The organism is Micromonospora sp. BQ11 (assembly GCF_052068135.1).
In the GTDB taxonomy this organism is placed as follows: Bacteria; Actinomycetota; Actinomycetes; order Mycobacteriales; family Micromonosporaceae; genus Micromonospora.
Genome location: NZ_JBQHDB010000020.1, coordinates 1 through 57,671, shown reverse-complemented (window position 1 = coordinate 57,671; position 57,671 = coordinate 1). Strand labels below are relative to the sequence as shown.

At 72.7% G+C, this 57,671-nt stretch carries 42 protein-coding genes and 1 pseudogene (1 of these 43 running past the window's edge); 35 read left to right on the top strand and 8 right to left on the bottom strand.

Annotated features, from left to right (window positions below; all coding sequences use genetic code 11):
• From ACTMSW_RS29785 to ACTMSW_RS29745, 9 genes are all read left to right on the top strand, one after another.
• A protein-coding gene (locus tag ACTMSW_RS29785) for a LamG-like jellyroll fold domain-containing protein (RefSeq protein WP_441184083.1) crosses the window boundary here: on the top strand, positions 1 to 9,793 show its 3' portion. Its footprint begins 128 nt before the window's first position; only the last 9,793 of its 9,921 coding nucleotides appear in the window; its start codon lies beyond the left edge, outside the window; it ends in the stop codon at positions 9,791 to 9,793.
• Positions 9,793 to 10,269, top strand: coding sequence for an SUKH-3 domain-containing protein (locus ACTMSW_RS29780; RefSeq protein WP_441184128.1), 477 nt, complete (start codon positions 9,793 to 9,795; stop codon positions 10,267 to 10,269). The genes ACTMSW_RS29785 and ACTMSW_RS29780 overlap by 1 nt, the downstream gene beginning before the upstream one ends.
• Positions 10,270 to 11,457: 1,188 nt before the next feature.
• Positions 11,458 to 13,704 (top strand): hypothetical protein, encoded by a 2,247-nt coding sequence (locus tag ACTMSW_RS29775; RefSeq protein WP_441184082.1) that lies wholly within the window; start codon positions 11,458 to 11,460, stop codon positions 13,702 to 13,704.
• 188 nt (positions 13,705 to 13,892) lie between these two features.
• Positions 13,893 to 14,684: an ABC transporter ATP-binding protein gene (locus ACTMSW_RS29770; protein ID WP_441184081.1), complete on the top strand. Its 792-nt coding sequence runs from the start codon at positions 13,893 to 13,895 to the stop codon at positions 14,682 to 14,684.
• A complete protein-coding gene (locus ACTMSW_RS29765; RefSeq protein WP_441184080.1) occupies positions 14,681 to 15,454 on the top strand; it encodes an ABC transporter ATP-binding protein in 774 nt (257 codons plus the stop codon). Before ACTMSW_RS29770 ends, ACTMSW_RS29765 begins: the two co-directional genes overlap by 4 nt.
• Positions 15,451 to 17,343, top strand: coding sequence for an AMP-dependent synthetase/ligase (locus tag ACTMSW_RS29760; RefSeq protein WP_441184079.1), 1,893 nt, complete (start codon positions 15,451 to 15,453; stop codon positions 17,341 to 17,343). The genes ACTMSW_RS29765 and ACTMSW_RS29760 overlap by 4 nt, the downstream gene beginning before the upstream one ends.
• On the top strand, positions 17,340 to 18,224 hold the full coding sequence (locus ACTMSW_RS29755) for a branched-chain amino acid ABC transporter permease (RefSeq protein WP_441184078.1): 885 nt from the start codon (positions 17,340 to 17,342) through the stop codon (positions 18,222 to 18,224). Before ACTMSW_RS29760 ends, ACTMSW_RS29755 begins: the two co-directional genes overlap by 4 nt.
• On the top strand, positions 18,221 to 19,321 hold the full coding sequence (locus tag ACTMSW_RS29750; protein ID WP_441184077.1) for a branched-chain amino acid ABC transporter permease: 1,101 nt from the start codon (positions 18,221 to 18,223) through the stop codon (positions 19,319 to 19,321). Before ACTMSW_RS29755 ends, ACTMSW_RS29750 begins: the two co-directional genes overlap by 4 nt.
• A 16-nt stretch (positions 19,322 to 19,337) precedes the next feature.
• A complete protein-coding gene (locus ACTMSW_RS29745) occupies positions 19,338 to 20,636 on the top strand; it encodes an ABC transporter substrate-binding protein (RefSeq protein WP_441184076.1) in 1,299 nt (432 codons plus the stop codon).
• 55 nt (positions 20,637 to 20,691) lie between these two features.
• On the opposite strand, the gene ACTMSW_RS29740 is transcribed toward ACTMSW_RS29745, so the two are convergent.
• Complete coding sequence (locus ACTMSW_RS29740) at positions 20,692 to 22,908, bottom strand: family 43 glycosylhydrolase (protein WP_441184075.1); 2,217 nt, start codon at positions 22,906 to 22,908, stop codon at positions 20,692 to 20,694.
• Positions 22,909 to 23,040: 132 nt separating this feature from the next.
• On the opposite strand from ACTMSW_RS29740, the gene ACTMSW_RS29735 reads away from it, so the two are divergent.
• The 5 genes from ACTMSW_RS29735 to ACTMSW_RS29715 all read left to right on the top strand — a co-directional run bounded on the left by ACTMSW_RS29735 (position 23,041) and on the right by ACTMSW_RS29715 (position 28,453).
• On the top strand, positions 23,041 to 23,787 hold the full coding sequence (locus ACTMSW_RS29735) for an ArsR/SmtB family transcription factor (protein WP_441184074.1): 747 nt from the start codon (positions 23,041 to 23,043) through the stop codon (positions 23,785 to 23,787).
• 91 nt (positions 23,788 to 23,878) lie between these two features.
• Positions 23,879 to 24,946 carry a cytochrome P450 gene (locus tag ACTMSW_RS29730; protein WP_441184073.1) on the top strand — a complete coding sequence of 356 codons (1,068 nt, stop codon included), beginning with the start codon at positions 23,879 to 23,881 and terminating at the stop codon, positions 24,944 to 24,946.
• Positions 24,943 to 25,785, top strand: coding sequence for an isocitrate lyase/PEP mutase family protein (locus ACTMSW_RS29725; protein WP_441184072.1), 843 nt, complete (start codon positions 24,943 to 24,945; stop codon positions 25,783 to 25,785). Before ACTMSW_RS29730 ends, ACTMSW_RS29725 begins: the two co-directional genes overlap by 4 nt.
• Before the next feature lie 93 nt (positions 25,786 to 25,878).
• Complete coding sequence (locus ACTMSW_RS29720) at positions 25,879 to 26,847, top strand: DUF5715 family protein (RefSeq protein WP_441184071.1); 969 nt, start codon at positions 25,879 to 25,881, stop codon at positions 26,845 to 26,847.
• A 4-nt stretch (positions 26,848 to 26,851) separates the two neighbouring features.
• Positions 26,852 to 28,453, top strand: a complete 1,602-nt coding sequence (locus tag ACTMSW_RS29715; RefSeq protein WP_441184070.1) for an asparagine synthetase B family protein — start codon at positions 26,852 to 26,854, stop codon at positions 28,451 to 28,453.
• 122 nt (positions 28,454 to 28,575) lie between these two features.
• On the opposite strand, the gene ACTMSW_RS29710 is transcribed toward ACTMSW_RS29715, so the two are convergent.
• Positions 28,576 to 28,923 (bottom strand): winged helix-turn-helix domain-containing protein, encoded by a 348-nt coding sequence (locus tag ACTMSW_RS29710; RefSeq protein ID WP_441184069.1) that lies wholly within the window; start codon positions 28,921 to 28,923, stop codon positions 28,576 to 28,578.
• Positions 28,920 to 29,645, bottom strand: coding sequence for a hypothetical protein (locus ACTMSW_RS29705; protein WP_441184067.1), 726 nt, complete (start codon positions 29,643 to 29,645; stop codon positions 28,920 to 28,922). The genes ACTMSW_RS29710 and ACTMSW_RS29705 overlap by 4 nt, the downstream gene beginning before the upstream one ends.
• 129 nt (positions 29,646 to 29,774) lie before the next feature.
• Between ACTMSW_RS29705 and ACTMSW_RS29700 the strand changes: the two are divergent.
• Positions 29,775 to 30,707 (top strand): annotated as a pseudogene (locus tag ACTMSW_RS29700) (PfkB family carbohydrate kinase).
• Between the two features lie 21 nt (positions 30,708 to 30,728).
• Here ACTMSW_RS29700 and ACTMSW_RS29695 read toward each other — a convergent pair.
• Positions 30,729 to 31,349 (bottom strand): maleylpyruvate isomerase family mycothiol-dependent enzyme, encoded by a 621-nt coding sequence (locus ACTMSW_RS29695; RefSeq protein ID WP_441184066.1) that lies wholly within the window; start codon positions 31,347 to 31,349, stop codon positions 30,729 to 30,731.
• Positions 31,350 to 31,456: 107 nt separating this feature from the next.
• Here ACTMSW_RS29695 and ACTMSW_RS29690 point away from each other — a divergent pair, with 107 nt between their 5' ends.
• Positions 31,457 to 32,482 carry a sigma-70 family RNA polymerase sigma factor gene (locus ACTMSW_RS29690; protein ID WP_441184065.1) on the top strand — a complete coding sequence of 342 codons (1,026 nt, stop codon included), beginning with the start codon at positions 31,457 to 31,459 and terminating at the stop codon, positions 32,480 to 32,482.
• On the opposite strand, the gene ACTMSW_RS29685 is transcribed toward ACTMSW_RS29690, so the two are convergent.
• A complete protein-coding gene (locus ACTMSW_RS29685) occupies positions 32,467 to 33,909 on the bottom strand; it encodes an LVIVD repeat-containing protein (protein WP_441184064.1) in 1,443 nt (480 codons plus the stop codon). The two genes, ACTMSW_RS29690 and ACTMSW_RS29685, sit on opposite strands and share 16 nt — an antisense overlap.
• A gap of 138 nt (positions 33,910 to 34,047) precedes the next feature.
• Between ACTMSW_RS29685 and ACTMSW_RS29680 the strand changes: the two genes are divergently transcribed.
• From ACTMSW_RS29680 to ACTMSW_RS29665, 4 genes are all read left to right on the top strand, one after another.
• The gene (locus tag ACTMSW_RS29680) at positions 34,048 to 34,743 is read left to right on the top strand and encodes a DUF305 domain-containing protein (protein ID WP_441184063.1); all 696 of its coding nucleotides are present in this window, start codon (positions 34,048 to 34,050) and stop codon (positions 34,741 to 34,743) included.
• Between the two features lie 49 nt (positions 34,744 to 34,792).
• Positions 34,793 to 36,034: a sensor histidine kinase gene (locus ACTMSW_RS29675; RefSeq protein WP_441184062.1), complete on the top strand. Its 1,242-nt coding sequence runs from the start codon at positions 34,793 to 34,795 to the stop codon at positions 36,032 to 36,034.
• Positions 36,031 to 36,696 carry a response regulator gene (locus ACTMSW_RS29670; protein ID WP_441184061.1) on the top strand — a complete coding sequence of 222 codons (666 nt, stop codon included), beginning with the start codon at positions 36,031 to 36,033 and terminating at the stop codon, positions 36,694 to 36,696. Before ACTMSW_RS29675 ends, ACTMSW_RS29670 begins: the two co-directional genes overlap by 4 nt.
• Positions 36,697 to 36,851: 155 nt before the next feature.
• Positions 36,852 to 39,335: an ABC transporter permease gene (locus tag ACTMSW_RS29665; protein ID WP_441184126.1), complete on the top strand. Its 2,484-nt coding sequence runs from the start codon at positions 36,852 to 36,854 to the stop codon at positions 39,333 to 39,335.
• Positions 39,336 to 39,387: 52 nt separating this feature from the next.
• On the opposite strand, the gene ACTMSW_RS29660 is transcribed toward ACTMSW_RS29665, so the two are convergent.
• Entirely contained in the window at positions 39,388 to 40,761 is a 1,374-nt protein-coding gene (locus ACTMSW_RS29660; protein WP_441184060.1) for a serine/threonine-protein kinase, read from the bottom strand.
• A gap of 525 nt (positions 40,762 to 41,286) precedes the next feature.
• On the opposite strand from ACTMSW_RS29660, the gene ACTMSW_RS29655 reads away from it, so the two are divergent.
• From ACTMSW_RS29655 to ACTMSW_RS29605, 11 genes are all read left to right on the top strand, one after another.
• Entirely contained in the window at positions 41,287 to 41,916 is a 630-nt protein-coding gene (locus ACTMSW_RS29655) for an RNA polymerase sigma factor (protein WP_441184059.1), read from the top strand.
• A 15-nt stretch (positions 41,917 to 41,931) separates the two neighbouring features.
• Entirely contained in the window at positions 41,932 to 42,744 is an 813-nt protein-coding gene (locus ACTMSW_RS29650; RefSeq protein WP_441184057.1) for a hypothetical protein, read from the top strand.
• Between the two features lie 146 nt (positions 42,745 to 42,890).
• Entirely contained in the window at positions 42,891 to 44,126 is a 1,236-nt protein-coding gene (egtA, locus tag ACTMSW_RS29645; protein WP_441184056.1) for an ergothioneine biosynthesis glutamate--cysteine ligase EgtA, read from the top strand.
• The gene (gene egtB, locus ACTMSW_RS29640; RefSeq protein ID WP_441184055.1) at positions 44,123 to 45,460 is read left to right on the top strand and encodes an ergothioneine biosynthesis protein EgtB; all 1,338 of its coding nucleotides are present in this window, start codon (positions 44,123 to 44,125) and stop codon (positions 45,458 to 45,460) included. Before egtA ends, egtB begins: the two co-directional genes overlap by 4 nt.
• 34 nt (positions 45,461 to 45,494) lie before the next feature.
• Positions 45,495 to 46,241 (top strand): ergothioneine biosynthesis protein EgtC, encoded by a 747-nt coding sequence (gene egtC / locus ACTMSW_RS29635; protein ID WP_441184054.1) that lies wholly within the window; start codon positions 45,495 to 45,497, stop codon positions 46,239 to 46,241.
• Positions 46,242 to 46,305: 64 nt separating this feature from the next.
• Positions 46,306 to 47,271 carry an L-histidine N(alpha)-methyltransferase gene (gene egtD / locus ACTMSW_RS29630; protein ID WP_441184052.1) on the top strand — a complete coding sequence of 322 codons (966 nt, stop codon included), beginning with the start codon at positions 46,306 to 46,308 and terminating at the stop codon, positions 47,269 to 47,271.
• A gap of 232 nt (positions 47,272 to 47,503) precedes the next feature.
• Positions 47,504 to 48,091 (top strand): TMEM165/GDT1 family protein, encoded by a 588-nt coding sequence (locus ACTMSW_RS29625; RefSeq protein WP_441184124.1) that lies wholly within the window; start codon positions 47,504 to 47,506, stop codon positions 48,089 to 48,091.
• A gap of 39 nt (positions 48,092 to 48,130) precedes the next feature.
• A complete protein-coding gene (locus tag ACTMSW_RS29620; protein WP_441184051.1) occupies positions 48,131 to 48,493 on the top strand; it encodes a DUF1622 domain-containing protein in 363 nt (120 codons plus the stop codon).
• Complete coding sequence (locus ACTMSW_RS29615; RefSeq protein ID WP_441184050.1) at positions 48,490 to 48,816, top strand: hypothetical protein; 327 nt, start codon at positions 48,490 to 48,492, stop codon at positions 48,814 to 48,816. Before ACTMSW_RS29620 ends, ACTMSW_RS29615 begins: the two co-directional genes overlap by 4 nt.
• Positions 48,813 to 49,007 carry a hypothetical protein gene (locus tag ACTMSW_RS29610; RefSeq protein WP_441184049.1) on the top strand — a complete coding sequence of 65 codons (195 nt, stop codon included), beginning with the start codon at positions 48,813 to 48,815 and terminating at the stop codon, positions 49,005 to 49,007. Before ACTMSW_RS29615 ends, ACTMSW_RS29610 begins: the two co-directional genes overlap by 4 nt.
• Positions 49,008 to 49,416: 409 nt before the next feature.
• Positions 49,417 to 50,880: a polysaccharide biosynthesis tyrosine autokinase gene (locus ACTMSW_RS29605; protein ID WP_441184047.1), complete on the top strand. Its 1,464-nt coding sequence runs from the start codon at positions 49,417 to 49,419 to the stop codon at positions 50,878 to 50,880.
• Here the strand turns inward: ACTMSW_RS29605 and ACTMSW_RS29600 are convergent.
• Positions 50,861 to 51,436 carry an arsenate reductase/protein-tyrosine-phosphatase family protein gene (locus ACTMSW_RS29600; protein ID WP_441184045.1) on the bottom strand — a complete coding sequence of 192 codons (576 nt, stop codon included), beginning with the start codon at positions 51,434 to 51,436 and terminating at the stop codon, positions 50,861 to 50,863. The genes ACTMSW_RS29605 and ACTMSW_RS29600 overlap by 20 nt on opposite strands.
• A gap of 159 nt (positions 51,437 to 51,595) precedes the next feature.
• Here ACTMSW_RS29600 and ACTMSW_RS29595 point away from each other — a divergent pair, with 159 nt between their 5' ends.
• From ACTMSW_RS29595 to ACTMSW_RS29585, 3 genes are all read left to right on the top strand, one after another.
• Positions 51,596 to 52,831 (top strand): glycosyltransferase family 4 protein, encoded by a 1,236-nt coding sequence (locus ACTMSW_RS29595; RefSeq protein ID WP_441184044.1) that lies wholly within the window; start codon positions 51,596 to 51,598, stop codon positions 52,829 to 52,831.
• Positions 52,832 to 52,944: 113 nt separating this feature from the next.
• Complete coding sequence (locus ACTMSW_RS29590; RefSeq protein WP_441184043.1) at positions 52,945 to 54,729, top strand: DUF4012 domain-containing protein; 1,785 nt, start codon at positions 52,945 to 52,947, stop codon at positions 54,727 to 54,729.
• A gap of 13 nt (positions 54,730 to 54,742) precedes the next feature.
• Complete coding sequence (locus ACTMSW_RS29585) at positions 54,743 to 55,384, top strand: hypothetical protein (RefSeq protein WP_441184042.1); 642 nt, start codon at positions 54,743 to 54,745, stop codon at positions 55,382 to 55,384.
• A gap of 103 nt (positions 55,385 to 55,487) precedes the next feature.
• Here the strand turns inward: ACTMSW_RS29585 and ACTMSW_RS29580 are convergent, their stop codons facing one another.
• A complete protein-coding gene (locus ACTMSW_RS29580) occupies positions 55,488 to 56,858 on the bottom strand; it encodes an alpha/beta hydrolase family protein (RefSeq protein ID WP_441184041.1) in 1,371 nt (456 codons plus the stop codon).
• A 144-nt stretch (positions 56,859 to 57,002) separates the two neighbouring features.
• On the opposite strand from ACTMSW_RS29580, the gene ACTMSW_RS29575 reads away from it, so the two are divergent.
• Positions 57,003 to 57,323, top strand: a complete 321-nt coding sequence (locus ACTMSW_RS29575; protein WP_441184040.1) for a MazG-like family protein — start codon at positions 57,003 to 57,005, stop codon at positions 57,321 to 57,323.
• Positions 57,324 to 57,671 lie beyond the last annotated feature (348 nt).

The window sequence follows — 57,671 nt, the reverse complement described above, 5'->3', positions numbered from 1 at the left end:
GGGCGGCAGTGGGGTGAACGGGCTGTCCACCGGCCAGTACGGGCAGTCCGGCCGGGACGGTGCCGGTCGCGGCACCGCGGCCGGTGACCGACCCGGACAGGCATGGGGGTCCGCCGCCGGCCGCGGACAGGTTGCGAAGGGCAAGCCCAACCGCGACCTGCCGAAGTCGCTGCGCGGCCAGTACCCGCTGCACCGGCTGCCGCAGGAGGCGACGCCCCGAGCCAACAAGGCGACCGTGGCGAAGCCGCCGGCCGACACGGCGAAGGGCTACGACAGGGCGACCAGCCGCGAGCGCCCCGCCGAGCGGGACGAGCGGAAGCGGGTGTACGACAACGCAGACGGCTCCCAGACCACCGAGATCTCCACCGCTCCGGTGAACTACAAGCGCCCCGACGGCAGTTGGGCGCCGATCGACCCCACCCTGGTGCCCGCGGCCGACGGGCCCGGCTGGCGTAACACCGCCGACGCGGTCGAGACGCGGCTGGCCGACCGCGCCGACGCGGCCGAGCTGGTCCGGCTGACCTTCACCGGTGGCGCCCAGTTCGGATTCCGGCTCGCCGACGCCGGCGCGGTGACCGGGCAGGCCACCGCCCAGGGCGTCACCTACCCCCGGGTCCGGCCGGACGTCGACCTGCGCCTGGAGCCCCGCCCCGGCGGCGTGAAGGAGACCCTCGTCCTGCACTCCGCGCAGGCCCCGACGTCGTACGTCTTCCCGCTGGCGCTGCGGGACCTCACCGCGAAGCTGGTCGACGGCCAGGTGGTGCTGACCGACAAGGCGGGCACGCAACGGGCGGTCATCCCGCCGGGCTACATGGTCGACGCCGGTGCGGGCTCCGACGGCCCGGCCACCTCGACCGGCGTCACCTACCACCTCGACACCGTCGGTGGTCAGCCCGCCCTGCGGGTCACCCTCGACCGCGCGTGGCTGAACGACCCCGCCCGCACCTATCCGGTGGAGGTCGACCCGACCGTCGGCCCGCCGGTGACCGGGCTCGGTGCCGACAGCAGCATGTACGTCCACGGCAGCAGCTCGACCACCGGCGGCCAGGAACTGCTGGTGGGCCGGTCCAACGGGTCGAACGCGGCCGCGTACCTGAAGTTCGGTGGCCTGAGCCAGCTGCAGAACCACACCATCCACGGTGTCGCCCTCTCGGTCGTCAACTACGACGCCGCGAGTTGCAAGCCCCGGGCGGTGACCGTGCACCCGGTCACCGGCGCGTGGAGCGCCGGCACCGGCTACTCCTACCCGGGCCCGGCGGTGGGCAGCTCGCTGGCCAGCCGCTCCTTCGCGCACGGGTACATCGCGTTCGGCCAGTCCCAGTCCTCCTGCCCGGCCGCGGGTGAGGCGTTCGACCTCGGCGTCGCCGGCCGCAACCTGGTGCAGCGCTGGGTCAAGGGCGAGCAGGCCAACCACGGCCTTTCCCTGCGCGCGTCGACCACCGACTCCACGGCATGGAAGCGGTTCGCCGGCACCGGCACCGCGAACCCGCCGAAGCTGTACGTCACCCACTCGCCGTACAACGCCACGTACGCGATCCCGAAGCCCAGCCCGGAGCCGCCCGTCCTGCGCAACCAGGACGGCAAGGTCAAGGTCACCGTCACCAACCTCGGCGCCGAGGCCTGGACGCCGGCGAACTACTACCTCGCCTACCGGGTCTACAACGCGCAGACCGGTGTGGCGGTCACCCAGCAGCGGGCGGCGAGCCTGCCGACGACCCTGGCCCGTGGTGCGAAGGTGACCCTCGACGCGACCGTCAAGCGGCTGGAGCCCGGGGCGTACTTCCTGGACTTCACCATGGTCCGCACCGGCGGGGTGGTCTTCACCGACCACCAGGTGCCGCCAGGTCGGATCGTCCTGCAGGTCTTCGACGTCCCGCCGGTGGTGCAGGAGCTGTACCCGGGCAACGGGTACCAGGCGCCGACGCTGACCCCGTTGCTGTGGGCCCGCGCGGTCGACTCCGACGCGCCTCCCGGGGCCACGCTGTCGTTCAAGTTCGAGGTCTGCGACCGCTCGGACGCCGGCGTGCTGAGCAACTGCACCAACTCCGGCTACGTCACCAAACCGTCCTGGGTGGTCCCGGCGGGGCGGCTCTCCTGGGCCAAGTCCTACGTGTGGCGGGCGTACGTGAAGGACGTCGCCAACGAGGTCCGCTCACCGGACTCGGTGCTGGTGACCTCGGTGCCCCAGCCGGACCTGCTGTCCCGGATCGCCGGGTCGCCGGACGCGGAACGCGGTCGGGAGTTCGACGCCCAGGTCGGCAACTACACCACCGCCGCCATCGACGCCACCGTGGCCACGGTTGGTCCCGAGCTGAACCTGCTGCGCACCTACAACAGCCTCGACCCGCGTCCGTCGGCGGCGTTCGGTGCCGGCTGGTCCAGCCGGTACGACATGAAGCTGACCCCGGACAACGACGGCTCCGGCAGCGTGGTGATCCGCTACCCGGACGGCCAGGAGGTGCGGTTCGGCAAGAACCCCGACGGCACGTACGCCGCACCGTCCGGCCGGGTCGCCCGGCTGACCGTCGACTCGACGAAGTGGCAGCTGCTGGACCGCTCCGGCACGGTGTACCAGTTCTCCCTGCTCGGCAAGCTGACGAAGATCTCCGATAAGCGGTCGCGGTCGCTGGTTCTCACCTACGACTCGATGACCGGCAAGCTGTCGAAGATCCAGGTGTCCAACAGTCAGACCAACACCGCGGGCCGCGCGCTGCACTTCACCTGGACCGGTGAGCACATCACCACGGTGCGAACGGACGCGGTCGACGGCGCCCAGCTGGCGTGGACCTACACCTACACCGGTGACCTGCTCACCCGGGTCTGCTCACCGACGGATGCGTGCACCTCCTACGAGTACGCCGCCGGTTCGCACTACCGCACCGCGGTGCTCGACGCCCGTCCCGACTCGTACTACCGGCTCGGTGAGGGCGAGGGCACGGCGGCGGCCAGTGACGTCGCCATCAACCTCGGCAAGGACGCGGGCACCTACCGGAACGTGACGCTGGCCCAGCCAGGTGTCGTCGAGGGCACCACCAACACCGCCGCCTCGTTCAACGGCACCTCCTCGGCGGTGGAACTGCCCAAGGGCCTGGTGAAGAAGAGCCGGGACGCCTCGGTGGAGCTCTGGTTCAAGATCGGCCTGACGCAGACCGGCGGCCCCCTGCTCGGGTACCAGGACAAGGCCCTGGGCACCGCCGCCACCAGCGGCGTCCCGGTGCTCTACACCGGCACCGACGGTCGCCTGCGCGGCCAGTTCGCCGGCGGGACCATCGCGCCCATCACCTCCACCGTCGCGGTGAACGACAACAAGTGGCACCACGTCGTCCTGTCCTCGATGGGCACCACCCAGACGCTGTACCTCGACGGCGTGAAGGTCGGCGAGCGCACCGGGCAGACGATCGAGCACTCGCTGCTGACGTTCAACCAGGTCGGCGCCGCGTCGGCCACCACGCCGACCTCCTGGCCCGGCTGGGGCTCGGCCGTGCAGCGGCACTTCGCGGGCGTCATCGACGAAGTCGCGGTCTACTCCCGGCCCCTCGGCCCGGACACCGTCGGCGCCCACTTCCGGTACGCCAAGCCCGCCGCGCAGCAACTGACGAAGGTCACCCTGCCCAGCGGGCGGGTCGCCAGCGAGGTGGAGTACGACACCGCCACCGACCGGGTCAAGGAGTACACCGACGACAACGGCGGCACCTGGAAGATCGGTCTGCCGACCATCTACGGCGGGGACACCGACCTGCGGCGCAGCATCCAGGTACTCGACCCCGGAAACCGCCCCCACCTGTACGAGTACGACGCGCTCGCCGCTCGCCTGCTGCGCTCCGGCACCCCGCTCGGCCTGGAGATGCGTGAGGAGGACCGCCCGGGCGAGCCGACCTCGCCGCCGAGCCCGGCGCCCACTCCGACCTGCACCCAGCCCGATCCCAACGACCCGGCATTCTGCACGATCATCCCGGACAACTCCGGTGGACCGGTCTTCGTCCGGCATCCGCTGGACGGCATGGCGATCCGCACCTACTCCTACAACGCCGACGGCTACCAGAGCCGGGTCACCAACGAGGACGGCGCCTCGGTGGAGATGACCTACGACGGCCGCGGTCGCCTCGCGACCCGCAAGAACTGCCGTACCGCCGCCCAGTGCTTCACCAGCTACTACACCTACTCGGCCACCATCACCGACGACCTGGACCCGCGGGTCGACCTGGCCGTCGAGTCCCGGGACGGCCGCTCGGCGAACGCCACCGACACCATGTACCGCACGAGCTTCGCCTATGAGCTGGACGGTCAGCTGTCCAGCCAGACCAACCCCGACGGCAGCGTGGTCGGCCACACCTACACCAACGGTGGGGAGATCGCGGTCGGCGGCGGCACCCAACCGGCGGGCCTGCTGAAGAGCAGCACCGACGCCCGCGGCAAGGTCACCAGCCACGCGTACTACAGCAACGGTGACCTGGCCCGGGTCACCGAGCCGTCCGGCCTGGTCACCGAGTTCACCTACGACACCCTGGGACGCCGGCTCACCGAGAAGGTCGTCTCGGACACCTACCCGAACGGCGTCACCACCACGTACACCTACGACAAGCACTCCCGGGTGCAGACGGTGACCGGGCCGGTGACCACCGAGGCGATCTCCGGGACCCGGCACCAGTCCCGCAGCACCAACGAGTACGACGCCGACGGCAACGTCACCAGGACCGTCGTCGTCGACCTGCTCGGCGGCGACCCCGAGCGGTCGACCAGCACCGAGTACGACGAGTACAACCGGCCGGTCCGGGTGGTCGACCCGGAGGGCAAGGAGACCAGCTACGGCTACGACCGGTTCGGCAACCGCACCTCGATGACGGACGCCAACGACAACCGGTACGACTGGGCGTACACCGCGCAGAACAAGGTGGCCGAGGTGCGGCTGCGCGACTGGCGCGGCGACCCCGCGGGCGCGCCCGACACCGGTGACTACCTGGTGCTGCACTCCTACTCGTACGACTTCGCCGGCCGGCTGGCCAGCGACACCGACGCGATGGGCCGCCGGCTGGAGTACACGTACTACCGGGACGACCTCCTTCACAAGATCACGATGAAGGACTTCCGGAACCCGGACAACACGAAGCGCGACTACGTCGTGGAGGAGCGGACGTACGACGCCGCCGGCAACGTGACCCGGAAGGTCGAGGCGAACGGCACCCGGACCAGCGAGTTCACCTACGACCGGGCGGGCAAGCTGCTGACCAACGTGGTCGACCCGTCGGGGCTGGCCCGGACCACCACCATGTCGTACGACTTTAACGGCAACGTCACCAGGACGACGACGACCGGCAAGGCGTCCAACATCCCGTGGTTCGTCGCCGCGGTCACCGAGACCGTCGACTTCACCTACGACGACGCGGGCAACCTGCTGACCGAGAAGGCCACCGCCGGCAGCGAGACCCGGACCACCAGTTACACCTACGACCGGCGGGGCCTGCGGCTGACCGTCACCGACCCGCGCGGCAACGCCACGGGTGCGGACAAGGCGGCCTTCACCACCACCTTCCGGTACGACGAACTCGGCCGGCAGGTGGGTGCCACCGGCCCGGCGGTGTCCGCCGAGAGCAACGGTGCCGCCCCGGCCACCGTCAACGCCGAGACGGCGTCCAGCTTCAACAGCTTCGGCGAGCAGGTCGCCGTGCGCGACCCGCGGGGTCAGGTCTCCCGGATGGAGTACGACAAGCTGGGCCGCCCGGTGCGGACCGTCGCGCCGAGCTACCTCCCGCCGGGGGTGACCGAGCAGATCACCCCGGAGACGCGCAGCACGTACGACGGTCTCGGCAACGTCATCGAGAAGATCGACCCGAGCGGCACCACCAGGTTCACGTACGACCAGCTCAACCGGCTGGTCACCCGGGACGAGCCGTCATCGACCAACGACGACCGTGCGGTCAGCCGCTACACCTACACCCGTACCGGCGAGGTGCTGTCGGTGACCGACCCGACGGGTGCGGTCGTCGAGTCCACCTACGACGACCTCGACCGGCAGGTCAGCCAGACCCGGGTCGAGCGACGCCCGGTGACGCAGAACCTCGTCACCAGAATGGCGTACGACGACGCGGGTAACCTGACCTCGGTCACCTCACCGTCCGGTGCCACGACCGTCAACGCGTACGACACGGTCGGGGACATCATCCGCAGCACCGCGCCCACCGGCGAGGCGACCGTCTTCGGGTACGACTACGCCGGTCGCCAGATCCGGGCGGCCGACGGCCTGGGCCGTACCGTCCGCACCGGGTACGACCTCTTCGGTGACCGGATCAGCGACGCGACGCTCAAGGCCGACGGCACGCAGCTGCGCAGCCAGACGTACGACTACGACGAGGCCGGCAAGTTGATCTCGTCGACCGACCCGTACCAGACCGTCACCCGCTACGAGTACGACGCGGCCGGACGGCTGGTGAAACAGATAGAGCCGGTCAGCGCGACCGAGTCGATCACCACCAGCTTCGGCTACGACGTGGCCGGCAACCGGACCCGGTACACCGACGGCCGGGGCAACTCCACCATCTACACGTACAACAGCCTGGGTCTGACCGAGTCGGCGATCGAGCCGCCGACGGCCGCGCACCCGGCGGCGGCCGACCGCACCTGGACCGTCGGCTACGACGCCGAGGGCAACGCCGTGCGGCTCAGTGCGCCGGGCGGGGTCAGCCGGCAGCGCACCTTCGACGCGGCGGGCCGCCTCACCGGCGAGACCGGCTCCGGTGGCGAGACGACCACCACCGCCCGTGCTCTCGGATACGACCGGGCCGGCCGGCTGACCAGCGTCAGCGGGCCGGGCAGCAACAACACCTACACCTGGAACGACCGGGGCCGGCTGCTCTCGACGGCCGGCCCGTCGGGCACCGCCAGCTTCGCCTACGACGCCGACGGGAACATGACGTCGCGCACCGACGTCACCGGCACCGCCGCGTTCGGCTACGTGAAGGGTCGGCTCGACTCGCTCACCGACTCCATCACCGGCCAGCAGCAGAAGCTCACCTACGACGCCGCCGGCGAGGTGAAGACGGTCGACTACGGCGGGGGCCGCCTGCGGACCTTCGGGTATGACGACTTCGGTCGGGTCAACAGTGACACCCTGAAGAACGCAGCCAACGCCGTCGTGGCGTCGGTCAGCTACGGCTTCGACATCAACGGTCACCTGACCAGCAAGAACACGACCGGCACCGCGGGCGCCGGCAACAACACCTACACGTACGACAAGGCCGGCCGTCTCACGTCGTGGACGGGGCCGGCAGGCACCATCGCCTACGAGTGGGATGCCAGCGGCAACCGGATCCGGGCCGGGTCGAAGACCGCGACCTTCGACGAACGCAACCGGCTGCTGTCGGACGGGGACTACACCTACGTCTACACCGCGCGGGGCACCCTGCGCAGTCGCACCAGCTCGGGCCTCAGTGAGCAGTACTCCTTCGACGCCTTCGACCGGCTGACCGCGGCGGCGGGACAGACGTACGGCTACGACGGCCTGGACCGGGTGGTCTCCCGCACCGGAACCACCTTCACCTACGCCGGCCTGGCCGACGACGTCGTCGCCGACGGCGTGGAGTACTTCGCCCGGGGTCCGGGAGGCGAGCTGCTCGCCACCGCACACGGTGCGACCGAGCGCCTCTCCCTGACCGATGCGCACGGGGACGTCGTCGCCGCGTTCGATCCGGCCAACACCGCGTTGACCGCGCTGAACGACTCCACCGCGTACGACCCGTTCGGCAAGAAGGTCAGCAACGTCGGGAACACCGGCAACCTGGGCTTCCAGGGCGACTGGACCGACCCGGCCACCGGCCAGGTCGACATGGGCGCCCGCTGGTACAGCCCCGGCACCGGTACCTTCACCTCCCGAGACAGCGTCAACTACTCCAGCGGCGACTCGATCCTGGCCAACCGCTACACCTTTGGCGCGGGCGCCCCGCTGGACTTCATCGACCCGGACGGCCACTGGCCGAGTTTCCTCAAGCGGGCCGGTGGCGCGATCGCCAACAAGTGGAACTCGTTCACCGGCTCGGTGAGCCGTGGGTGGAACTCGTTCACCGGCGCGGTGAGCCGTGGATGGAACTCGTTCACCGGCGCGGTGAGCCGTGGGTGGCACAACGCCATGGACTGGGGCAAGCGCCAGTGGAACCGCGCCGCGTCCGCCTTCAAAACAGCCAAGGCTTGGGCCGGCCAGCAGATCGACACCGTCAAGCGCAAGGCGAAGGAGGGCTACCAGGCCCTCCAGGACGGCCGCTTCAAGGACTGGGCGAGACAACAGGCAAGGGCGGCCGCCCACGAGTTCAAGGTGAAGGTGACCCAGGCGGCCAAGACGGCGCAGCGCAACCTGGTCAAGTTCACCAAGCTGCCGGTTGTCCAGGCCTTGGCGAAACCGCTGATAGCGACGGCGAAGGTGGTCTCGCCGGGCATCAAGTTTGCGGCCAACATCGTCTCGGTCACCACCCAGGCCATCAAGGACCCGGAAAAGTTCCGCCAGCAACTCCTCCTGACCGCGGCGGAAAAGTTCGCGCCGCTGGTCGAGGGCGCGACCGAGGTGTGGGACAAGGCGACCCAGTTCGTCGAGGACCACGCGGCTGAGATCACCGGCATCGCCGTCGGGGCCGTTGTCGGCATCGGCTGCGGTGCGGCGATCGGCTGGACCGGCGTGGGTGCGGTCGCTTGCGGTGCGCTCGCCGGGGCGGTGGGATCGGCGGTCACCGGCTACATGAACGGCAAGCGTGGCTGGGACCTGGCGGGCGAGACCGCCCTGGGCGGTCTGTTCGGTGCCGTCGGTGGCGGACTCAGCTCCATCGCTGGCCAGGCGCTCGGCGCTGGCTTCCGGGGGCTCAGTGGCGGTCTGCGGTCGGCCGGTAGCAAGGCGTTGGGCGCCGGCCTCGATGAGGCCCGTGCCATCGGTGGCGGCATGCGCGACCTCGCGCGGAAGGCCATGGGCCGGTGCCCGAACAGCTTCACCGGCGAGACCCGTGTGCTGATGGCCGACGGCAGCCACAAGCGGATCGACCAGGTAAGGATCGGCGACAAGGTCCTGGCGACCGATCCGACGACCGGGCGGACCGAGGAACGGGCCGTCACGGCGCTCATCCTGGGCGCGGGTATCAAGAACCTCGTTGAGATCACCGTCGACACGGACGGTGACAAGGGCGATCGAACGGGCCTGCTGACGGCCACCGATGGTCACCCGTTCTGGGTTGCCGACCAGGGCCGGTGGATGGAGGCCAAGGACCTCGAACCCGGCTACACCTTCGAGACCGCCGACCACCGACCGGCATCCGTCGTCACCGCGCGGCACTACAACCGGTCGCAGCAAGCCTACAACCTCACCGTCGACGGCACTCACACGTACTATGTGGTCGCCGGTGACACGCCGGTCCTCGTACACAACTGCGATCTGACGGATACGGCGCGTGCTGCCGCACGTAACGCTCCCGAGGACGCGACTATGACGGCGGCTGCAAGGTTCAGAGGAACGGATCTCACCGAGGTCGGATATTCGGGTCCATCCTCTCGGCCGAACTATCTTGAGCCCGAGATTGAGAACGAGCTCCAATTTGGCGGGCAAACCTTTGCGGGAGACGCAGCCAACTGTGCGGAGGTTCGTGCCTGTAATCTGCTGATTGCGAATCATGGCGCGGCCTTTGAGGATTTGGTTGGGCGACCGCTAAGCTTGGCGGACATCGAGTTCGTTACTGTTCGAAGTTCTACAGGTATTCCCGAGCCCGCGTGCCTTTCTTGCCAGAGCGTCCTCGTGCGGGCTGGGGCAACGGATCGGTCGAGGTGATGTTGATGGACTCGGTTCCTGGCGACCTGGTCGCCATGCTTGAACGTGCTGGCTGGCGCCCTGGTCGGCAGGTAGGCATAGGTGAAATAACCGACTCCTTGCGCTCGCTGGAGTTCGACGTATCCGATGCTGCGATCGAATTCTTATCGCAATTCTCGTTTCTCTACCTGATTCATGAGCCGAGTATATTGCTTGGTGAGGAGAGGTCGTTTTGCTGGACGCGATTTGACCCGACTACTGTTGCGACGTTACGCGATGCGCGCATTGCTCGAAGATGTGCTGAGATTGTGGGTAAGAGTCTTTGCCCTGTTGGTACAGACGGTTTCCACTTTACTATCTACATTGCTGACGACTGCTCGTTCTTCGCTGGTCGAGACGCTTCGGTCTATAGCTATGGAGGAACCCCATTTGAGTTACTTAGACTAATACGCGATGGGCGGCGGCCAACCTACCTCGGGGAATGGAGTGTTGGATGAAGGTTGGTCCAGCGGCTGGGCTTCCGGCTTCGGCGTATACGTAGCCACCCTGGGGTGTCGTGCGCCGAGATCGGAGCTCTCTGTTGGCTCGAAATGGGCGGGAACCCGATCAAGGGGCGCTCGGGGTCAAGCGATCAAGGTGGGTGGCGGAATTCAGGGGCATCCGATGGAAGAGCATGCGGACGACATCCCTTTCTGCCAGGCATGCACCGACCTATTCCGCTTCCTCGAAGGCGAGCCGATGTGAGCGGCATCCCGGTCGATTTTTGGACGAGTCTCTCCGATAGGAGCCGAGCTTCCGTCGGGGTAATTTCACTCGAAGAATCTCGGGTTGCAGGTTTTTGTCGAGATGAACTTCGAGGTGAGCAGGGGTGTGCCCAGCCTGCTGGGATCGTACGTGCGGCAGCAAAATTCGACGAGGTTTGTCGGGGTGTTCAAGTTGTTTCGCTCGGAGGTCCCTTTCAAGGGGGACATTGCTGGGCGTCAACGGTCAACGGCCCTGCTGGAGGACCCGCGCAGGAGTGGACGTTTTTCGGTGTGCCGTCCATCCGGCGCTACAGTGCGCAGTTGTCGCCTCGATCGACGGGCGTATCGGCTGCTCATGGGCGGGCGAGTTCACCCCGCTGTTCGATTCTCTGGAACTGTTTGTTGAGAATGCGGTCCGCATGGGCGGCGTTTCAAGGCTGGCGATACGTTGCTGTAGGTGATTTTTCGACGGATTTCGTGTTAAGGAGGATAAAGGATATCGCGCCCGACGCCTTGGCCGCGGGAAGTATGGTTTCCTGGTGGGCGTCCCCGGATTACGCATGGGTAGCCAATCGCTACCTCAATCCTGGCAGGGGCGAGAATCCACAGGTTTGTGTTCTGTCAAAAACATCGGCCCTCATGGAAATGGGGCGGCGTCGCCTTGCCGGCTCAGAGATGAATCCATTGGTGTTCTCAGCGGCGGATGAGCTGTTCAAGGTGCCAAGCCTTCAGCTCTACCGTCTCCATCAATCCACGGCAACACCTTCTGCCATGGTGTGCCCGGAGGTGTCGTGTCGTCCGACCGTTGATCGAGTCCCCCAAAGTTTAGAAGAGTGGATTTGCATGAGATATTTTTGGTGGAGTGCGCGGCGGTTCTCTGCTGAGAACGTCTTGCTCGGCCGACTCCTGGTTTTGTCGGTAGTGGCCGCGACCCTGTCATTGGTGCAATCGGCGCCAGCTCACGCCGACGCGGCGAACAAGGGCGGTGACTTCGTACCCGTCAACACCGTCCTGCTGGACACCCGTAACGGCACCGGCGGCGTGACCGGTGCCCGGCCCGCCGGCGACACCGCGACCGTCAACGCCCTCGGCGTCGGTAGCGTGCCGGCGACCGGCGTGCGGGCGCTGCTGGTGGACGTCACCGCCATCAGCCCCACGTTGGCCACCCACCTGACCGTGTTCCCGAAGGACGCGCCGCGACCAGTCGCGTCGTCCCTCAACGCGGCCAAGGGTGAGGTGCTGAGCAACTCGGTCGTGGTGCCGGTCGACGACAGCGGCCAGCTCAGCGTCTACAACCTCGCCGGCAGCACCCACATCCGACTCGACGTCCAAGGCTACTTCACCACCGGCACGACCGGTGCGGGCGGCGCGTTCGTCCCGGTCGACCACGCCCGCGTGGTGGACACCAGGAGCGGACTGGGCACCACCATCGGCCCGATCGCCGCCAACGGCAGCCGCACCGTCACCCTGACCGGCGGGGTCGTCCCGGCCGGCGCGTCGGCCGCGCTGGTCGACGTGGTCGTCACCGGGGCCACCACGGTGAGCTTCCTCAACGTCGCGACCGCAGGTCAGGCCACCGCCGTGACCAGCCTCGACTACCAGGTGGGCACCACCTCGATGGGCATGAGCGTGAAGCTTCCCGCCGACGGCAAGGTGATCCTCACCAACAAGGGCACCGGCACCGTGCACGTGCTCGTGACGGTGCAGGGGTACTTCACCGCCACGCCGACCACCGGTGCCGGTCTGCGTACCGTGGCGGCCACCCGGCTGCTGGACACCCGTACCGTCGGGTCCAAGACTCCGGTTCCGGCCAACGGCACCGTCGACGTGGCGGTCGGTGGCGTGAACGGCCTGCCGACCCGGGGAATCGCCGGTGCCGTGCTGAACCTGACCGCCGTCGCACCCACCAGCACCGGACACTTCACCGTTTGGCCCTTCGGCGCGACGCCGACCGTCGCGTCGGTGACCAACTTCAGCACCGGTCAGGTCGCGCGTTCCAGCCTCGCGGTCGCCAGGGTCGGCACCGAAGGCAAGATCCGGATCAAGAACAACAGCAGCGGCACGGTCCACCTGCTGGTCGACCTCCAGGGCTGGTTCGCCGAGCCGGTGCAGGAACTCGACCCGGTGGCGTTCAGCCGGGTGGCCGTGTTGCAGGGCGAGCCGGTCGGTAGCGTCGCACGGAAGGTCACGCTCGCCTTCACCGACAACGCCGGCGTGCTGCGGGTGGGCTCGATCGAGCCGGGTGCATTGATGCAGCCGGGTTGGGCCCCAATCTCCGGCAACCAGGCCTACACCGGCATGCCGTCGCTGCATCAGCGGGCCGACAAGGGCGTCCAGATCTCGGCGCAGAACATCGACACGGACATCTGGGCGGCGGACGAGAACGACGCGCCGAACTACATCTGGCCGGACGCGACGAGCCTGGGTGGTTCGATGGCCGGTCCGCCCACCGGTGTGCAGCTCGGCTCCGGTACCGATGTGCTGTTCGCCGTCGACGTCGACGGTCGCCTCTGGCAGTACCGGAATCTCGCCGGAACCACGTCGTGGACCAGCCTGGGCGACGCCGATCTCGTCGGAAAGATCACTGTGGTGAAGGACGACCTGGCCTTCCGGCTGATCGCGACCAGCAGCACCGGCACGGTGAAGACCGCGCTCTACTACGCCGACGGCAGTCTGTCGGGCTGGACCGACCTCGGTGGCAACGTCACCGGCACGCCTTCCGCGGTGGCACAGCCCGGCAGCAAGACGCGCATCGTGGTGCGCGACCCGCAGGGCGCGGTCCTCACCCGGACCGAGACCTCCGCCACCACCTGGTCGGCCGGTTGGGAGCGGATCGGTGACCTCACGGTCGCGGGGGATCCGGCGATCATCCTGGACCCGGAGCTGAGCCGGCTCGCCGTGGCCGCCCGTGGCACGGATGACAAGATCCACCAGGTCTTCGAGACGGCGACCGGGTCCGCCACCTGGGGCCAGTGGTGGATGCTGAACCCGGAGGAGGCGGCCTCCGATCCGACGCTCGCAAAGGTCTCGACCGGCACGTCGGAGTTCTACATCGTCGTGTTCCGCAACCGCAACAACGATGTCCGCCTCTACAACCGGACGATGCTGCCGACGCTGGAGGGCCAGAACCTGACCGGTGACGCCGGGTCCTTCGCCGGTAGGTCGCTGCCGGTGCCGGACGCGAACTGAGGACCACCGTTGAATCTCGGGTCCCCGCCGGCCACTGGGCCGGCGGGGACCCGCCGTTTCCCGTACCGCGTCTCGCCGGGCCGTCGGCCGGGCGGAAAGCCAGCCGAATCGATCTGTTGCGATGGCGTTCCGCGAGGTTTAATGCTCGGTAACTTGTGGCGCCAGTCACAAGGGAGGAGCCGCCGGCGATGTTGCGGGTGCGGAATCTCGAGGTCGTCTACGACGACGTGATGCTGGTCCTGCGCGGCCTGAGCATCACCGTCCCGCCGGGCGGGATCGTCGCGCTGCTGGGCGCGAACGGCGCCGGCAAGACCACCCTGCTGCGCGCGATCACCGGCCTGCTCGACATCCACCACGGTGAGGTCGTCCGAGGTGAGGTCACCCTGGACGACGAGCCGGTGCACCGGCTCAAGCCGGCGGCGATCGTGCGCCGGGGTGTCGCCCAGGTGATGGAGGGGCGGCGGATCTTCGGCGAGCTGACCGTCGAGGAGAACCTGCGCCTCGGCGGGCACACCGACCCCCGGCGCGTACCGGGCCGGCTGGACGAGGTGTTCGACCTGTTCCCGGTGCTCGCGGAGCGGCGCCGCCGGGCGGCCGGTTACCTCTCCGGCGGCGAGCAGCAGATGCTGGCGATGGGCCGGGCACTGATGGCCGGGCCGCGCTACCTGCTGCTGGACGAGCCGAGCCTCGGCCTCGCGCCACGCCTGGTCGAGCAGATCCGCGAGCTGATCGTGCGGATCAACGCGTCCGGCACCGCCGTACTGCTGGTCGAGCAGAACGCCACCATGGCGCTCTCCGTCGCCGCGCACGGCTACGTGCTGGAGACCGGCCGGGTGGTGCTGGACAAGCCGGCCGAGCAGTTGCTCGCCGACGACGACGTCCGCGAGTTCTACCTGGGGCTGCACGCCGGCGACGGGCACGCCCGCCGGTCGTTCCGGGACGTCAAGCACTACCGGCGACGGAAGCGGTGGTTGTCGTGACCGAGATCCTGCGCTTCGACGACGTCCGGCTGAGCTTCGCCGGGGTCCGCGCCATCGACGGGGTGAGCTTCACCGTCGGCCGGAACGAGCTGTTCGCGGTGATCGGCCCGAACGGCGCCGGCAAGACCTCCATCTTCAACGTGCTCTCCGGGGTGTACCGGCCGCAGACCGGGCGGGTCGTCTTCGACGGCGTCGACCTGGTCGGTCGGCGGCCGCACGAGATCGCCGCGCTCGGGCTGGCCCGCACCTTCCAGAACGTCGAGCTGTTCGCCAACCTCACCGTCCTGGAGAACCTGCTGCTCGGCCGGCACCACCACCTCCGCTACGGCCCCCTCGCGGCGGTGCTGTGGCGTGGCCGGGCGCGGCGGGAGGAACTGGCCGCGCGGGCCGCCGTCGAGGAGATCGTCGACTTCCTGGAGCTGGAGCAGTGGCGGCGGATGCCCGTCGGACTGCTGCCGTACGGGGTGCAGAAACGCGTGGAGCTGGGCCGGGCCTTGGCCATGGAACCGAAGCTGCTCCTGCTCGACGAGCCGGTCGGCGGGATGAACCTCGAGGAGACCGAGGACATGGCCCGCTACATCCTCGACGTCCGCGAGGAGCTCGGCATTCCGATGGTGCTCGTGGAGCACGACATGGGCCTGGTGATGGACCTGGCCGACCGGGTGCTGGTCGTCGACTTCGGGCAACCGGTGGCCACCGGCACCCCGGCGGAGGTCCAGACCCACCCGGACGTGCTCCGCGCCTACCTGGGTGAGGTGACCACGGCATGACCACGACAAGCGCGCCGTCGGGCGCGACCGCCGTCGATACCGCCGGCACCGCCGCCACGACGATCGCCTCCCGCGTACGCGGACACGCGCGCGCCACCCCCCGCCGGATCGCGATGCGGGAGAAGGTCCACGGCATCTGGGCCGAGGTCACCTGGGAGTCCTACTGGGACACCGTGGTGACCGTCGCGCACGGTTTGCTCGCCCTCGGGATCGCGCCCGGCGACCGGGTCGCCGTGCTGGCCGAGAACCGCCGCGAGTGGCTCTGGACCGACGTGGCCACGGTCGCCGTCCGGGCCGCCACCGTCGGGCTGTACCCGACCAACCCCGCCGACGAGGTCGGATACCTGCTGGCCCACTCCGGCGCGCGCGTGCTCGTGGCCGAGGACCAGGAGCAGGTGGACAAGGCCCTCGCGGTGCTGGACGACTGCCCGTACCTGGAGAAGGTGGTGTACCTCGAGCCGCGCGGCGTCCGGGGCCGCTACGACCATCCGGCGCTGCTGTCCTGGGACGACCTGCTGGCGACGGGCACCGCGCATCGGGAGGCGCACCCGGACGCGGTGGACGCCCTGATGGCCGCGGCCGGTGACGACGACCTGGCCACCCTCATCTACACCTCCGGCACCACCGGGCGCCCGAAGGGCGCGATGCTGACCAACGCCAACGTCGACTTCGCCGTGCGTACGGTCACCGACGGCGGTGGCCTGGCCGACCCGCCGCCCGGGCCGGACGACCTGATCCTGTCGTACCTGCCGCTGTGCCACGTCGCCGAGCGGGTCTTCACCACCTGGAGCAACGCGGGCGCGGGTGTGCAGGTCACCTTCGCCGAGTCGATCGCCACCGTGCCGGCGAACCTGCGCGAGGTGCAGCCCACCCTGCTGTTCGGGGTGCCCCGGATCTGGGAGAAGATCCTCGCCACGGTCACCACCCGGGTGGCGACCGCGACGCCGGTCAAGCGGGCCGTGGCCCGGTTCTGGTTGCGGGTCTCCGACCGGATCGGCGCCCGGCTCGTCGCCACCGGCGGCCGGCACACCGCGGCCACCCGACTGGCGTACGCCCTGGGGTGGGTCTTCTGCTACCGGGCGCTGCGCGAGCGGATCGGCGTGGGCAAGGTGCGCTACGCCGCCTCGGGCGCGGCCCCCATCGCCCCCGAGGTGCTGCGCTTCTTCATGGGCATCGGCGTGCCGATGCACGAGGTGTACGGCATGACGGAGAACTCGGCCATCGCCACCGGCAACCGCCCGGGCCGGGTGAAGCTCGGCACCGTCGGCGAGCCGCAGGAGGGTGTGGAGCTGCGGATCGACGAGGCGACCGGGGAGATCCTCACCCGCCATCCGGGCGTGTTCGCCGGCTACCGGGACGACGCGGAGGCCACCGCCGCCGTGCGGGAGTCCGACGGCTGGCTGCACACCGGCGACGTGGGGGAGTGGGTCGACGGCACCCACGTACGGATCACCGGCCGGGCCAAGGACATCATGATCACCGCCGGGGGGAAGAACATCGGTCCGGCGGGGATCGAGAACGAGCTGAAGACCTCCCCGTACGTCAAGGAGGCGGTGCTGGTCGGCGACCGGCGCCCGTACCTGGTGGCGCTCATCGGCATCGAGGTCGACACGGTCGGGCAGTGGGCGCAGGCGCGGCGGCTGCCGTACACCACCTACCGCGACCTGACCAGCAAGCCCGAGGTGGTGGAGCTGGTCCGGTCGGTGGTCGACGAGGTCAACCGCCGGCACCCGCCGGTGGAGCAGGTCAAGCGGTTCCGGCTGCTGCCCCGGGAGCTGGACCAGGACGACGGGGAGCTGACCGCCACCCAGAAGGTCCGCCGGGAGGCCGTCACCCGGGCGTTCGCCGACCTGGTCGACGAGCTCTACGCCCCCGGCGGTGACCGGTGACCGAGCTGATCGAGAGCCTGCTGCGGGGGCTCGGCACCGGCAGTGTCTACGCCCTGCTCGCCCTCGGCTTCGTCATCATCTACAAGGCCACCCGGGTCATCAGCTTCGCCCAACCGGCGTTCATGCTCGCCGGGGTCGTCGCGGTCACCTACCTCACCCCGACGGTCGGCTTCTGGGCGGCGGTGCCCCTCGCGGCGGTCGGCACCGGACTGCTCGCCCTCGGCGTGGAACGCGCCGCCGTCCGGCCGATGGTGGGCCGTCCGGCGTTCGTGGTGGCCATCATCACCCTCGGCGTGGACGTCGCGGTGCGGGTCGTGGTCAACGCCTTCATCGGCCTGGACGTCCGGCACGTCGGCGACCCGTGGGGGCTGCGTACCCTCGCCGTCGGCCCGGTGGAGGTGCAGCAGCGGCACCTCGCCGCCGTGGTCGCCGCCGGACTGCTCGTCGCCGGGCTGTTCGCGTTCTTCCGGTTCACCCGCACCGGGCTGGCGATGCGCGCCGCCGCCCTGGACCAGGAGGCCGCCCTCGCCCACGGTGTCTCGGTCGGCGCGGTCTTCGCGCTCAGCTGGGCCCTCGCCGGTGGGCTGGCCGCCGTCGCCGGGACCTTCGCCGCCGCCGGCGGCAGCGTCGACGGCGCGCTGTGGCTGATCGCGCTGACCGCCCTGCCGGTGATCATCCTCGGCGGGCTGGACTCGCTGCCCGGCGCGGTGGTCGGTGGCCTCGCCGTGGGCGTGCTCCAGGAGGTGACCGCCACGTACGCCAACGACGTCGCCTGGCTCGGCGGCAACGTCTCGGTCATCACCCCGTACGTGCTGATGCTGGTCGTGCTCCTGGTGCGGCCGTACGGGCTCTTCGGGACCCGGGAGGTGGAACGCGTATGAGGGGACGGCCCCTGTTGCGGACCTCGTACGCGCAGGACCTCGCCCTGCTCGACACCCCGGCGAAACGGTGGTGGACGGCGGCGCTGCTGGCGCTGGCGTGCGCGCTGCCGTTCCTGCTCGCCGACGACCTGCTGCAACTGCTCGCGGTGTGCTGCGTGGCCGCGATCGGCGCGATCGGTCTCGGCCTGGTCACCGGGTACGCCGGTCAGGTCTCGCTGGGGCACGCGTTCTTCCTCGGCATCGGGGCGTACACGGCGGCGGCCCTCAGTGGCGAGAAGGACGGGCGGGTGATCGGCCTCGGCGTCACCGACATCGCGCTGTGGCTGCCCGCCGCGGGCCTGGTGGCCGCCCTCTTCGGGGTGCTCGTCGCGCCGCTGGCCACCCGACTGCGCGGGCTCTACCTCGCCATCGTCACCCTCGGCCTGGTCTTCATCGGCCAGCACGTCTTCAACGAGTGGTCGGCGCTGACCGGCGGCGCGGGAGTCGGCCGCCCGGCGGCCACCCTGGAGTTCCTCGGTCGGCCGCTCGCCGTCACCGACGGGATCGCCACCCGCGACCAGAAGCTGTTCTGGCTGATGCTGGCCCTGCTGATCGTCTTCGCGGTCGCCGCCCGCAACCTCGCGCGGTCCCGCATCGGCCGGGCCTTCACCGCCATCCGGGACCGGGACATCGCCGCCGGGGTCATCGGGGTGAACCTGCCCCGCTACAAGACCCTCGCCTTCGCGGTCTCGTCCTTCTACGCCGGGTGCGCCGGCGCGCTCCTCTACACCGTCACCGGGTTCTTCGACCCGGGGTCGTTCAGCCTGCTGCTCTCGGTGCAGTACATCGCCATGGTCCTCATCGGCGGCGCGGGCACCATCTCCGGCGCCATCGCCGGGGCGTTCTTCATCACCCTGCTGCCCCGGCTCACCCGGGAACTGCAGGCGTGGGTGCCGTTCGTCAGCACCCAGCCGAACGAGGTGCCGAACGTCTTCCAGGTGGAGACGATCCTCTACGGCGTACTCATCATCGTCTTCCTCATCTTCGAACCACGCGGGCTCTTCGGCCTCTGGGTCCGGGCCCGCACCTACTGGAAGGCGTGGCCGTTCTCCTACTGACCCAAGTGAGGAAGCGATGGGAAGACCGACGTCACGGCTCGCCGTCTCCGCAGCCGTGGTCCTGCTGGCCGGCACCCTCACCGCCTGCCGGGGCGGTGACACCACCACCGACGCCTCCGGACTCAAGACCGACGTGGGCGTGACCTCCGAGCCCTGCCCCGAGGCGGTCGACAAGAACAAGGGGTGCATCTACCTCGGCATCATCTCCGACCTCACCGAGGGCCCGTTCCGAGCTCTCGCGGTGCCGATCACCGACGCGCAGAAGGCGTTCTGGAAGCGGGTCAACACGGCCGGCGGCATCGGTGACTACGAGGTGGACGTGACCCGCTACGTGCGGGACAACAAGTACAACCCGCAGACCCACAACCAGGTCTACCAGGAGATCAAGCCGAACGTGCTGGCGCTCGCCCAGAGCCTCGGCTCACCGACGACCGGTGCGATCCTGGCCGACATGAAGGCCAGCAACGTCATCGCCGCGCCGGCCGCCTGGACCTCCGGCTACGCGTTCGAGGACGTGATCGTCGAGTCCGGTGCCAACTACTGCATCGAGTCGATGAACGCGCTGGACTACGCCCGCGAGGCGTACTCCCCGAAGTCGGTGATGGCCGTGCACCTGGCCGGCGACTACGGCGACGACGCCGCGGCCGGGGTCAAGCTGGCCGCGCAGACGCTCGGCATGACCTTCACCGACGTCAAGACCGACTCCGGCGCGGACAAGCAGGCCGGTGCGATCCAGGCCATCCTCGCCGGCAAGCCGGACCTGGTGGTGCTCACCATGGGTCCGGCCGACGCGGCCACCATCGTCGGGCAGGCCGCCGCACGCGGCTTCGCCGGACGGTTCATCGGCACCAGTCCCACCTGGAACCCGGCGCTGCTGCAGAGTCCGGCCGCACCGGCGCTGCTGGCGAAGTACGAGCAGACCGCACCCTGGAACACCTGGACCACGGACACCCCGGGGCACCGGGCGCTGCGGGAGGCCCTGCCCGGGGTCACCCCGAACGACGGCTACACCTCCGGCTGGGTCTGGTCGTACCCGCTGAAGGCTGCCCTGGCCAAGGCGGTCGCGGACGGTGACCTGACCCGGGCGGGCCTGGTGAAGGCGGTGAAGTCGCTGACCAACGTGGACTACGAGGGCATGCTGCCCTCCGGCGCCGGCAACTACGCGGCCGGCCCGAACGACGGCGCCGTCCGCGTGACCGCCATCTACAAGCCCGACCAGGCGTCCCCGACCGGGGTCAGCCAGGTCCGCGAGCTGTTCACCGGTCCCACCGCCCAGGCGTACACCCTGGACGGCCCCTGCTACGAGAAGCTCTGACGCGTTAAGAAGGGCCCCCGGTACAACGCCAGGCGTTAACCGGGGGCCCTTCCTTCTATCGGTAGAAGCGGAGGTAGTCGAACTGCGCCGTCACCGGCGGTTCGGCGCCGCCGTGGGCGACCAGGCCGATCCGGGGCGTGGTGTCGGCCGGGAAGGTCCACACCCCGCCCCACGTCCAGTTCCGGCCGTCCCGGCTGGAGCCGGCCCGGAACTCGTGCTCGCCGGTGGCCGGGTCGACGCGGTGCGCCAGCCGCAGCCACGTGGTGGTCGCCGGGGTGCCGACGATGTTGCCGCCGTACACCGGCCGCCCGGCGAAGGGCAGTTCGTAGCCGTACTCGACCTGGCGGGTGTTCCAGATCGCCACCTGGGCGAGCCGGGCGAACCGGTCGTCGTCCACGTACGCCACCAGACCGGCCTGCTGGTAGTTGCGCACGGTCTCCTCGCCGAGGTCGAGGGTCACCTTCGTCTCGACCACGTAGTCACCGGCCGGGGCGTCGCGCAGCAGCACCCCGGCGGTGTTGCCGGTGCCGGTCAGGTCGGCGCCCTGCACCGGCCAGTTGAGCGACCCGCCGGACACGGTGGCCGCCGGGTCCTCGCGGACCCACGCCCAGTCGGCGTCGAGACCGTCGGTGAACTCGTCGGAGTACGCCGGCAGCGGCGCGCCCACGCGCGGCTGGGGGACCGCTCGCCGGACCGGCTGGTGGAGCCGTGCGAGGCTGACGTTGTCGAACTCGGCGTCGCCGCCGGCCGCGGTCAGCGCCAGCCGGCCGGCCACCGGCCGGTCCAGCCGCAGCGACACCACGGCCAGCTGGTCACCGAGGCGGGCCGGGCTGAGTTCCGCGGTGAGGGTCCGGCCGCGCACCTCGACGGCCAGGTTGACCGGATCGGCCGGGTCGTAGCCGGCGGGCAGCGGTGCGGACGCGGTGCGCGCGCCGTCCCGAGCGACCAGGCGCCTGGCGGCCACGTCCACGGCGACCTCGACCCGCCCACCGAGGGTGAGACCGGCGCGGGTCGCGGTGGCCGGCCGCAGGTCGACCTCCGCCCGCACGTCACCACCGAGGGCGGTACGCGCCTGCAGCGTGCCGGTGCCGACGAGTCGTCCGTCGACGACCCGCCAGTCGCCGGCGTCCCGCCACCGGTCGAGGCCGCTGGTGAAGCGCTCGTCGACGCGTCCGGTGGTCACCGGGGCGCGGCGGGTGCCGTCGGACGGGCCGGCCCCGGCGTTGACGGTGGGCCAGCCGTCGATCCAGTCGAGCCGGTCCAGCAGCATCGGCCGCTCGTTGATGCCGAACGGCTCGTCCAGGTACGGGTCGGCGCGGTCGATGCCGTGGTAGACGATCCAGTCCTGGCCGGACAGGTCGGTGAGGAAGCCGTTGTGGCCCACCCCGATCCAGCGGTTGCCGTTCTGGGTGAGCACCGGGGTGCCGCCGGCCCGCGACGCGGTCAGCGGGATCCCGTCGCGGTCGACGAACGGGCCCTTCGGGCTGCGGGACCGGCCGACGTGGACGGAGTAGCCGGTGGCCGGCCCGGCGCAGCAGTTCGCGGTCGAGGCGAAGAGGTAGTACCAGCCGTCGCGGCGCAGCACGTAGCTGCCCTCGAACTTGTTGTCGATGGCCACCGGGGTGGGCTCGCCGACCGCGCGCAGCCCGTCCGGGGACAGGGCGGTCACCGAGATGCCGCCGTAGTAGCTGCCGTAGTACAGGTAGTGGGTGCCGTCGACGTCGGTGAACTGGGTCGGGTCGATGGTCCACAGCCACCCGCCGCCTCCGCCGGGACGCGGCGCGACGACCGGCTCGTCGGAGAACGTCCACGGCCCGGTGGGGGAGGGGGCGGTGGCCGCGCCGATCGCGAAGTCGCCACCCTCCGGGGAGACGGTGGTGTCGGTGACGGTCACGTACATGACCCACCGGTCGCCGATCCGGCGCACGTCCGGGGCCCAGAAGCCGGCGCCGGGCGCCGCGTAGGAGGGGCGCTGGTCGGCGCCGAAGGCGTCCCCGACGTACGTCCAGTCGACCAGGTCGCTCGACCGGGCCGTGGGGACGCGGTGGAACACGCCCTCACCCTCACGCAGCGGGTCGGTGGTGCCGTACGCGTACCAGAAGCCGTCCTCGCCGCGCACGATCACGGGGTCGGCGAAGGTGTCGGAGAAGTCGGCGGAGATCGGGTTGCGGTAACGGGGGTCGGGGGCGGCGGTGGCCGGCGCGGACGCCGTGCCGGCCAACAGCAGCCCGAGCACGGCGGCGAGTGCGCCGCCGCGGCGGAGGTGTCTCATCTGACCTGCCTCGGGTGGGGGACGGTGGTGGACGAGCACTGTGTCCGTTTCTACAACGTTGGATACAACGATGTAAAGACCGTCGGCGATATGGTGTGCGGGGCGGACCGACGGGCGTGCCAGGATGGGCGGATGAGTTCCGTCGTCGGCGGTGGGCCGGAGCTGGCCCGGCTCGCCGCGCTGCTCGCCGACGACACCCGGGCCCGGATGTGTCTGGCACTGCTCGACGGCCGGGCGTGGACCGCCGGGGAACTGGCCCGGCTGGCCGGGGTCGCCCCGTCCACCGCGAGCGAGCACCTCGGGCACCTGGTCCGGGGCGGGCTGCTCGCCGAGGAGCGCCAGGGGCGGCACCGCTACCTGCGGCTCGCCGGCCCGTCGGTGGCGCAGCTCATCGAGGACCTGGCCGGGCACGCGCCACCGCCGCGTACGCCGGTCGGCTCGTGGCGCGCCGCGCGGGCCGACGCCGCCCTCGCGTACGCCCGCACCTGCTACGACCACCTGGCCGGGCGGCTCGGGGTGCTGGTCCGCGACGCGATGCTCGCCCGGCGGCTCCTCGACGACACCGCCGGTCTGGCGCTGACCCCGGCCGGCCGGCACTGGCTCACCGCGCTCGCCGTGCCGGTCGACCTGCCGCACAATGGTCGCCGTCCGCTGGTGCGCGACTGTCTGGACTGGACCGAGCGCCGCCCGCACCTGGCCGGAACGCTCGGCGCGGCCCTGTGCCGCCGCCTGTTCGAGCTCGGCTGGCTCGCTCCGGGGACCGGCCGGGCGGTGCGCCTGACCCCGGCCGGCGGGCCGGCACTGGCCGCGGCCCTGGGCGTCGACCCCGTCGACCTCGCTCCACCCCCGTCGGCCGACAACGGCGGCGGACGCGCCTGACCGCGCCACCCGCCGGCGTGCGACCGGGTCGGGACGGTACGCGGCCGACGATTCGGTGGGCGCCGAACGGTCCCGGTCCTACCGTCGGGCGGTGACCGTCGAGCCCCTCGTTCCACCCGCACCCGGCACGCCACCGTGCGGTCCGCCCACGTTCGCGCCCGACACCGGCTGGACGGTGACCCGCCACGCCGACGTCCGCGCCGTCCTGCTCGACCCGGCCTGCCGGGTGCCGGTCGCCGGCGACGGCCCGCCCGGAACGCTGGCCGGACTGCGGGGACTGGCCAGCCGGTTCAGCGACGCCGACCGGCACCCGGCCCGGCGGGCGCTCGGTGTCGCGGCACTCGCCCCGCTCGACCCCGACGAACTCCGCCACGAGGCGGCGCGGGAGACCTCCGCCGTCCTGGACCGGGCCGGTGGCCGGCTGGACGTGACAGGCGCGCTGGCGCGACGCGTACCCCTGCGGGTGCTGGCGGCCCGCCTCGGCCTGGCCGATCCCGACGCCGCCGTCCCGGCGGTGGCCGCGGTCGCCGCGGCGTGGCACCCGGGGGCCGATCGCACCCGCATCGTGGCGGCGGACCGGGCCGTGGAGGTGTTGTCGTCGATGGTTCCGGCCGGGTCGCCGGAGGCGCGGGCGAACCGGCTCGGCCTGCTGGTGCAGGCCTGCGACGCCACCGCCGGCCTGATCGGGTCCGCGGTCCGGCACGGCCTCGCGCTGCCACTCGTGGTGTCGACCGCGGACCTGGTCGCCGAGGTCCTTCGGCTCGATCCGCCGGTGCGGGGCACCCGCCGGGTGGTCACGGCCGCGACGCGTGTCGCCGGCAGCGACCTCGCCGTCGGTGATCCGGTGCTGCTGCGTTTCGACGCCGCGAACCGGGACCCCGTGGTCTTCGCCGACCCCGACCGCCGGCGACCCGGACGGCCCGACGGCGTCCTCACCTTCGGCGCCGGGCCGCGGGGCTGCCCGGGGGAGCGTCTCGCGTCGGCGCTGGCCGCCGGGGTGGTGTCGGTGCTGCGGCGCCGCTGCCGGCTGGTCCACGACCCGGGGGACCACGAACCGCACCCACTGCTGCGGGTTCCGCGCCGCATCGACCTCACCGTCCGGGCAGCGGGGGCGGGCGGCGAGGCGGAGACCGTTGCCGCCATGGAGGAGGTCCGATGACCCACCGCTACGCCGCCTTCCACGCACTGCACCACGGCGACCGGCCGCTGCTGCTGCCGAACGCCTGGGACCACGCGAGCGCCGCCGCGTTCGCCGCCCGCGGCCACCCGGCGGTCGGTACGACGAGTCTCGGCGTCGCCGCTGCCGCCGGCCTGCCCGACGCGGCCGGCGTCCTGCGCGTGGAGAACCTCCGCCTGGCCCGGCTGCTGCGCCCGCTGCCGGTGCTGCTGACCGTCGACGTGGAGGGCGGCTGCTCCGACGACCCGGCGGCCGTCGCGGACCTGGTCGCCGAACTGGCCGATCGGGGCGTGGTCGGCGTCAACATCGAGGACGGCCACCCCGGCGGTGGGCTCGCCCCGCCGGAGCTGACCGCGGCGAAGGTGGCCGCGGTCCGGGCGGCGGTACCGGGGCTCTTCGTCAACGCGCGCACCGACGCGTGGTGGCTCGCCGTTCCCGACTCGTTGCCGGAGGCGCTGCGCCGGGTGCGGGCCTACGCCGACGCCGGAGCGGACGGGATCTTCGTGCCCGGCGCGCCGGACGCGGCGGCGGTCACCGCCGTCGTCGACGCGGTCGGCGTGCCGGTGAACGTGCTCCACCGGCCCGGCGGACCCACCCTCGCGGACCTGCGGGATCTCGGCGTGGCGCGGGTGAGCACCGGCTCGCTGCTCTACCGGGCCGCGCTGGGCGCCGCCCTGGCCGCCCTCGACGAGGCCGCTAACGACGCCCGCCCGGCCCAACCGGGTACCGCCGATCCGCTGTCGTACGCGGAGGTGCAGCGCCTGAGTGCGCTGTCCGGTCGTGGCCCGGGTGCCGCCCGTGGCAGCCTTCGGGGGAGATAGGAGGATTGTTCGCACTTCTCCCGGCTCGCGTGTTTACGGTGTTCTCAGGGCGATGCACCACCGTGACGTCGTGACGGGAGAGAGGACCCGACCATGCGAGTGCCCAGTCGAAGCCCGGGACAGCCGCCCGGTCCTGCCGTCTCCCCGGCGGCGCCGGCCCGGCGCCGGGCCCCCTCCGCCCTGCCCCGCCGTACTCCGGCCCCGCCGCCGGACCTCGACGCGTACCGGGCCGCCGTCGCCGACCTGCTGGTCGAGGTCGGTGCCCTGGCCGGGGCGGCCAGCACCGCCGCACGGCAGGCGCTGGTGGACGACCGGCTCCGTGAACCGGCGATCGCCGCCGTCCTGGACGCCACGGCACAGGGGCTCGTCGGGGCGCGGGAGACGCTGCTGCTGGAGATGGCCCGCTACCAGCCCAACGAGCGCAGCTCCGCGGCCGACCTGACGGCCCTCGTCCGGATCTACCTGCTCTCCCGGATCGACGTGATGTGGTGGCGGGACACCGCCACGTACCGCACCGACGAGCAGGTTAACGCCAGCACCGACCTGGTCGACCTGGAGTGGCTGCGCCGGCGGGACCTGCTCCGCTTCCGCTACACCGAGCAGCCCGCCACCGTCCTGGGACGCGGACTGCGGGCGGTGGGCCGCCGACTGCGCCCGGACGCCACCCCGCGCACCGCCGGGCTGATGTTCCGCCGGACCCGCCGGGAGATCGTGGCGCTGCTCAACGACATCGGCCGGGAGTTCGCCGCCGCCACCGGGCCCGGCACCCCGCCGCTGTGGGTGACCAGCCTCGTCCGCTCCGCCGAGCACCAGCACCGGCTGCGCCGGCTGGGGTACGCGGCGATGGTGCCCAGCGGGCACTGCCTCGGCTGGGCCGTCGACGTGGAGATGACCTGGTTCACCCGGTTCGGTGCGCGGGAGACCCTCGCCGAGCTGCTGCTCGCCCGCCAGCGGGCCGGGGAGATCAACGTCGTCGACGAAGGGCAGGCCTGGCACCTCTGTCTCGCCCCGGCCGCGCGCAAGCGGCTGCGCGCCGCGTACGAAGCCGAGATGGGGGTCTGAGCACATGTGCGGCATCGCGGTGAGCCTGGGACCCGAGGCCGACCCGGTGGTCTTCCGTCGGATGCTCGCCACCCTGACCACCCGTGGCGAGGTCACCGAGACCCGGTACGAGACCGGCCTGCTGACCGGCGTACGCCGGTTGCGGGTGGTGGACCGCGACCGCGCGATGCAGCCGTGGGTCTCCGACGACGAGCGCTGGCTGCTCTGCTACAACGGCGAGGTCTTCAACCACCACGAGCTGCGGGTGGAGCTGACCCGGCTCGGGCACCGGTTCCGCAGCGCCAGCGACACCGAGGTGGTGCTGGCCGCGTACCTGCGGTGGGGCGAGGACATGGTCACCCGCCTGCGTGGCGAGTACGCCTTCGCGATCGTCGAGCGGGCCACCGGCCGGGCGTACCTGGTGCGCGATCCGCTCGGCGTCAAGCCGCTGTACTGGTCCCGTACCCCCGGTGCCCTGCACCTGGCCAGCGAGGTCAAGGCGCTGGTCGGGTACGGCGTGCCGGTCGCCGAGGTGCCGCCCGGCCACCACGGCTGGGCCGAGGTGGACGGGCCGGTGCGGCTGCGCCCGTACGTCGACCTGCTCACCCTCGGTGCGGGGCTGCCGGTGGTGGACGACCCGGACGAGGCCGCCCTGCTCGTCCGTGCCGCCCTCACCGACAGCATCCGCATGCGGGTGGACACCGACCTGACCGTCGGGGTGATCCTGTCCGGCGGGCTGGACAGTGCGCTGGCCCTGCTGCACGTCAAGGAGATGCACCCGGACTGCGTGGCGGTCACCGTCGGTGGGCCGGACAGCCCCGACGTCGCGTACGCCCGGCGGCTGGCGCGCGACCTGCGCGTGCCGCACGAGGTGGTCGAGCTGCGCCCGCGCGACATCCGGCGGGCCGACATCCGGGAGGCGATCCGGATCTCCGAGCTGACCGAGTACGGCGACATCATCAACGCCGTGGTCTCGGTGCCGCTCTTCCGGCGCCTCCACGAGCTGGGCGTGAAGGTGGCGCTCACCGGGGACGGATCGGACGAGCTGTTCGGCGGCTACCCCATGTACCACCAGGTCGGCCCCGAGGCGTCCCGCCGGCTCTTCCTCCACCGGATCCGCAACCTCTGTCGTACGGAGTTGCAGCGGGTCGACCGCACCAGCATGGCGTACGGGGTGGAGACCCGGGTGCCGTTCCTCGACCTCAGCGTGGTCGAGCTGGCGATGCGGCTTCCGGTCGGGCTGAAGATGCGGTCCGGCCAGGAGAAGTGGATCGTCCGCCGGGCGTTCGCCGACGTGCTGCCCGACTACGTCCGCCGCCGGCCGAAGAGCCCGATGTCGTACTCCTCCGGGCTGCACGAGCGGGCCCGGCTCTACAAGCCGCTGTTCGCCCGGCTGCACCGCTCGTTCGGGTACGACCTGCTCGAACCGGTGCGCCGCGACTTCGACAGCGTGCTCACCCGCTGCGGCAACGACCTGGACCGGGCGCTCGCCGCCGGCCGCACGCGACCGGACTACACGGTGCTGGAACATGCCCGAGACCTGGTCGGCGCGGCGACGTGGAACGCCGCACCGTTGGTCCGCCGGCTGGTCAAACCCCGCCGAACCAACGCCCCCCTAGCGGGCTGAGCCGCCGGGCCGCCGGGCCGCCGCTGCACCCGGCAGTTTCACGGAAAGAGTGGCCATTCCGCGCCGGATGGCCACTCTTTCCGTGAAAGAGGGCGCGGGTCGGGCGTGTGGGGGGTGGGGGGTCAGGGGGTGGGGTTGGGGGGAGGGGGGTTGGCGGCTCGGATGCGGGCGACCAGTTGCTCAAGGGCAGCCACCTCGGCGCGCAGCGCCGCGCGGCCCGGTCGGGTGAGCTTGAGCCAGGTGCACGGTCGACGGCCCTCGTAGCCCTTGGTCACCTGGAGCAGCCCGGCGTCCTCGAGGATCTTCAGGTGCCGGTTGAGGTTGCCGTCGGTGAGACCCAACTCGTCGCGTAGCGTGGCGAAACGGCACTCGGGGGTCTCGCTCAGCACGGTGAGGATCCCCAGCCGGACCCGCTGGTGCACGACGTCGTCCAGTGCCGTCGCGGGGTGCGGGACCGGCGCATCGCTCATGCCCGGGACCGGCGGGCCGACACGAGACGGACAGTGGCGACGACGAGCAGCGGCAGGGCCATCAGGACAAGATAGTGGCCCGGACGCCACGCGAGCTGGCCAGCACCGGAGCCGCCGATCATCCAGCCCGGCACGGAGCCCAGCGGGAAGGTGGTGCACAGCCAGGCGGCCAGCGCGACGATCCAGGCGCCGGCGAGCACCAGGCCCCAGCTGCGTTCCACCCACCCGAGCGCGACGGCCATCGCGGCCGGTGCCAGCAGCGGCGTCAGCAGACCCGGCCAGAAGGGACCCGACAGCAGGACGAGGGTGTCCGGCGGCGGGGTGGTCGGCACGGCGGCGATGACCGCCAGCAGAACCAGCACGCCCAGGCCGGTGCCGGCGAAGGGCCGCCACGGGACCCGCACACCGAGCCGCCGTGACCGCTGCCGGTACCACCACGCCGTGCCGGCGAGGAGCACCGGCACGGCCAGGAACCAGAACAGGTACGACGCGACGGGGGATCGCTGCTGGTCGGGGAGCCCCGCCCAGTAGGGGTGCTCGCCCTCTATCGAATAGATCTGGCTGAAGGGCGCCTCGTAGAGCGCCGAACTGGCCAGCAGCAGCACGGCGATGCCGGCGGCCGGGAGCCAGGCACCCCCGTGGGCGCGGCGGGCGCTGCGGTCGCGGAGCCGGTCGAGTTGGGCGAGCGTCTGTTCGGCCTCGGTGGTGCGGTCGCGCTTCATCGACGTCTCCACTCTGCGACGGCAACGTACTTTGTGATGCAAAGCTTAGGGGGTGGCCGTCCCGTCCACAAGGTCTCGACGAGCGCCGCGTCCACGCGTGCCGGACGGCGGCCGGGGTAAGACCGGATCATGGTGCAACGGGATGTGATGGTGGTCGGTCAGGTGGCGCGGGACCTCGTCCTGCTGGTCGACGAGGTGCCCGACGCCGGCGGGAGCGCGCCGGTGCGGCGCCGCCGGGAGATGCTGGGTGGCAAGGGTGCCAACCAGGCGGTCGGGCTGGCCCAGCTCGGCGCCACGGTCGGCCTGCTCGGCGTGGTGGGCGACGACGAGGTGGCCGACCGGCTGCTGGCGCAGGCGCGAGCGGACGGGATCGACGTGGACCCGGTGGTGCGCCGGCCCGGGACGCCGACCGGGTTGATCGTCGACGTGGTCGACGCCGAGGGCCACTGACGCTACCTGGAGGACCTGCCCGGCGCGACCCTCCTCTCCGTCGACGACGTGGCCCGCAGCGACGACGCGCTGCGCGCCGCCCGCGCCGTGCTGATCCAGCTCCAGCAGCCGGTGCCGGCCGCCCTGACCGCGGCCCGGGCCGCCCGGGAGGCCGGCCGGCTGGTGGTGCTCGACGGCGCACCGGGTGACGATCCCGGTGCCGACGAACTGCTCGCCGTCGCCGACGTGCTGCGCGCCGACGCGCAGGAGGCCGGGCTGCTCACCGGCGACGCGCCGCGCGACGCCGACGACGGTCTCGCCGCCGCCCGCACGCTGCGGCGGCGCGGCCCCTCGGTGGTCGCCGTCGAGGTGGCCGGCGTCGGCAACGCGTTCGCCTGGCCGGACGGCGAGCTGTTCGTGCCGCTGAGCGAGACACCCACCGTGGACAGCACCGGCGCGGGGGACCCCTTCGTCGCCGCGCTCACCCTCGGCCTGTTACGGCGCGAGCCGCACGAGCGCGTGGCCCGGTACGCCGTCGCCGCCGCCGGCGCGACCGTCGGGCACCCGGGTGGCCGTCCGGCCCTCAGCCGTCGGGCGATCACCGACCAGCTCGACCGGATCCCCGCCGGCTGACCGTGCCGCTTTCGGCGCCGGTCAGCCGGAGAAGCGTCCGGCCGCCGGTCCCTCCAACCGGCCCGGCGGCAGCCGGCGGCCACACAGGACCAGCAACAGGTCCTCCGCCCGTCCCCGGACCGGGTCGCCCGTGCCGTACGACCAGTCCAGGTCCGTCGCCCGCAGCTCGACACCGGTCAGGTCGGTGCCGAAGAACGCGACGTTCCTCGGGCGCATCCCGGCCAGGACCATGGCGACCCGGTCCGGAGGCACCCGCCGGTCCAGCCCGACACCCACCGTGATGTCGAGCCCGTGGATCACGTCGTGCGCGAGGGCGCCGTGCGGACCGCCCCCCGGAGGTGACCACGGATGCGTGGCGTTGTCCCGCAGCCCGGCGACCAGCCGTTCGGCCGGCAGCGCGGCCGCGTCGCGGCGTGCCGCGCGGTCGGCCATCCGGTTGACGTCACCGCGGGCCTTCGCCAGGTCGAGCACCATCCGCGCGAGTGAGGTGCGGAACGGCATGGTGGTGTGGGCGACCATCTCCCGCACCCGCCAGCCGTCGCACAACGTGGGCGCGTCCCACTGCCACGGTTCCAGGCCGGCGAGCAGGTCCGCCTGTTCGCGACGCTCGGCCGCCACCGCCGCCCGTACGTCCTCCGTCATGTGGTCTCCTCCAGTCGGCGGGGCGCGGCGTCTCCGCGCCCCCGGAGGGGATACGAGCCGGGCGCCGGAAACCCATCGGTCGTCGGCGGGGTGCGTATGGTCGAGCGGTGAGTGTGGCGCCGACGGACGAGGCGGTCTCCCGGCTGGAGCCGTTCCGGATCGAGTTGACCGGCTACTGCTACCGCATGCTGGGTTCCGGCTTCGAGGCCGAGGACGCGGTGCAGGAGACGCTGCTGCGGGCGTGGCGGTCGTACGACCGCTACGACGCGAGCCGGGCGTCGCTGCGTACGTGGCTCTACCGGATCGCGACGAACGTCTGCCTGGACCTCCTCCGGGGGGCCCGCCGACGGGCCCTGCCGATGGATCTAGGTGCACCGGCGGTCGCCGGTCCGGGCCCCGGCGAGCCGGCGGCGGAGGGAGTCTTCGTGCAGCCGGTGCCCGAGTCGCTGGTGCTTCCCGCCGCCGTCGACCCGGCGGAGCAGGCCGTACGACGGGAGACGGTCCGCCTGGCGTTCGTCGCCGCGCTCCAGCACCTGCCGCCCCGGCAGCGCGCGGTGCTGATCCTGCGGGACGTGCTGTGCTGGACCACCGGGGAGGTGGCGGACCTCCTGGACACCAGCGTCCCCGCGGTGGCCAGCGCACTGCAGCGGGCCCGGACCACCCTCGGGACGGTGGAGGTGCCGTCCGGAGAGCCGTGGCGCCCGACCGACCCTGGCCAGCGCGATCTGCTGGCGCGCTACTGCGCGGCGTTCGAACGCCATGACGTCGCCACCTTGGTGGCCCTGCTGCACGAGGACGCGACGATGTCGATGCCGCCCTTCCGCTGGTGGATCCGGGGCCGCGACCGGATCGGGGCGGCACTGGCCGATCCGGGGGCGTCCTGCCGGGGGGCACGTCTGGTGCCGGTGGCCGCCAACGGGTCGCCGGCGTTCTGGCAGACCCGGCCGGGTCCGGACGGGACGCACCGTCCGTTCGGGCTGGTCCTCCTCGACGTGCACGAGTCCCTCGTCACCGGTATCGCCACCTACCTCGACACCGACCGGCTGGTCCCGTTGTTCGACGCGGACGGGCCCGGTTCCCCCAGGGGAACCGGGCCCGTCGGTGGGGTCGGCCGCGCCTACCAGCTCAGGTAGCTGGGCTGGGTCTGCACGTTCAGCTCCCGGTAGCGGACGAGGTTCGCCGTCCAGGTGCGCCAGTCGTTGAGCTTGAGGACGTCGAAGCCCTTCACCATGTCGTTGGAGTAGATGTAGCCGTTGTAGTAGTAGGCGGACCAGGTGCCTCCGCCGACCGGCCGGTCGAGCGAGAGCGGGCCGCGCTCCCAGAACGCGATCTCCTTGGGGGTGGCCGAGTCGGTGAAGTCGAACACCGACACGCCGCCCTGGTACCACGCCTGGACCATGATGTCGCGTCCGAGCACCGGGACCAGCGAGCCGTTGTGCGCCACGCAGTTCTCGGTGTCGGCGTTGTAGCGGGGGATCTTGTAGTAGCTGCGGAAGACCAGCGCGCGGGCGTCGCCGCTGCCGGTGATGTCGTAGATGGCGTTGGCGCCCCGGTTGGGGCCGACAGCCTCGGTGCAGGTGGCGGCGCCGCCACCACCGAGCTCGTCGGTGAAGACGACCTTGGTGCCGGCGTTGTTGAAGGTGGCCGAGTGCCAGAACGCGAAGTTCTCCGTGTCCCGGACCCGGTTGATGACCCGGGGGGACTCCCGGTCGGAGATGTCCATCAGGATGCCGTCACCCATGCAGGCGCCGGCGGCCAGGTCCTTGTCCGGGTACGCGGTGATGTCGTGGCAGCCGCTCGTCGCCGACTTCACCCGCGGGATGCCCTCGTAGCCGCCGTCCGGGAACAGGTTCGGCGTGGCCACCACGGCCGCGTCGGTGGGCGTCCGCAGCGGCACCTTCACGATGGAGATCGAGTCGTGCGGCGGCGGGCAGCCCACGTACGTGTCCGACGGCCCGTACGACGAGACGTACAGGTAGACCGACGCGCGGTCCTTCGCCGGGACGAGGGTGTGGGTGTGCGAGCCGCAGGCGGTCTGCACGCTCTTGACGTAGCGCGGGTTGGCCTTGTCGCTGATGTCGAAGATCCTGATGCCCTCCCACTTCGTCTCGCTCGTCGGCACCTGCGTGCTGTTGCAGGAGTCGTCGCTGCGCGGCGAGTCGGTGGAGAGGAAGAGCAGGTTCCCGCGGACCGAGATGTCGTTCTGCGAGCCCGGGCAGAACACCCGGGAGACGACCGTGGGCGCGGCGGGCTTCGAGATGTCGTAGACGACGAAGCCGTTGTAGTTGCCGGCGAACGCGTACCTGCCCTGGAAGGCGAGGTCGCTGTTGGTGGCGTCGAGCGGAGCGACCTTCGGCAGGTTGGCGACCTGCTTGAGGTTGGGGCTGCTCACGATCTCGTCGACGCCCGGGATGGTGTTCGCGGCGCCGACCGGCGCCGACGGGGTCGCCTCGGCGGCGCTGCCCGGTGGGGCGGCGACGGCGGTGACGAGGAGGAGGCCGATCGCGGCGAGGCTCACGGTGGTGAGCCGTCGGGACCGCGGCGTGGGGGAACTGAGCATCGGCGGCGCCCTTCGCAAGGGGGTGACGATGGACGTCACCTTACCGGCCGGTGACGGACGTCGATGTGAGCTGGATCACATAATGAGCGGTTCATCAATGGATACGATCGCCATGACCTCTACCGCTTGGAGTGGCCCATGACCGTCCGGCGCGTACGGACCCTGGCTGCCGTCACATCCGTGCTCCTGGTCACCGGCGTGGTGGTGGCCCTCCTGCTCGGCTCCGGCGGTACGGAACGCCGCCCGGCCGCGTCGCCCGTCGTCGCCGCGACACCGACCCCGACCGGGCCCACCGGACCAGCGGTGATCGTGCCGGGCCGGCCGGGTGAGACCGCCTCCACCCGCACCGCCACGGACCTCGCCGCCGCCGCCGCGCCCCGTCCGCACAACTCGATGGACGCCTGGTTCGTCCGGATGATGATTCCGCACCACGCGCAGGCCCTGGAGATGGCGGAACTCGCGCCGGAGCGCGCCGCCGACCCCGACGTGCTCTCCCTCGCCGCCCGCATCCGGGCCGGGCAGGGTCCGGAGATCGGCATGATGCGCGGCTGGCTCCAGGCCCGGGGCCTGGCCGAGGAGGTGACCGGGCACGACCACGGCAGCATGAAGGGGATGCAGTCGCCCGAGGCCATGCGCCGGCTCGCCGACGCCCGGGGGCCCGCGTTCGACCGGCTCTTCGTGGAGATGATGAGCGCCCACCACCAGGGCGCCGTCGAGATGGCCGTCAACCTGCTCAAGGTCGGCGCCGATCTCACGCTGTCCGAGTTCGCCAACGCCGTCGCCACCGAACAGGCTGTCGAGATCGATCGCATGCGCGCGCTGCTGGCCTCCTGACCTCGGCGGGCCGGTCGGTCGGCCCGTCGCCCGGCGACACGTACGCTGGGTGACCGTGAACCGCACCGCCTTCGGTCGCCCGCTGCGCAGCGTCGCCTTCGACGTCCTCGTCTCGCTCGGCGTGGTCCTCGTCGGCCTCCTCGGAGCGGTCAACCAGCCCGGCGGATGGACGGCGACCCTCGTGGGGGCCGCGATGGCGGTGGCGCTGCTGGCCCGCCGGCACCACCCCAGTGCCGTCGCGGCGGTGGTGGCCGTCCTCGCGCTGGTCCAGGTCGTCGCCGGCTGGGGTCCGCTCGCCTTCGACGTCGCGGTGCTCGTCGCGCTCTACAGCGTGGTCAAGTACGCCGACCGTCTCCGTGACGGGGTGGTCGCCGGCGTGGTCGCCGCGGTCGGTGTGGTGCTCGCCGCCGTCCAGACGAGGGGCGACGTCCCCTGGTGGGCCAGCACCATCTACTTCGGGCTGGTCACCGGCGGGGTCTGGCTGGCCGCGCTGAACGTCCGGACCCGTCGGCTCTACGTGCTCAGCCTGGAGGAGCGGGCCACCACGCTGGAACGGGAACGGGAGGCCGAGGCGCGGGCCGCCGTCGCCGAGGAGCGCACCCGCATCGCCCGCGAGCTGCACGACGTCGTCGCGCACAGCCTCGCCGTGATGATCGTCCAGGCCGACGGCGCGCGGTTCACCCTCGACCGGGACCCGGAGACCGCCCGCGAGGCGGTCAAGGTGGTCGCCGACACCGGCCGGGTGGCCCTGGAGGAGATGCGCCGGCTCGTCGGCGTACTCCGGGAGCCCAACCCGCCGGAGACGGCGGCCGTGGCCGGCACGGCGGGGGAGTCGCCACCGCCCGAGGTCGCCGCGGAGCCCGAGCACCGTCGGCCGGCGCTCGCCGAACTGCCCGCCCTGCTGGACCGCTTCCGCGACGCCGGCCTGCGCGTCCGCTGGTCCACCGACGGCGACGTCCCGGCCCTGCCACCGGGGCTGGAACTGACCCTCTACCGGCTGGTGCAGGAGGGGCTGACCAACGCGCTCAAGCACGCGGGCGTCGGTGCCGGCGTCGACGTGACCCTCCACCACACCGCCGCCGCCGTCGTGGTCCGGGTCGTCGACGACGGGCGCGGACGCCCGCCGGTCCGGCCGGCGCCGTCCGGGGGGCACGGCCTGGTCGGGATGCGCGAGCGCGTCGGGGTGTACGACGGCAGCCTCGCCGCCGGCCCCCGACCGGGTGGGGGCTGGCGGGTCGAGGCCCGGCTGCCGCTACCGTCGACGCCCGGAGCGGAGGTGATCGCGGCATGACCGTGCGAGTGGTGATCGTGGACGACCAGGCGCTGGTGCGCGCCGGTTTCCGGATGGTGCTGGACTCCCAGCCGGACCTGGAGGTGGTCGGCGAGGCGATCGACGGCGCCGACGCCCTGCGCGTTCTCTCCCGCGTCGACGCCGACGTGGTGGTGATGGACGTGCGGATGCCGACCATGGACGGGGTCGAGGCGACCCGTCGGATCTGTGCCGACCGCCCGGCCGGCCCGCCCCGGGTCCTGGTGCTGACCACGTTCGACACCGAGGCGGACGCCTTCGCCGCGCTCCGGGCCGGTGCCAGCGGCTTCCTGCTCAAGAACGTGCCGCCGGAGGAACTGCTCGCCGCGATCCGGGTCGTCGCGCAGGGCGACTCGGTGGTGGCCCCGTCGATCACCCGCAGGCTGCTCGACCGCTTCGCCGGCCAGCTCGGCCCCGGCCCGGTCGAGGACCCCCGCCTCGCCCAGCTCACCGAGCGGGAACGGGAGATCCTCCTGCTCGTCGCGCAGGGCCTGTCGAACACCGAGATCGCCGCCCGCGTGCACGTCGCCGAGGCGACGGTCAAGACCCACGTCGGGCGGATCCTGGCGAAACTCCAGCTCCGCGACCGGGTCCAGGCGGTGGTCCTGGCGTACGAGAGCGGCCTGGTGACCCCGGGGGGCTGACGCCGCGTACGACCTCGGTCGTACGGGCCGCTCGCCGTGGGACCCCCGGGGACGCACCCGGGTCGAGCGCGGCGGCGGACGCCGCCCGACCGGTGCCGCCCTAGCGTCGGAGACGTCCAGAAAACGATCTCCACGGGGAGCCGCACGTGTCCGTCATGATCCGGTTGGCCCTGCGTTCGCTGCGCGCCGAAGGGCCGCGGCTGCTCCTGCCGGCGCTGGCCGTCGTGCTCGGCGTCGCGTTCGTCGCCGGCACCCTGATCGTCGTCGACGGCATGCGCGCCGGTGCGTACGACCGCGCCGGCGCCTTCGACCGGCACACCGATGCCGCCGTCCACCCGCAGGGCGGGGAGCCGCTGCCGACCGCCCTCGTCGACCGGGTGCGTGCCGTCGAGGGCGTGGCCGCCGCGGCGGGCGAACTCCTCGGCACCGCCGGCATCGTCGGCGCCGACGGCCGCCCGGTGCTCGGGTACACCGTCCTCGCCGCCATCCCCACCGAGGAGGCCCTGCGCTCGTACGACCTGGTGGCGGGGCGGCTGCCCGACCGGCCCGGCGAGGTGGTGCTGGACGCGCCGACCGCCGCCCGGGAGGGCTTCGCCCTGGGTGCGCCGGTGCGCGTCGGCGGCGACGCGGTGCCGGCCCGGCCGTACACCCTGGTCGGCGCCGTCGACGTGGACGACACCTCCCGCGACGTGGGCGGACCGTTCGTCGGTACGGTCGGCGCCGACGCGCTGGCCCTCTCCGGCCGGGCCGGCTACGACCGGGTCATGGTCGCCGCCGCGCCCGGGGTCACCGACGCGGCCCTGGCCGACGCGCTGACCGCCGTCGCCGGCCCCGGCACGACCGTGAAGACCCGCCAGCGGATCCTCGACGACGCGGTGGCCGACGCCGTCCGCGACCTGGACCAGTTCAACCTCGCGCTGCTGACCTTCGCCGCCGTGGCGGTCGTGGTGGCGGCCTTCGTGATCGCCAACACCTTCGCCATCGTGCTGGCCCAGCGCACCCGGCGGACCGCCCTGCTGCGCCTGGTCGGGGCGCGGAGGGGGCAGCTGTTCCGGGCCGTCGTCGCCGAGTCCGCCGTGGTGGGCCTCGTCGCCTCCGCCGTCGGGATCCTGCTCGGCGTGGTGCTGGCCGCCGGCCTGAACGCCCTGCTGGCCGCTCTGGACGCGCCGGTGCCCGGCGGCCGGCTCGTGGTCACCGTGCCGGCCGTGCTGGGCAGCCTCGCCGTGGGCACCGTGGTGACCGTGGGCGCGGCACTCCTGCCGGCCTGGAAGGGCACCCGGGTGGCCCCGGTGGCCGCCCTCACCGAGGCGGCCGTGCAGCCGGCCCGACGGCCCGGTCGCCTCCGGCTCGTGGCTGGCGGACTGGTCCTCGCCGGGGGCGTCGCGGCCCTGGCCGCCGCCCCGTACGCCGTGCTGATCCCCCTCGTCGCGGCCGGCGGGGTGCTGGTCTTCCTCGGCATCGTGCTGGTCGGGCCGGTGCTGGTGCCGGCCCTGGTCCGGGTCCTCGGAGCGCCCGCCCGGCGGGTGCTCGGTGTGACCGGTGATTTGGCCGTGGCGAACGCCGTCCGCAATCCCCGGCGGGTCGCGGCGACCGCCACCGCGCTGGTGATCGGCATCGGGCTGGTGTCCGCCTTCGTGGTCGGCGCGCACAGCACCAGGACCGGCATCGAGCGCAGTGTCGACGCCGAGATCGGGGTGGACTGGCTCGTCACCGGCGTGGGCGGGGACCTGCCCGCACCGCTGGCGGCGGAGCTGCGGACCCGGGAGGAGCTGGCGGTCGTGCACGAGTGGCGCAGCGCGGTGTGGTCGGGCGTCGAGGTGCGGGCGTCCCACCCCGCGCTGGTCGGCCGTACGCTGACCGGCGTGGTCGCCGGGGACCCGGACCGGTTCGGTCCCGGGTGGGTGCTGGTCGGCGCGGAGCTGGCGCGGGCGCGCGGCTGGACGGCCGACTCGCCTCTCGTCCTGGGCGGCCGTCCCTTCCGGGTGGCCGCCGTGGTCACCGACGACGGTCCGGCGGCCGGCGGTCCGGTGCCGGTCGGCCACGTCGTCCACCTGGCCGACGACGACTTCACCGCCCTCTACCCCGACGAGCGGGGACACCTCGCCGAGATCGAACCGGCGGGCGGAGTGACGGCCGAGCGGGCCCGGGTGGCGATCGAGTCGGTCGTGGCCCGCTACCCGACGGTCAACCTGCTCGACCAGGGCGCCTACAAGAAGATGCTCACCGGCACGGTGGACATGGTGCTCGGTTTCGTCACCGCGCTGCTCGGCCTGGCGGTCGTCATCGCCCTGGTCGGGGTGGCCAACACGCTGACCCTGTCGGTGGTCGAGCGGACCCGCGAGAACGCGGTCCTGCGGGCCGTCGGGCTGACCCGCGGCCGGCTGCGGACGATGCTCGCCGTCGAGGCGGTGCTGACGGCCGGAGTGGGCGTCGTGCTCGGGGTGGCCCTGGGAACCGGGGTCAGCGCCGCGGCGATGGCGTTGCTCGGGCGGATCAGCGGGCACTTCACGGTGGTGCTGCCGCTCGGGCCGCTCGGCCTGGTCGTCGGCGTCGCGGTGGTCGCCGCGCTGGCCGCCTCGGTGCTGCCCGCCCGCCGGGCGCTGTCCCGGCCGGTGGTGGAGGCCCTCGGCGACCAGTGACCGGTGCGCCGTCCCCGTCTCCCCGCCCCTGTGCGGGGAGACGGTGGCGCGGTCACAGCTCGCCGGGCGGGATCTCGGGGTCGGTGGTGGGCGGGGTCGTCGTCGGTGCCGGATTCGGATTCGACGTGGTGGGGGCCGGTCCGGGCGGCGTCGTGGTCGGCGGGGCCGGGGGCGTCGTGGGCGCCGTCGTGGGCACGCTGGTCGGCTGCTGGCCCGTCGGGCTGGGCGGCGGCACGGTCGAGGTCGCGGTCGGCGACGTCGACGGCCGACCGGTCGAACCCACCGGCCGGTACGGCTGCTCGGGGTCGCCGCCGGTCTCCACGGCCGTCGGCTCGTCGTCGCCGCTGGGCTCCGCCGCCGGTGCGGACGCCGGCGGCACCTTGACGCCGGCCGGCGCGTCCGCGGCGGTGGTCACACTGAGCGCCGCGCCGACGCCGGCCAGCGCCACCAGTGCCGCCGCCGCCGCGCCGACCAGCCGGCCACGGCCACGCCGTCCCCCGGCGGTGGCGGCCGGTACGGAGTCGGTGCGGGTGTTCGGGCCCGCGTCGCGCAGGGCGGTGACGCCCGCGGCCGGCACCCAGGCGGTCGGCGCCGACGGGTCGGAGACCGCGGCCCGGGCGGCCTCGGCCATGGCCGCGCCACTGGTGAACCGGTCTGCGGGATCCTTGGCCAGCGCGCGGCCGACCAGTGCCCGGACCGCCTCCGGAATGTCGTGCGACAGCTCCGGCGGCTCGTCGTCGAGGTGCCGCACCGCGACCTGGAGGGGGTTGTCGCCGGTGAACGGCGGGCTCCCGCTCAGGCAGCAGTACGCCACCGCGCCGAGGGCGTAGATGTCGGTGGCCCCGGACACCGGTCGCCCGGCGGCCTGCTCGGGCGCCATGTAGAGGGCCGTGCCCGGCACCGCGTTGGTGCTGGTGATGCTCGTGACGTCGGTCGAGCGGGCCACCCCGAAGTCGACCAGGACGACGGTGCCGTCCTCCTGCACCAGCAGGTTGCTCGGCTTGACGTCGCGGTGCACGATGCCGCCCTTGTGCGCGGCGTGCAGGGCCTGCGCCGCCTGCGCGACGATCGACATCGTCTCGGCGACGTCCAGCCGCCCGGCGGCCTCGATCCGCTTGGACAGCGGCTCGCCGGTGACGAACTCCATCACCAGGTAGTCGGCGCGCCCGCCGTCGGGCAGGTCGTCCGCGCCGCAGTCGTAGACCTGGACGATGCCGGGGTGGCGGAGGGCGGCCATGATCCGCGCCTCCGCGCGGAACCGGGCGATGAAGTCGGGGTCGGAGACCAGCGCCGGCAGCAGGACCTTGACCGCGATCTGCCGGCCGAGGATCAGGTCCGTGGCACGCCAGACGTCTCCCATGCCGCCGGTGGCGACACGGTCGTCCAGGCGGTACCGACCGCTGAGCACGAGCTCCGATGACAACACGGCACCACCGTACCCAGAGCGGCGACCCACGTCGCGCCGTGCCCGGCCCCGCGAGGGACGACAGGCCCTCTCCGGGGCTGTCGGCAGGGCATACCGAAGCGGTATCCTGTGACCGGTCCCGAACGCTACGTGACGAGGCTCCGCTGTGCGCGCTGCGCACATCGCATCGTCATCGCCTCGGACGGGCGGGAGCGCCCTTCGAGCGCCCCGCGTTACCTCGACACGCCGCCCGTCCCGCGCGATAATTCTCACTCTTGCCGCGAGCGGGGCCGACTTGTCCGTTCACGCCCGTGCTCCTACCGTTAGCGCGATCCGGGCCCAGCCGACGGCGTCGCCGTGGCTCTCGCCGGGCGGATGCCGTGGCGAGAGTCAGGCACGCCGTCCGGGGTGTCGCGGGATCGGACGTGATCAGGTCGGCGGGGGGCTGAGGGTGCGGGAGCAGGTCCGGGCACCGGACCGGGTCGGCGTCGCGTGCGCCGGGGCCGGTGTGTGCCCCAGCGTGTCCGCCGGACGGAGGCGACCCGGGTGACCGCCGAGCTCAACGATGCGGTCGTCCAGGCCCAGGCCGGTGACGAGGACGCCTTCCGGTTCCTCTACCGCAGCCTCCAACCCGGCCTGCTGCGCTACCTCACCGCGCTGGTCGGCGCGGACGCCGAGGACGTCGCCTCGGAGGCGTGGTTGCAGATCTCCCGGGACCTCCCCACCTTCACGGGGGGCGAGTTCCGCGCCTGGACGGTCACCATCGCCCGCAACCGGGCCATGGACCACCTGCGGCGGCAGCGCCGCCGTCCCTCCCTTCCCGTCCCGGTGCAGGCGCTCAGCGAGCTGGCCGGCGACACGGACACCGCCGAACGGGCCGGCGAGACCATCGGCACCGAGGCGGCGCTCGCGCTGATCGCCACCCTGCCGCCGCGGGAGGCCGAGGCCGTGCTGCTCCGGGCCGTCATCGGGCTGGACGCCGAGAGCGCCGGCCGGGTCCTCGGCCGGCGCCCCGGCGCCGTGCGCACCGCCGCCCACCGAGGGCTGCGCCGGCTCGCCGCGCTGATGGAGCGCTACGACGTGGGCCAGCACCCGACAGCCCCCGACGGCACCCCGCCCCGTCCCCGCGACGGCCGGCGCCAGCAGGCGCCGCACGCCGAGCCGGCGGACGGCTGACGTGAGGGATTCGCGATGATCTTCCGCCGTGCCGGTCGGCCCGCCGACCGTGACGCCTCCGACCGCCTCCTCGACGCCGTCCGCTCCGCGCCCGGCAGCCGGGGTACCGACCCGCTCGCCGACCTGCTCGCCGCCGCTTCGGCCTCCGCCCGGCCCACCGAACTGGCCGGGGAGGAGGCCGCGATGGCGGCCTTCCGGGCCGCCCGGGCGGCGACGCCCACCCCGGTCCCGCACCGCCCACAGCGGCGACGCCGGTTCACCGCCGGCGCGGTCGCCTGGGGCGCCGGCATCGCCGTCACCGCCACCGCCGGCGCCGCCTTCGCCGCCGTCACCCTGGACCGGGCCGACGATCCGGCCCCGCCGCGCCGGCCGGCCACCCCCGCTCCCGCCGACACGTCCTCCGGCGGCTCCACCTCCGGCGGTTCCACCTCCGGCGGCTCGACCGGCGGTCCGGGCACTCCGACCGGCGGCGGCTCCACCGGCGCCGGCCCGAGCACCCTCGCCCCGTCCGTCGTACCGTCCGCCACGCCGGACGCGTCCGTGACCCCGGGCGGCGGCGGACGCACCACCGAACCGCCCACCGGGCAGGTGGCCGGGCTGTGCCGGGCGTACCTGGCCAAGTCGCCGGCGCAGCGGACCAAGGCGCTGAAGACCCCCGCGTTCGCCAAGCTCGTGACGGCCGCCGGCGGCGTGGAGGAGGTCGAGGACTTCTGCCGCGGCCTGGTGGGCGAGAAGAAGCCGGGCAACTCGAAGAAGGCGCCCGCGTCGCCCGAGCCGACGGCGGCCGGCGGGCCCTCGACGTCCCCGAGCCCTACCCCCGGCAGCTGAGTTCTCCTCGCGGCGATCCCGCCGGCCACCAGCGGTTCTTCTGCTAGACAGGAGACGAGGGCGCCGCCGACGCCCCGGAACATGACGGTGGGTCGGGTTACGGTGGCGGGGACCGGAACACGCAGTGGTGTAGGGGGGCCCATCCTGTGGTGATGTCGCCGAAGCTGGAGCGCGGGACGGTCCTCTCGTCGTCCGACGCGGCGGCCGGCCACATCGCCCGGATCTGCTTCAAGACCGGACCACCCACCCACACCGGTGTCGAGTTGGAATGGACTGTCCACGACGCCGCCGATCCCGCCCGCCCCGTCGAGGGCGCGCGGCTGCGGGCGGCCCTCGGGCGGCACTGCCCGCCCACCCTCGACGGCGCGAGCCCCGCCACCCGACTGCGGTACGGCAGCACGGTCACCGTGGAGCCGGGCGGGCAGGTGGAGATCTCCACCACGCCGCGAACCGCGATCGGCGCGTTGATCCGCGCGACGGACGCCGACATCGCCGACCTCACCGCTCTGCTGGCCGCCGCCGGGCTGGTGCTCGGGCGCAGCGGCATCGACCCGCACCGCCCGCCGGAACCGGTGGTGGAGACCCCGCGTTACCGCGCCATGCGGCGCGTGTTCGACCGGCGCGGGCCGGCTGGCCGCACGATGATGTACAGCACCGCCGGGCTCCAGGTCTGCCTCGACGCGGGGGAGGCGGAGCAGGTGGGCGCCCGCTGGGCGGCGGTGCACGCGGTGGGCCCGCCCCTGCTGGCGGCCTTCGCCACCGCGCAGAGGCACGCCGGCCGGGCCACCGGCTGGGCGTCGGCCCGGATGGCCGCCTGGTTCGGCATCGACCCGGCGCGCACCCGCCCGGTCTGGACGCCCGAGCGCGCCGACGAGGATCCGGTCGCCGGCTGGACGACGTACGTGCTGGCCGCACCGCTGCTCTGCCTGCGCGGTCGCGGCGACGACTGGACCCCGCCGGCCGGGGTGACCTTCGCCGACTGGCTCGACGGCGCGCTGCCGCGTCCGCCCACCACCGACGACCTCGACTACCACGTGAGCACCCTCTTCCCGCCGGTCCGCCCGCGCGGCTACCTGGAGGTGCGGTACCTCGACACGCAGCCCGGGCGGAACTGGCGGCTGCCGACGGCGGTCCTCAGCGCCCTGCTCGCCGACCCGGACACGGTCCGTCGGGCGCACGCCGTCGCCGCGCCGCAGGCGGACCGCTGGCAGGCGGCGGCCCGGTACGGGCTGCGGGACCGCCACCTCGCCGCCACCGCCGCCGAGCTGCTCGACCTGGCCGTGGCGGCCCTGCCCGGGCTGCACCTGCCGCCCGACCTGTACGACGACATCGATCGAGGCGTACGGCGGCGGCGCGCCGTCGCGGGGAGGAGACACCGGTGACGGACACCACGACGCCCGCGCTGGACGGGGAACGGCTGCGCACCCGCATCGCGGAGGAGCTGGAGCGCACGCGGGCCCGCACCGCCCTGCTGACCGGGGCCGTCGACGACGCGGACCTGGTGCGGCAGCACTCCCCGCTGATGTCGCCCCTGGTGTGGGACCTGGCGCACGTCGGTAACCAGGAGGAGTTGTGGCTGGTCCGCGACGTCGGGGGACGCGCGCCGGTCCGGCACGACATCGACGACCTCTACGACGCGTTCAAGCAACCCCGCAAGGACCGCCCGTCGCTGCCGTTGCTGCCGCCGGGCGAGGCCCGTGCCTACGTCGCCACGGTCCGGGACAAGGTGTTCGACCTGCTCGACCGGGTCGCGTTCACCGACCGGCCGTTGACCGCCGACGGGTTCGCCTTCGGCATGATCGTGCAGCACGAGCAGCAGCACGACGAGACCATGCTCGCGACGCACCAGCTGCGCTCCGGGCCGCCGGTGCTCGACGCCCCGCCGCCGCCCGAGCCCCGGCAACGGGTCGGCGGGGAGGTGCTGGTGCCGGCCGGCGAGTTCACCATGGGCACGGACACCGACCCGTGGGCGCTGGACAACGAGCGGCCCGCCCACCGGGTGCACCTGCCCGCGTACGTCATCGACGCCGCGCCGGTCACCAACGGGCGGTACCGGGAGTTCATCGCCGACGGCGGCTACGACGACCCGCGCTGGTGGAGCGACGCCGGCTGGCGGCACCGGCACGAGGCCGACCTGACCGCGCCGCTGCACTGGCGGCGGGACGGTGACGGGTGGGCCTACCGGCGTTTCGGCCGCTGGTCGCCGGTGCGCGACGACGAGCCGGTGGTGCACGTCTGCTGGTACGAGGCGGAGGCGTACGCGCGGTGGGCCGGCAAACGGCTGCCCACCGAGGCGGAGTGGGAGAAGGCCGCGCGGTGGGACCCGGTCACCGGCCGGTCCCGCCGGTACCCGTGGGGCGACGACGACCCGACGGGCGAGCACGCCAACCTGGGCCAGCGGCACCTGTGGCCGGCGCCGGTCGGCGCCTACCCGGCGGGTTCCTCGCCCCTGGGGGTGCACCAGCTGATCGGTGACGTCTGGGAGTGGACGGCGAGCGCGTTCCGGGGCCACCCGGGGTTCACCGCGTTCCCCTACCGGGAGTACTCGGAGGTCTTCTTCGGCGACGACCACCGGGTGCTGCGCGGCGGTTCCTTCGGCACCGACCGGGCCGCCTGCCGGGGTACGTTCCGCAACTGGGACTACCCGATCCGGCGGCAGATCTTCAGCGGTTTCCGGTGTGCCCGGGACGCCCGCGCCGCCGAGGCGCACCCGTGACGCCGCCGGCCCCGCCCGGGGACGGTGTCGCCTGATGTGTCGCCACCTGGCGTACCTGGGGCCGCCGGTCAGCCTGCGTGAGCTGCTGTTCGACCCGCCGTACTCGCTGGTGCGCCAGTCCTGGGCGCCGCGTGACATGCGCGGCGGCGGGACGATCAACGCCGACGGGTTCGGGGTCGGCTGGTATCCGGGCGACGGCGATCCGGTGCGCTACCGGCGGGCCCAGCCGATCTGGAGCGATCCGACGATCGCGCAGCTCGCCGCCGTCACCTCGGCCGGCGCGGTGCTCGCCGCGGTCCGCTCGGCGACGGTCGGGATGGCGGTGCTCGACGGGGCGGCCGCGCCGTTCGCCGAGGGGCGCTGGCTGTTCAGCCACAACGGCGTGGTGCGCGGCTGGCCCGACTCGGTGGTCCCGCTGGCCGGGGCGCTGCCGGTACGGGACCTCCTGACCCTGGAGGCCGCCACCGACTCGGCGCTGCTGTGGGCGCTGGTCCGGCACCGGCTGCGGGCAGGCGTGAAGCCGGGGCGGGCGATCGCCGAGACCACCCTCGCCGTGGCGGCGGCGGCACCCGGGTCGCGGCTCAACCTGCTGCTCACCGATGGTCGGACCGTGGTGGCCAGCGTTGCCGGACACGCGCTGTCGATCCGTACCACCCCGGCCTCGGTGCTGCTGGCGTCCGAGCCGCACGACGACGAGCCGGGCTGGCGACCGGTGCCGGAGGGCCACCTCGTGGAGGCGACCGCGACGGAGGTGCGCGTACGCGCCCTCACGGAGGCGTGACCGCCGACGGGGCGGCACGGGGTCGCCGCGAAGGACCTTGCATCCGTTCGACGAAGGGGAAGACATGGGCGCGGAGCCGCTGGAGATCCACCTCGAGGAGCAGGACCTGGGCCGCAGTCTGCGGGAGGACGTCCGCACCGGCCTGACCGCCACACCGAAGTGGCTGCCGCCGAAGTGGTTCTACGACGCTCGGGGCAGTGAGTTGTTCGAGGAGATCACGCGGCTGCCCGAGTACTACCCGACCCGGGCCGAGCGGGCGGTGCTGGTTGCCCGGGCCGGTGACATCGCGGCGGTGACGGGCGCGAAGACCCTTATCGAGCTGGGGTCCGGCTCGTCGGAGAAGACCCGGCTGCTGCTGGACGCCTTCACCCGGCGGGGCGGCCTCGGCACCTTCGTGCCGCTGGACGTGTCGGTGAGCGCGCTGCGCCAGTCCACCGAGCAGATCGCCACCGACTATCCCGGCCTGCGGGTACGCGGCATCGTCGGCGACTTCACCCGCCACCTGGACCGGCTTCCTCCCGGCGGCCGGCGGCTGGTGGTGTTCCTCGGCGGCACCATCGGCAACCTGCTGCCGGCCGAGCGCGCGGAGTTCCTGTCCGCGATGCGGGCCGCCCTGGAGCCGGGGGACTGGCTGCTCGTCGGCACCGACCTGGTGAAGGATCCCGCGGTGGTGGTGCCGGCGTACGACGACGCGGCCGGGGTCACCGCCGACTTCAACCGCAACGTGCTCCGGGTCGTCAACCGGGAGCTGGGGGCGGACTTCGACCCGGAGGCGTTCGACCACGTCGCCCGGTGGGACCCGGACCAGGAGTGGATCGAGATGCGGCTGCGGGCGCGCCGGCCGATGCGGATCCGGGTGCTCGACCTGGTGGTGGACTTCGCCGAGGGGGAGGAACTGCGGACCGAGGTCTCGGCGAAGTTCCGCCCGGAGGGGGTCGCGGCCGAGCTGACGGCGGCCGGGTTCACCGCGCACGACTTCTGGACCGACCCGGACGGCCTGTTCGGGGTCACCCTGGCCCGGGCCGACTGAGCGGAGCCGCCGTCGTGAACCTCTTCACCCGCGGCGGCAGGCCCCCCTGATGATCGGCTAGGCTGGTCGCGCGAAGGGGAGTAGCCCCCAATGTCGTGGTCGACACACTGGTGCGTTCCGCACCCGGCCACGCGGCCCCGGTCACCGGGGCGGGCGAGACCTTCGACCCAGGCTGTACAAGCCGGGTCGAGGGCGCCCCGTACCTCCTCCCGGCATGAACCGGAAGGATGTCATGGAAGGTTTCCTCGTCGCGCTGGTGGTCAGCTTCGGCGTCATCTTCGTCGCCGAACTGGGCGACAAGTCCCAACTGATGGCGCTGACCTTCGCCACCCGGTACAAGCCGGTACCGGTGCTGATCGGCATCACCGTCGCCACCGCCGTGGTGCACCTGGCCTCGGTGGCGATCGGGTACGGCCTCGGCGCGGCCCTTCCCACCGAGTGGATCTCGCTCGTGGCCGGTCTGGCGTTCCTCGGGTTCGGCGCGTGGACCCTGCGCGGGGACACGCTCACCGAGGAGGAGCGGCGCAAGGCCGAGAAGACCAGCAAGTCGGCCATCGTGGCGGTGTCGGTCGCCTTCTTCCTGGCCGAGCTGGGTGACAAGACGATGCTGGCCACCATCACCCTGGCCACCCAGTACGGCTGGTTCGGCACCTGGCTGGGCTCGACGGTCGGCATGGTCGCCGCCGACGCGCTGGCGATCCTGGTCGGCCGGATGCTCGGCCGGAAACTGCCCGAGAAGACCATCAGGTACGGTGCCGCGATCCTCTTCGCGATCTGCGGGCTCTGGCTGATCCTGGAGGCGGTCAGCGAGCTCACCTGATCGCCGACTACCGGGCGGCCCGCCGGGTAACGCCTGCGGGTGAACGCCGGGGAAGTTCTACGGATCGGCCACGAGTCGCTCGTGCTCGCCGTCGAGACCGCCGGTGCGGTGGTCATCTTCGTGGGGGCGGTGTGGGCGGCGCTGCGGTTCGTGGCCGAGGGGCTGCGCCGCCGCAGCGCCGCCGCGTTCACCCCGATCCGGCTGTCCCTGGGACGCTTCCTCACCCTCGGGCTGGAGTTCCAGCTCGCCGCGGACATCCTGCGGACCGCGTTCTCCCCGACGTTCACGCAGATCGGCCAGCTGGCGGCGATCGCCGCCATCCGGACCGCCCTGAACTGGGTGCTGAGCCGGGAGATCCGGGAGGGGCAACGGCAGGTTCGCGAGGAGGGGGTCCCGCCGTGATACCGGCCCTCGCCGCCGCCCTCACCTCGGCCGCCGTCGTCGCGGCGGGAGTCGTCCTGCTCACCGGCCGTTCCTGGCGGCCGGCGCTGCGGGTGCTGCTGGACCTGCTGACCGCCGTGGGCCTGCTGCGCCTTTCCGTGGCGCAGGGGTGGGCGGACCTGGTCGCCGCCGCCGTCATCATCCTGCTGCGCCGACTGCTCTGGGCCGCCCTCACCGTCGACGGGACAGCACGACTATCCCCGGCCTCCGGCGGGCAGAAGGATCACCACCTACCGTTGCCGGTAGGAGGCGAAAACGGGAAAAATGGGAGGACAGCCACATGAGCAAGCACGACGAACCGAACAAGTACGGTTTCGCCGGCGGCGCGACGGCCCCGGAGCCGCCCGCCGGTGGGCGGATCGACGAGCAGGACCGGGCCGAGGAGGTAGCGGTGCCGGGCGACGACCTCATGGAGCCGGTGAGCGACGCCCTCGCCGACGAGCAGGAGGCGCGGCGTACCGAGCGGCGTTCCTGACCGCGACGGCGGCCGGCGGGCGTTCGCCCGTCGGCCCGCGCCGCCGCCCCTGCCCACCGCCCCCTCGCGAAGCCCGCCGCCGGGTGCCCGTCACCCCCGGGTCCGCGGCCGGCCACTCGGCACGACCCCGCGCGGCCCGGCACCCGTCCGCCGCGCACCGCGCCACCTGAGGAGCCTCCGCCGGTACGGCACGTACCCGCGTTCGAGAACCCGTCGATCCAATTTCCGCCGCACCGACACCCCGCCTCCCCCTGCGGGGTTGGTAATGCGGAGCGCAGCCCTTGGCGAAAATGCGTAACTCCGGACATAAGGCGCATGAGGCGCTTTAATGGTTTCACGAGATTAAGTCGACCTTGGGGGTTTTCGTGAAGTTCTTTGGCGTTACCGGCCTGGTACGGAGGCGCGCCTGATGGACCTGTACCGCCAACTCCGCCTGGTGCGTCGGCACTGGTGGATCGTGCTCCTCACGGTCATGGTCGCGCTCGGCGTGACCACCCTCGTCACCGTCCGGGCCCAGCCCCGGTACGTCGCCTCGGTGACGTTCTTCGTCACCACACCGAGTCAGGGCGTCACCGACGCCTACCAGGGCGGCCTGTTCCTGCAGCAGCGCGTGAAGTCCTACGCTGAGCTGCTGACCAGCGACCGGCTCGCGCAGAGCGTCGTCGCCGACAACCAGGTCGGACTGACCGCCGAGCAGGTCCAGCGGCGCGTCTCCACCTCCACCGAGGCCGGGACGGTCCTGCTGCGCGCGTCGGTGACCGACACCGACCAGAACCGTGCCCTGCGGGTGACCGAGACGCTGTCGGCCAAGTTCGTCGAGCTGGTCGGCAAGGTCGAGATGACCTCCGACGGCAAGGCCGGGCCGATCCGTATCGAGGTGGTCAGCGGGCCCCGGGTCACCTCCACCCCGGTGTCCCCGCAGCCGGTCCGTAACTTCACCCTCGGCGGCCTGCTCGGCCTGCTCGCCGGTGTGGGTCTGGCGATCCTGCGGGGGCTCGCCGACGTCCGGATGCGCGACGCCGCCGGTCTCCAGCGCGCCACCGGAGGCCCGTTGCTCGGCGAGATCCCGTTCGAGGGCAGCGCGAAGACGTCGCCGCTGATCGTGGGTGACGCGGCGAACTCCGCCCGGGCCGAGGCGGTCCGCAAGCTGCGGACGAACCTGCGCTTCGTCGACGTGCACGAGCCCGCCCGGGTCATCGCGGTGACCAGCGCCCTCCAGGGCGAGGGAAAGACAACCCTGTCCTGCAACCTGGCGATCGCGCTGGCCGAGGCGGGCTGGCGGGTCCTGCTCGTCGACGCCGACCTGCGTCGCCCCAAGGTCGGCGACTACCTCGGTCTGGACGCCGGCATCGGCCTGACCGACGTGCTGGTCGGTGACGTCGGGGTCGGCGACGTGGTGCAGCGCTGGGGCGACAAGTCGCTCCTGGTGCTGCCCAGCGGCTCCGCCCCGCCGAACCCCAGCGAACTGCTCGGCTCCAAGGCCATGGCGGACCTGCTGCTCGCCCTTCGCGAGTCGGCCGACATCGTCATCATCGACACGGCGCCGCTGCTCGCCGTGACCGACGGCGTCGTGGTGGCCGTGCAGGCCGACGGCGCGCTGCTGGTCACCCAGCAGGGCCGGACGTCCCGGTCGCAGGTCGCCGCGGCGGCGCGGTCCCTGCACTCGGTCTCGGTCCGCCTGCTCGGTTGCGTGCTGAACATGGCGAAGGTGCCGAAGGCCGACGCGTACCAGTACGAGGCGTACCGGGTCGTCGCGGCCGCCGAGACGACGCCGACGCACGCCGAGCGGGGCGCCGGACCCCGGCACGCGGAGCACCTGGACCCCGGCGACGTCGGCGACCGGACGCAGGAACTCACCCGGCTGTCCCGATGAGCACCGCGAGGGGTCGCATCGCGCGTTCGATCTCCTCGGCACAGCGCCGGAAGTCGGCGGCGGACCCACCGATCGGGTCCGGCAGGTCGTCCGCGTCGGGGGCGGCGGGTTGCAGCCGCCCCCGGGCGCGGGCGGCGGCCTCGACCGCCGCGCGCAGCGGAACGGCCGCGCCGCCCGGGACCGGCTCCGCCGCGTCCGGGGCGGCGCCGGCCGCCTCGGCCAGCCGGCCGAACTGCCGGAGGGTGAACGTCCGGTGCAGGGCGGCCGGGGCGAGCGCGGTGCACACCGAGCGCTGCCGCCGGGTCGCGGTGAGCACGAGGGTCGCTCCGGCCAGATGCTCCGGCCGCAGCCGGCGGCTGCGGAACACCCGGGGGTCGGCGCCCGTGCCCGCGGCCACCTCCGCGGCGTACGGGTGCATCGCCAGGTCGTCGTGGGCGTCGGTGCCGGCGCTGGCCACCACCACCGGTTGGTCCGCCAGCAGGCGGCGTGCGATGTACTCCGCCATCGGTGACCGGCACAGGTTGGCGTGGCACACGAACAGAACCCGGTCGACCATGTCGACCCCTCTCGTGACTGCGGTCGCGGGGAGTCCGGCCGCGACGCCGCGCGTCCGGCGGCGGCCGGACGCGGAGGGGTTGTCCGCATCGTACGCGGGAACGGGGCCCGTCCCGCAGGGTGCCGCGCCGGTACGACGGCGGTCGTCGGAGGTGCTCCGGTGAGGATCGGCATCCTGTCGTACCACTTCCCGCCCGAACCGGCCTTCATCCCGGGCAGCCTCGCCGAGGAACTGGCCCGCCGGGGGCACGAGGTGCGGGTGCTCACCGGCTTCCCGGACTACCCGGGCGGGCACGTCTACCCCGGTTGGCGGCAGCGCTGGCGCCACGAGACCCGGAGCGAGCGGCTCGCCGTCCGGCGGGTGCCGCGCTACACCGGCGGGGATGCGTCGACCCGGGGCCGGACGGCCGCGTACCTTTCCTTCGCCGGCAGTGTCGCGCTGGTCGGGCCGCGGTTCCTCGCCGGCGTGGACGCGCTCTACGTCCACCAGCCGCCCGCCACGGCCTTCGCCGCCGCCGGGCTGCTGCGTCTGCTGGGACGGGTGCCGACCGTGCTGCACGTGCAGGACGTCTGGGCCACCGACCAACCGTCCGACACCGGTGACCGGCGGTGGACCCAGCGACTGGGCGCCGCCATGGCCCGTACCTACCGGGCCGCGGACCGCGTCGCGGTCGCCGCGCCCAGCCTGCGTGACCTGGTGGTCGCCGCGGGCGCGGACCCGTCCCGGGTCGAGGTCCTGCTGAACTGGACCGACGAGCGGATCTTCCATCCGGCCCGGGCCAGCTCGGCGGCCCGCCGGCTCGTCCGCCGGGAGGGGCGCTGCGTGGTCATGCACGCGGGGACCATCGGCCCCCGGCAGGGGCTGGAGACGGCGGTCCGGGCGGCGGCCGCGCTGGACGGGACGGTGGACCTGGTCCTGGTCGGGTCGGGGCCCGAGGAGCGGCGGGTGCGGGGGCTCGCCGCCGAGCTGGGTGCCGACAACGTGCGGTTCGTCGAGCGCCGCTCGCCACTGGACATGCCCGACCTGTACGCGGCGGCCGACTACCAGCTGGTCATGCTGCGCGACCTGCCGGAGCTGCGGGGCACCCTGCCCGGCAAGCTCCAGGCCGCGTTCTCCTGCGCCGCCCCGGTGGTGGCCTCCGCCGGCGGCGACACGGCCGAGGTGGTCGAGCGGGTCCGGGCCGGGTTGTCCTGCCCGCCGGAGGACTGGGCCACGCTGGCCGACCGGTTCTGGCTCGCCGCCACCATCCCGCCGCCCGCCCGGGCCGAGATGGGCCGGCGGGGCCGGGAGGCGTACCTGCGCGAGATGTCCATGCCCGCGGGCGTGGACCGCGTCGAGCGGCTGCTGTACGACGTCGCCGGCGGGCGGGTCGCCGCGCCCGGGACGCGCGAGTGATCCTCGCGTAAGGGTCAAGACCGTCATATTCGGACGTACTCGATCGTTACGTGCTACGAACGTCCAAGAAGAACGTGCCTACCTGTCCGATTTTGCCGAACGGAGTGTGTGGTGTGACCGAGAGCCAGAGTGGGCGTCGTCGACGCGGCCGGTCCCGTCGGCGCCGGCGGGCGCACCTGCGCCGGGCCCTGCTCGCCGGCCTGGTCGTCGGGTCGCTGCTGCTGCTCACCGGGGGCTGGGTGGGCGTACGCGGCTGGCAGGCCCGCGCCCATCTCCTTAACGCCGCGGGGCTGGCCCGCGACCTGAGTGCCCAGGTGGTCGCCGGTGACACCGATCGCGCCCAGCGGACCCTCGCCGCGCTGCAGGAGCAGGCGGCGGCGGCCCGGACGGCGACCGGGGACCCGGGCTGGTGGCTCGGCCGGCAGACGCCGTTCGCCGGGGACAACCTCGCCGCCGTACGACAGATCGCGGTGGCGATCGACGAGCTGTCCCGGGCGGCGTTCCCGGCACTGCTCCGGACCGACCTGAGCAGTCTGCTGCCCAGCGCCGGGCGGCTGGACGTCGGCCGCCTGCGGACCGTGTCGACGGAGCTGTCCACCGTCGACGACGCCGTGCAGGCCACCCGTGCGGACCTCGCCGCGGTGCCCACCGGCGGGCTGGTCGACCAGGTCGCGCAGGCGCTGGGCGACCTGCGGACGGAGATCGACCGGCTGGCCGGTCTGACCGCCGCGGCGGACCAGGCGGCCCGGCTCCTCCCGCCCCTGCTCGGCGTGGACGGCCCTCGCCGCTACCTTCTCGTCTCCCAGAACCCCGCCGAGCTGCGCGCCACCGGCGGCATGATCGGCGCGTACGCGGTCCTGCACGCCGACGGGGGCCGGGTCCGGATGGGGCGCCAGGGGTCGAGCGCCGAGCTGGCCCGCTTCACGCCGCCGCTCGCCGTGCCTCCCGAGGTGCGTGCGGCGTGGGGTGACCTGCCGGGCATGTATCCGGCCGACGTCAACCTGACCCCGCACTTCCCGACCGCCGCCGCGCTGTACCGGGAGATGTTCCGGCGCCGGACCGACACGGTCGTCGACGGGGTGCTCGCGGTCGATCCGGTGGTGCTGTCGTACCTGTTGAAGGCCACCGGACCGGTGCTCGTGCCGGACGGCGTCCCGCTGGCCGCCGAGACCGTGGTGCGCACCCTGCTCAGTGACGCCTACCAGCGGCTGGACACCCGCGAGCAGGACAGGTTCTTCGCCACGGCGGGCGCCGCCGTCTTCGACACCCTTTTTAAGAAGAATGTCAACCCTCGTGGCTTGTTGTCCGCATTCGACCGTGCTGTGCAGGAACGCCGGATATTGTTCTGGAGTGCCCGACCGGAGGAGCAGCGGATGTTCGGCGACAGCCGGATGGCCGGCGTCCTTCCGGAAAAGGACACCGTGCCCACGGTCGGCGTGTTCCTCAACGACGGCAGCGGCGCGAAGCTCGGCTACTACCTCCGGCCCACGGCCACCCTCACGGTGGGCGAGTGCCGGTCGGACGGCCGGCGTGAACTGCGGCTGCGAGTCACCCTGCACTCGTCGGCGCCGAAGTCCGGACTCAGTAGGTCCGTCCTCGGCCTCGGCCTGGCGGGCGACCCGTACACCGTCCGCACGCTGGTGTCCGTCCACAGCCCCGCAGGCGGGGTCGTACTCGACGCCCGTCTCGACGGGGTCGCGACGGCCGTCGGTTCCGGCAGTGAGCGGAACCGGCACACGGCGACCGCGAACGTCGAGGTCGGCCCCGGCACCACCCGCACGTTGGAGGTGGCCGTCCTGACGGCCAAGACCGGCAGCGGCTCGGCCGAGCTGTGGTTGACCCCCACCGCCACCCCCTGGACCACCCAAGTTGTTTCCGCACCAAGCTGTGACCAGTAGGAGGGAACCAATCATGCGGCTATCCCGCATCATCATGGCGCTCACGGTCGGTCTTGCCGTGATCGCCGTACCGACGGCGGCGGGGGCGGCGCAGCCGCAGCCGCAGCCGCCGGTTACCGGCACACCGCAGCCGCCGGTGTATCCACCGGGTCCGGCGACCCTCACGGTGAACCCGCCGAGTGTCGTCGTCGGCACCACCGTTCAGCTGGTCGGCACCGGCTTCCTGCCGGGCGAGACCGTCGTCATCACCTACACCTCCACCGCTTTCGCGGCCGGTGTAGGGGGCGCAGACCGGGCCCGGCGCAGCGACGGTTCGACGGTCGCCATGGCGCCGGTCTCGTTCCAGCAGGCACCGGGGGGCAGGTCCGGCACCCTGACCGCGACCGCCGGACCGGACGGCACCTTCTCGGTGCCCTTCACGCCCCAGTACCCGGGCAAGTACCGCTTCACCGCGGTCGGCCAGACCTCGGGCAAGGTCGCCTCGGCGACGCTGATCGTGCTCGCCAAGAAGCAGCCCGGGCTTCCCGTGACCGGTGACAGTGTCGGCACGCCGATGAAGCTCGGCGGCGGCCTGATCGGCGCCGGCGCGGTGATGCTGCTGCTGAGCCTCGCGTGGCGCAGGCGGCACCGGTTCGGCATGGGGGCCGCCCGCTGATCCTGAGCTGACTTCCGGGCAGGGCCCGGACGACGAACGGACGGCGCCCGTCGGATCACTCCGGCGGGCGCCGCCGTACGTGTCGGCGAGGTCGGGACCCGGGTCAGCAGGCCGCGTAGAGGCGGCGGGTACCGACGCCGGCCGCGTACGCCGCCCGGTCGGTGAACCGGCAGCCGTAGTCCGGCGCGGCCACCACCGCCGGATTGGTCACCGTGTCGCCGGCCGGCCGCTTGCCCTGGCGTACCCAGGAGACCAGGTCGTCCCAGGCGGTGCCCGCCTCGGTCGGGGTGAACTCGCAGTGCTGCGCGGCGCGGATCGCCCGCTGCACGACCAGCCGGCTGCGGCCGTGCTTCGCGACGTCCCGCGCGTACGCCTGCTCCATGGAGAAGGGCACGAACAGGTCACCGAGGTTGTGCAGGCTGACCACCGGCGCGCTCGGCCGACCGGCGATCCGCGGCACCTCGGTCAGCGCCGGCGAGAGCCGCTGCCACAGGTTCTCCGGGGCGACCCGCTGCACCGTGGCGTTCACGTTCACCGGGGAGTTCGGGCTGTAGCGGGTGAACAGGTTCGTGGCGAGCTGCCCCGGGCGCTCGGCGGGGGAGTCGCCACCGCTCGTGGCGCTGATCCCGAAGAGGAAGTCCTTCCAGATCGCGAAGGAGGCGTCCGTGCCCGGACGCGGCCCGCCGGAGCGGTTGACGGTGATGTCGCGCAACTGCCGCCCCCGCTCGTTGCTGATGGCGGGACTGGTCGGGCTGATCCCGGTCAGGCCCAGCGCCACCTGGATCCGGGGCACCGCGTTGGTCAGGTAGTCCGGCGGCGTCGGGTACGCGCGTACCCCCGCGATGGCCTGCGCGGCGAGGTTGTAGTCCAGGAAGAAGTCCAGCAGCTCGTGGTCGCCGAGGACGCCGCACATCGGCAGGCCACCGTCGTAGTGGCCCGGGTACTGCTCCAGCGAGCGGCCGATGATGTAGCCACCCATCGACACCCCGGCCAGGTACGTCCGGTGGGGACGCTCGACGAGCCGGGCGAAGTGGTCGGCCAGGTCCTTCGTGCTCAGCACCCCGGACCGGATGTCGAAGCCGTTGCGGGAGTACGAGGAGGACGCCCAGGCGTACCCCTGCTCCAGCAGGCGCTGCCGCAGGCCGAAGGCGGGCACCTCCGGCGACAGCACCGTGGTCTGGCCCCGGTACCCGTGCGCCCACATGACGAGGTCGCCGTTCCAGTTCGCCGGGACCTCGACGATGTACGCGGAGTGCCGGTGCACGCCCTGCCGGACGGAGGTCGGCGCGCCACCCACGACGAGGGGATCCAGCGGCGGGTTGCTGATGGTGTAGCCGGGCAGTGGCTGCGTACCGTCTGCGTGGCGGTCGCCGGCGGCGGAGGCCGGGGCGGAGCCGGCGAGGCCGACCGCGACGGCCAGGGCCACGCCGGCGCCGAGCAGGCGGCGGAGGGTGCGGGTGGTTGAGGACGGCATCGTCGCTCTCCCTGGGGCGGTGGTCGCCCGGTGGTGAGGCGGGCGGGACGGATGCCTACCGGCCGGTAGGGGACCTGAAACTAGGCACGCCGTTCCACCGATGTCAATGGCTGCCCGATCCGCCGGTCAGCTTTACTGTGCGGCGTGGACGAGACGATCTGGAACGCCGCCCGCGCCGCCCGTGCCTGGCTGGACGCCGTTAACGGCACCGGGCAGGCCGAGCTGACCTGCCGCATCCTCAAGCTGAGCGAGGAGGCGGGTGAGGTGGCCGGCGCCTGGATCGGCATGGTGGGGCAGAATCCGCGCAAGGGGGTCACGCACACGCGCGAGGACGTCGCGGCCGAACTCGCCGACGTCGCGTTCACCGCCCTGGTCGCCATCGAGAGCCTGGGACTGGACGCCCGAACCGTCCTCGACGAATGCGTGACAAAGGTACGCACCCGCGTGCCTCCCCCCACCCCCTGACCCGCACACCACGCCGACGTCCGCCGCCGGCTCGTTCCGGCGTACGGGTGTCCGTTCGCTTGATCGACTCGGGTTCGGTGAAGTCGGGGTGTCCGGCTGGGGTTGATGCCCCGGTTTCCGTGATGTCGAGTGGATCTCTCCCGGCACCCTGGTCAGGGCGTCCCGTATCGGCTGGATGTCCGGTTCGTGGGTGTGACCGGGGGCATCCCGATGGCGGAATCGTGGCCGCCCGGGGTCGTTACATCAGGTGGACGATCGAGTAGGACACGCCGCCTCCGGCCGCGGGTGCCCAGGCCCTGGAATGATGGTGGCCGGCCGGTCGTTGAATCCCCTCGACGAACACAGGAC

Coding starts and splice junctions, on each gene's coding strand:
- ACTMSW_RS29780 (WP_441184128.1), top strand. CDS start 9,793: ATGTTGATGGACTCGGTTCCTGGCGACCTGGTCGCCATGCTTGAACGT.
- ACTMSW_RS29770 (WP_441184081.1), top strand. CDS start 13,893: ATGTTGCGGGTGCGGAATCTCGAGGTCGTCTACGACGACGTGATGCTG.
- ACTMSW_RS29760 (WP_441184079.1), top strand. CDS start 15,451: ATGACCACGACAAGCGCGCCGTCGGGCGCGACCGCCGTCGATACCGCC.
- ACTMSW_RS29750 (WP_441184077.1), top strand. CDS start 18,221: ATGAGGGGACGGCCCCTGTTGCGGACCTCGTACGCGCAGGACCTCGCC.
- ACTMSW_RS29745 (WP_441184076.1), top strand. CDS start 19,338: ATGGGAAGACCGACGTCACGGCTCGCCGTCTCCGCAGCCGTGGTCCTG.
- ACTMSW_RS29740 (WP_441184075.1), bottom strand. CDS start 22,908: ATGAGACACCTCCGCCGCGGCGGCGCACTCGCCGCCGTGCTCGGGCTG.
- ACTMSW_RS29735 (WP_441184074.1), top strand. CDS start 23,041: ATGAGTTCCGTCGTCGGCGGTGGGCCGGAGCTGGCCCGGCTCGCCGCG.
- ACTMSW_RS29725 (WP_441184072.1), top strand. CDS start 24,943: ATGACCCACCGCTACGCCGCCTTCCACGCACTGCACCACGGCGACCGG.
- ACTMSW_RS29720 (WP_441184071.1), top strand. CDS start 25,879: ATGCGAGTGCCCAGTCGAAGCCCGGGACAGCCGCCCGGTCCTGCCGTC.
- ACTMSW_RS29715 (WP_441184070.1), top strand. CDS start 26,852: ATGTGCGGCATCGCGGTGAGCCTGGGACCCGAGGCCGACCCGGTGGTC.
- ACTMSW_RS29710 (WP_441184069.1), bottom strand. CDS start 28,923: ATGAGCGATGCGCCGGTCCCGCACCCCGCGACGGCACTGGACGACGTC.
- ACTMSW_RS29705 (WP_441184067.1), bottom strand. CDS start 29,645: ATGAAGCGCGACCGCACCACCGAGGCCGAACAGACGCTCGCCCAACTC.
- ACTMSW_RS29695 (WP_441184066.1), bottom strand. CDS start 31,349: ATGACGGAGGACGTACGGGCGGCGGTGGCGGCCGAGCGTCGCGAACAG.
- ACTMSW_RS29685 (WP_441184064.1), bottom strand. CDS start 33,909: ATGCTCAGTTCCCCCACGCCGCGGTCCCGACGGCTCACCACCGTGAGC.
- ACTMSW_RS29680 (WP_441184063.1), top strand. CDS start 34,048: ATGACCGTCCGGCGCGTACGGACCCTGGCTGCCGTCACATCCGTGCTC.
- ACTMSW_RS29670 (WP_441184061.1), top strand. CDS start 36,031: ATGACCGTGCGAGTGGTGATCGTGGACGACCAGGCGCTGGTGCGCGCC.
- ACTMSW_RS29665 (WP_441184126.1), top strand. CDS start 36,852: ATGATCCGGTTGGCCCTGCGTTCGCTGCGCGCCGAAGGGCCGCGGCTG.
- ACTMSW_RS29650 (WP_441184057.1), top strand. CDS start 41,932: ATGATCTTCCGCCGTGCCGGTCGGCCCGCCGACCGTGACGCCTCCGAC.
- egtC (WP_441184054.1), top strand. CDS start 45,495: ATGTGTCGCCACCTGGCGTACCTGGGGCCGCCGGTCAGCCTGCGTGAG.
- egtD (WP_441184052.1), top strand. CDS start 46,306: ATGGGCGCGGAGCCGCTGGAGATCCACCTCGAGGAGCAGGACCTGGGC.
- ACTMSW_RS29625 (WP_441184124.1), top strand. CDS start 47,504: ATGGAAGGTTTCCTCGTCGCGCTGGTGGTCAGCTTCGGCGTCATCTTC.
- ACTMSW_RS29610 (WP_441184049.1), top strand. CDS start 48,813: ATGAGCAAGCACGACGAACCGAACAAGTACGGTTTCGCCGGCGGCGCG.
- ACTMSW_RS29605 (WP_441184047.1), top strand. CDS start 49,417: ATGGACCTGTACCGCCAACTCCGCCTGGTGCGTCGGCACTGGTGGATC.
- ACTMSW_RS29600 (WP_441184045.1), bottom strand. CDS start 51,436: ATGGTCGACCGGGTTCTGTTCGTGTGCCACGCCAACCTGTGCCGGTCA.
- ACTMSW_RS29585 (WP_441184042.1), top strand. CDS start 54,743: ATGCGGCTATCCCGCATCATCATGGCGCTCACGGTCGGTCTTGCCGTG.
- ACTMSW_RS29580 (WP_441184041.1), bottom strand. CDS start 56,858: ATGCCGTCCTCAACCACCCGCACCCTCCGCCGCCTGCTCGGCGCCGGC.